This is a genomic window from Varibaculum massiliense (assembly GCF_900106855.1).
Classification (GTDB): domain Bacteria; phylum Actinomycetota; class Actinomycetes; order Actinomycetales; family Actinomycetaceae; genus Varibaculum; species Varibaculum massiliense.
In genome coordinates this window covers 749,730-807,400 of the sequence record NZ_FNWI01000004.1, presented here as the reverse complement: position 1 = coordinate 807,400, position 57,671 = coordinate 749,730, and the positions used below count along the sequence as shown (strand labels likewise).

At 52.3% G+C, this 57,671-nt stretch carries 49 protein-coding genes (2 of these 49 cut by a window edge); 34 read left to right on the top strand and 15 right to left on the bottom strand.

Going from position 1 to position 57,671, the window contains the following annotated elements:
- The 7 genes from rplV to BQ5456_RS03600 all read left to right on the top strand — a co-directional run.
- Positions 1–180, top strand: the 3' end of a protein-coding gene (gene rplV / locus BQ5456_RS03630; RefSeq protein ID WP_071128800.1) for a 50S ribosomal protein L22. 189 nt of this gene lie to the left of the window's left edge; only the last 180 of its 369 coding nucleotides appear in the window; its start codon lies off the left edge, out of view; its stop codon occupies positions 178–180.
- Positions 180–1,097, top strand: a complete 918-nt coding sequence (gene rpsC / locus BQ5456_RS03625) for a 30S ribosomal protein S3 (RefSeq protein WP_071128799.1) — start codon at positions 180–182, stop codon at positions 1,095–1,097. Before rplV ends, rpsC begins: the two co-directional genes overlap by 1 nt.
- A gap of 1 nt (position 1,098) precedes the next feature.
- Positions 1,099–1,518 carry a 50S ribosomal protein L16 gene (rplP, locus tag BQ5456_RS03620; RefSeq protein ID WP_071128798.1) on the top strand — a complete coding sequence of 140 codons (420 nt, stop codon included), beginning with the start codon at positions 1,099–1,101 and terminating at the stop codon, positions 1,516–1,518.
- Positions 1,518–1,748 carry a 50S ribosomal protein L29 gene (gene rpmC / locus BQ5456_RS03615; RefSeq protein WP_071128797.1) on the top strand — a complete coding sequence of 77 codons (231 nt, stop codon included), beginning with the start codon at positions 1,518–1,520 and terminating at the stop codon, positions 1,746–1,748. The genes rplP and rpmC overlap by 1 nt, the downstream gene beginning before the upstream one ends.
- A 5-nt stretch (positions 1,749–1,753) precedes the next feature.
- Positions 1,754–2,038, top strand: a complete 285-nt coding sequence (rpsQ, locus tag BQ5456_RS03610) for a 30S ribosomal protein S17 (RefSeq protein ID WP_022864269.1) — start codon at positions 1,754–1,756, stop codon at positions 2,036–2,038.
- 298 nt (positions 2,039–2,336) lie between these two features.
- Complete coding sequence (locus tag BQ5456_RS03605) at positions 2,337–3,536, top strand: Gfo/Idh/MocA family protein (protein ID WP_071128796.1); 1,200 nt, start codon at positions 2,337–2,339, stop codon at positions 3,534–3,536.
- Between the two features lie 91 nt (positions 3,537–3,627).
- On the top strand, positions 3,628–5,220 hold the full coding sequence (locus BQ5456_RS03600; protein ID WP_071129909.1) for an MFS transporter: 1,593 nt from the start codon (positions 3,628–3,630) through the stop codon (positions 5,218–5,220).
- Between the two features lie 336 nt (positions 5,221–5,556).
- Here the strand turns inward: BQ5456_RS03600 and BQ5456_RS03595 are convergent, their stop codons facing one another.
- Entirely contained in the window at positions 5,557–6,312 is a 756-nt protein-coding gene (locus BQ5456_RS03595; protein ID WP_071128795.1) for a sulfite exporter TauE/SafE family protein, read from the bottom strand.
- 323 nt (positions 6,313–6,635) lie between these two features.
- Between BQ5456_RS03595 and BQ5456_RS03590 the strand changes: the two genes are divergently transcribed.
- Positions 6,636–7,763 (top strand): zinc-binding dehydrogenase, encoded by a 1,128-nt coding sequence (locus BQ5456_RS03590; protein ID WP_071128794.1) that lies wholly within the window; start codon positions 6,636–6,638, stop codon positions 7,761–7,763.
- A 582-nt stretch (positions 7,764–8,345) separates the two neighbouring features.
- On the opposite strand, the gene BQ5456_RS10370 is transcribed toward BQ5456_RS03590, so the two are convergent.
- Positions 8,346–8,576 carry a hypothetical protein gene (locus BQ5456_RS10370; RefSeq protein ID WP_071128793.1) on the bottom strand — a complete coding sequence of 77 codons (231 nt, stop codon included), beginning with the start codon at positions 8,574–8,576 and terminating at the stop codon, positions 8,346–8,348.
- Positions 8,577–9,014: 438 nt separating this feature from the next.
- Here BQ5456_RS10370 and BQ5456_RS03580 point away from each other — a divergent pair, with 438 nt between their 5' ends.
- Positions 9,015–9,764 (top strand): HAD-IIB family hydrolase, encoded by a 750-nt coding sequence (locus BQ5456_RS03580; protein ID WP_235858527.1) that lies wholly within the window; start codon positions 9,015–9,017, stop codon positions 9,762–9,764.
- Between the two features lie 112 nt (positions 9,765–9,876).
- Here BQ5456_RS03580 and BQ5456_RS03575 read toward each other — a convergent pair whose 3' ends face one another.
- Positions 9,877–11,829, bottom strand: coding sequence for an acyltransferase family protein (locus tag BQ5456_RS03575; RefSeq protein WP_071128792.1), 1,953 nt, complete (start codon positions 11,827–11,829; stop codon positions 9,877–9,879).
- Positions 11,830–12,115: 286 nt separating this feature from the next.
- On the opposite strand from BQ5456_RS03575, the gene BQ5456_RS03570 reads away from it, so the two are divergent.
- Together BQ5456_RS03570 and BQ5456_RS03565 are read left to right on the top strand one after the other, a co-directional pair.
- The gene (locus BQ5456_RS03570) at positions 12,116–14,077 is read left to right on the top strand and encodes a hypothetical protein (RefSeq protein ID WP_143037013.1); all 1,962 of its coding nucleotides are present in this window, start codon (positions 12,116–12,118) and stop codon (positions 14,075–14,077) included.
- Positions 14,078–14,193: 116 nt separating this feature from the next.
- On the top strand, positions 14,194–15,381 hold the full coding sequence (locus tag BQ5456_RS03565; RefSeq protein WP_071128790.1) for an ADP-ribosylglycohydrolase family protein: 1,188 nt from the start codon (positions 14,194–14,196) through the stop codon (positions 15,379–15,381).
- Between the two features lie 59 nt (positions 15,382–15,440).
- On the opposite strand, the gene BQ5456_RS03560 is transcribed toward BQ5456_RS03565, so the two are convergent.
- The 3 genes from BQ5456_RS03560 to BQ5456_RS03550 all read right to left on the bottom strand — a co-directional run bounded on the left by BQ5456_RS03560 (position 15,441) and on the right by BQ5456_RS03550 (position 17,750).
- Complete coding sequence (locus BQ5456_RS03560) at positions 15,441–16,292, bottom strand: polysaccharide deacetylase family protein (RefSeq protein ID WP_071128789.1); 852 nt, start codon at positions 16,290–16,292, stop codon at positions 15,441–15,443.
- A 100-nt stretch (positions 16,293–16,392) separates the two neighbouring features.
- On the bottom strand, positions 16,393–17,274 hold the full coding sequence (locus BQ5456_RS03555; protein ID WP_071128788.1) for a 5'-methylthioadenosine/S-adenosylhomocysteine nucleosidase: 882 nt from the start codon (positions 17,272–17,274) through the stop codon (positions 16,393–16,395).
- A gap of 14 nt (positions 17,275–17,288) precedes the next feature.
- A complete protein-coding gene (locus tag BQ5456_RS03550; protein ID WP_071128787.1) occupies positions 17,289–17,750 on the bottom strand; it encodes an S-ribosylhomocysteine lyase in 462 nt (153 codons plus the stop codon).
- 867 nt (positions 17,751–18,617) lie between these two features.
- Here BQ5456_RS03550 and nrdH point away from each other — a divergent pair.
- The 3 genes from nrdH to nrdE all read left to right on the top strand — a co-directional run bounded on the left by nrdH (position 18,618) and on the right by nrdE (position 21,548).
- Entirely contained in the window at positions 18,618–18,866 is a 249-nt protein-coding gene (gene nrdH / locus BQ5456_RS03545; RefSeq protein WP_071128786.1) for a glutaredoxin-like protein NrdH, read from the top strand.
- Positions 18,867–18,993: 127 nt separating this feature from the next.
- Positions 18,994–19,407, top strand: coding sequence for a class Ib ribonucleoside-diphosphate reductase assembly flavoprotein NrdI (gene nrdI / locus BQ5456_RS03540; protein ID WP_235858526.1), 414 nt, complete (start codon positions 18,994–18,996; stop codon positions 19,405–19,407).
- Positions 19,392–21,548, top strand: coding sequence for a class 1b ribonucleoside-diphosphate reductase subunit alpha (nrdE, locus tag BQ5456_RS03535; RefSeq protein ID WP_071128785.1), 2,157 nt, complete (start codon positions 19,392–19,394; stop codon positions 21,546–21,548). Before nrdI ends, nrdE begins: the two co-directional genes overlap by 16 nt.
- Before the next feature lie 5 nt (positions 21,549–21,553).
- Here the strand turns inward: nrdE and BQ5456_RS03530 are convergent, their stop codons facing one another.
- Together BQ5456_RS03530 and nrdF are read right to left on the bottom strand one after the other, a co-directional pair.
- Positions 21,554–22,324 carry an SDR family NAD(P)-dependent oxidoreductase gene (locus tag BQ5456_RS03530; RefSeq protein ID WP_071128784.1) on the bottom strand — a complete coding sequence of 257 codons (771 nt, stop codon included), beginning with the start codon at positions 22,322–22,324 and terminating at the stop codon, positions 21,554–21,556.
- Between the two features lie 176 nt (positions 22,325–22,500).
- Positions 22,501–23,475, bottom strand: coding sequence for a class 1b ribonucleoside-diphosphate reductase subunit beta (gene nrdF, locus BQ5456_RS03525; RefSeq protein WP_205407845.1), 975 nt, complete (start codon positions 23,473–23,475; stop codon positions 22,501–22,503).
- A 121-nt stretch (positions 23,476–23,596) separates the two neighbouring features.
- On the opposite strand from nrdF, the gene BQ5456_RS03520 reads away from it, so the two are divergent.
- Positions 23,597–25,339, top strand: a complete 1,743-nt coding sequence (locus BQ5456_RS03520; protein ID WP_071128783.1) for an ABC-ATPase domain-containing protein — start codon at positions 23,597–23,599, stop codon at positions 25,337–25,339.
- 514 nt (positions 25,340–25,853) lie between these two features.
- Here the strand turns inward: BQ5456_RS03520 and BQ5456_RS03515 are convergent.
- The 3 genes from BQ5456_RS03515 to BQ5456_RS03500 form a co-directional block, all read right to left on the bottom strand.
- Positions 25,854–27,341, bottom strand: coding sequence for an amino acid permease (locus tag BQ5456_RS03515; protein ID WP_071128782.1), 1,488 nt, complete (start codon positions 27,339–27,341; stop codon positions 25,854–25,856).
- A 616-nt stretch (positions 27,342–27,957) separates the two neighbouring features.
- Positions 27,958–28,452 (bottom strand): low molecular weight protein-tyrosine-phosphatase, encoded by a 495-nt coding sequence (locus BQ5456_RS03505; RefSeq protein ID WP_071128780.1) that lies wholly within the window; start codon positions 28,450–28,452, stop codon positions 27,958–27,960.
- 50 nt (positions 28,453–28,502) lie between these two features.
- Positions 28,503–29,942 (bottom strand): GuaB1 family IMP dehydrogenase-related protein, encoded by a 1,440-nt coding sequence (locus tag BQ5456_RS03500; protein ID WP_083378331.1) that lies wholly within the window; start codon positions 29,940–29,942, stop codon positions 28,503–28,505.
- A 173-nt stretch (positions 29,943–30,115) separates the two neighbouring features.
- Here BQ5456_RS03500 and BQ5456_RS03495 point away from each other — a divergent pair, with 173 nt between their 5' ends.
- The gene (locus tag BQ5456_RS03495) at positions 30,116–30,646 is read left to right on the top strand and encodes a phosphoribosyltransferase (protein ID WP_071128779.1); all 531 of its coding nucleotides are present in this window, start codon (positions 30,116–30,118) and stop codon (positions 30,644–30,646) included.
- Positions 30,647–30,661: 15 nt separating this feature from the next.
- Here the strand turns inward: BQ5456_RS03495 and BQ5456_RS03490 are convergent, their stop codons facing one another.
- Positions 30,662–31,336 carry a TetR/AcrR family transcriptional regulator gene (locus BQ5456_RS03490; RefSeq protein WP_071128778.1) on the bottom strand — a complete coding sequence of 225 codons (675 nt, stop codon included), beginning with the start codon at positions 31,334–31,336 and terminating at the stop codon, positions 30,662–30,664.
- 56 nt (positions 31,337–31,392) lie between these two features.
- Between BQ5456_RS03490 and BQ5456_RS03485 the strand changes: the two genes are divergently transcribed.
- The 5 genes from BQ5456_RS03485 to BQ5456_RS03465 all read left to right on the top strand — a co-directional run bounded on the left by BQ5456_RS03485 (position 31,393) and on the right by BQ5456_RS03465 (position 35,083).
- Positions 31,393–31,923 (top strand): SprT-like domain-containing protein, encoded by a 531-nt coding sequence (locus BQ5456_RS03485; RefSeq protein WP_071128777.1) that lies wholly within the window; start codon positions 31,393–31,395, stop codon positions 31,921–31,923.
- Positions 31,924–32,004: 81 nt separating this feature from the next.
- On the top strand, positions 32,005–33,399 hold the full coding sequence (locus BQ5456_RS03480) for a serine/threonine-protein kinase (RefSeq protein WP_071128776.1): 1,395 nt from the start codon (positions 32,005–32,007) through the stop codon (positions 33,397–33,399).
- Between the two features lie 207 nt (positions 33,400–33,606).
- Positions 33,607–34,110, top strand: coding sequence for a hypothetical protein (locus tag BQ5456_RS03475; protein ID WP_071128775.1), 504 nt, complete (start codon positions 33,607–33,609; stop codon positions 34,108–34,110).
- Positions 34,111–34,119: 9 nt separating this feature from the next.
- On the top strand, positions 34,120–34,833 hold the full coding sequence (locus BQ5456_RS03470; protein WP_143037012.1) for a hypothetical protein: 714 nt from the start codon (positions 34,120–34,122) through the stop codon (positions 34,831–34,833).
- A complete protein-coding gene (locus tag BQ5456_RS03465; protein WP_071128773.1) occupies positions 34,820–35,083 on the top strand; it encodes a hypothetical protein in 264 nt (87 codons plus the stop codon). Before BQ5456_RS03470 ends, BQ5456_RS03465 begins: the two co-directional genes overlap by 14 nt.
- Positions 35,084–35,085: 2 nt before the next feature.
- On the opposite strand, the gene hrpA is transcribed toward BQ5456_RS03465, so the two are convergent.
- Positions 35,086–39,906, bottom strand: coding sequence for an ATP-dependent RNA helicase HrpA (hrpA, locus tag BQ5456_RS03460; protein WP_268872105.1), 4,821 nt, complete (start codon positions 39,904–39,906; stop codon positions 35,086–35,088).
- Between the two features lie 91 nt (positions 39,907–39,997).
- Between hrpA and BQ5456_RS03455 the strand changes: the two genes are divergently transcribed.
- The 3 genes from BQ5456_RS03455 (at position 39,998) to BQ5456_RS03445 (ending at position 42,236) form a co-directional block, all read left to right on the top strand.
- On the top strand, positions 39,998–41,293 hold the full coding sequence (locus tag BQ5456_RS03455; RefSeq protein ID WP_071128772.1) for an FAD-dependent oxidoreductase: 1,296 nt from the start codon (positions 39,998–40,000) through the stop codon (positions 41,291–41,293).
- Between the two features lies 1 nt (position 41,294).
- Positions 41,295–41,591, top strand: coding sequence for a ferredoxin family protein (locus BQ5456_RS03450; protein ID WP_071128771.1), 297 nt, complete (start codon positions 41,295–41,297; stop codon positions 41,589–41,591).
- Between the two features lie 81 nt (positions 41,592–41,672).
- On the top strand, positions 41,673–42,236 hold the full coding sequence (locus BQ5456_RS03445; RefSeq protein WP_071128770.1) for a GNAT family N-acetyltransferase: 564 nt from the start codon (positions 41,673–41,675) through the stop codon (positions 42,234–42,236).
- 183 nt (positions 42,237–42,419) lie between these two features.
- On the opposite strand, the gene BQ5456_RS03440 is transcribed toward BQ5456_RS03445, so the two are convergent.
- A complete protein-coding gene (locus BQ5456_RS03440) occupies positions 42,420–44,363 on the bottom strand; it encodes an OPT family oligopeptide transporter (RefSeq protein WP_071128769.1) in 1,944 nt (647 codons plus the stop codon).
- A gap of 312 nt (positions 44,364–44,675) precedes the next feature.
- On the opposite strand from BQ5456_RS03440, the gene BQ5456_RS03435 reads away from it, so the two are divergent.
- From BQ5456_RS03435 to BQ5456_RS03405, 6 genes are all read left to right on the top strand, one after another.
- Positions 44,676–46,454 (top strand): sodium:solute symporter family protein, encoded by a 1,779-nt coding sequence (locus BQ5456_RS03435; protein WP_071129903.1) that lies wholly within the window; start codon positions 44,676–44,678, stop codon positions 46,452–46,454.
- 15 nt (positions 46,455–46,469) lie between these two features.
- Entirely contained in the window at positions 46,470–46,769 is a 300-nt protein-coding gene (locus BQ5456_RS03430) for a hypothetical protein (protein WP_071128768.1), read from the top strand.
- A gap of 571 nt (positions 46,770–47,340) precedes the next feature.
- A complete protein-coding gene (uriH, locus tag BQ5456_RS03420; protein ID WP_071128766.1) occupies positions 47,341–48,285 on the top strand; it encodes a uridine-preferring nucleoside hydrolase UriH in 945 nt (314 codons plus the stop codon).
- Positions 48,285–49,682: a uridine transporter UriT gene (uriT, locus tag BQ5456_RS03415; protein ID WP_071128765.1), complete on the top strand. Its 1,398-nt coding sequence runs from the start codon at positions 48,285–48,287 to the stop codon at positions 49,680–49,682. Before uriH ends, uriT begins: the two co-directional genes overlap by 1 nt.
- A gap of 231 nt (positions 49,683–49,913) precedes the next feature.
- Entirely contained in the window at positions 49,914–50,885 is a 972-nt protein-coding gene (locus BQ5456_RS03410; RefSeq protein ID WP_071128764.1) for a ribokinase, read from the top strand.
- Positions 50,886–51,400: 515 nt separating this feature from the next.
- Positions 51,401–52,153 (top strand): VIT1/CCC1 transporter family protein, encoded by a 753-nt coding sequence (locus tag BQ5456_RS03405; RefSeq protein ID WP_071128763.1) that lies wholly within the window; start codon positions 51,401–51,403, stop codon positions 52,151–52,153.
- A gap of 310 nt (positions 52,154–52,463) precedes the next feature.
- Here the strand turns inward: BQ5456_RS03405 and BQ5456_RS03400 are convergent, their stop codons facing one another.
- Positions 52,464–53,480 (bottom strand): LacI family DNA-binding transcriptional regulator, encoded by a 1,017-nt coding sequence (locus BQ5456_RS03400; protein WP_071128762.1) that lies wholly within the window; start codon positions 53,478–53,480, stop codon positions 52,464–52,466.
- A 239-nt stretch (positions 53,481–53,719) separates the two neighbouring features.
- On the opposite strand from BQ5456_RS03400, the gene BQ5456_RS03395 reads away from it, so the two are divergent.
- The 4 genes from BQ5456_RS03395 to BQ5456_RS03380 all read left to right on the top strand — a co-directional run.
- Positions 53,720–55,033 (top strand): ABC transporter substrate-binding protein, encoded by a 1,314-nt coding sequence (locus tag BQ5456_RS03395; RefSeq protein ID WP_071128761.1) that lies wholly within the window; start codon positions 53,720–53,722, stop codon positions 55,031–55,033.
- 42 nt (positions 55,034–55,075) lie between these two features.
- Positions 55,076–55,975 (top strand): carbohydrate ABC transporter permease, encoded by a 900-nt coding sequence (locus BQ5456_RS03390; RefSeq protein ID WP_205407844.1) that lies wholly within the window; start codon positions 55,076–55,078, stop codon positions 55,973–55,975.
- 7 nt (positions 55,976–55,982) lie between these two features.
- Positions 55,983–56,864: a carbohydrate ABC transporter permease gene (locus tag BQ5456_RS03385; RefSeq protein ID WP_071128759.1), complete on the top strand. Its 882-nt coding sequence runs from the start codon at positions 55,983–55,985 to the stop codon at positions 56,862–56,864.
- A 218-nt stretch (positions 56,865–57,082) separates the two neighbouring features.
- Positions 57,083–57,671, top strand: the 5' portion of a protein-coding gene (locus tag BQ5456_RS03380) for a glycoside hydrolase family 172 protein (RefSeq protein WP_205407843.1). Its footprint extends 311 nt past the window's final position; 589 of the gene's 900 nt are visible here — the first part of the coding sequence; the start codon lies at positions 57,083–57,085; the stop codon falls past the right edge of the window.

Genomic DNA, 57,671 nt, shown 5'->3' with positions numbered 1-57,671 from the left:
CGGCCCGGCGGGAAAGATACGTTTGCGGAACTAAAGATTTCGCGGGCGTACGTAGATGAAGGTCCCACGATGAAGCGGTTCCGTCCGCGCGCCCAAGGGCGTGCTGGCCGAATCCTTAAACGGACCAGCCACATCACTATCGAGGTTTCTGACGGCAAACAGGAAGAGGAGAACGACTAATGGGACAAAAGGTTAGCCCTACCGGTTTTCGGTTAGGTATCACCACCGATCACCGTTCCCGCTGGTTCTCGGACTCCACTAAGCCGGGACAGCGTTACAGTGATTTCGTTGATGAAGATGTGCGTATTCGCAGGATCATGGAAAAGAGCCTGGAACGCGCCGGGATTTCCAAGATTGATATTGAACGTACCCGCGATCGGGTACGCGTCGATTTGCATACTGCCCGCCCCGGTATCGTAATTGGCCGGCGGGGTGCAGAAGCCGATCGTCTGCGTGGCGATTTGGAGAAACTCACCGGCAAGCAGGTGCAGCTGAACATCCTCGAGGTCAAAAACCCAGAGATTGATGCCCAGCTAGTGGCGCAAGGTATCGCCGAACAGCTGGCTGCCCGCGTGTCCTTTAGGCGCGCAATGCGTAAAGGCATGCAGTCGGCGCTGCGCGGGGGAGCCCTCGGTATCCGGGTGCAATGCTCGGGCCGTCTGGGTGGGGCGGAAATGTCCCGTTCAGAGTTCTACCGTGAAGGTCGGGTGCCGCTGCACACGCTGCGCGCCCTCATCGACTATGGCTTCTATGAAGCTCACACCACTTTCGGTCGTATCGGCGTGAAAGTGTGGATCTATAAAGGCGATCTCACCGAAACCGAATTTACTCGTAAGCAGGTTGAATCCGGTGGACGGGGTGGCCGCGGCGGTGGACGTCGCGGACGCGGCGGTGGACGTCGCGGACGCGCAGGTCGGGAAGGCGGACGCGGTGGACGTCGCGGACGCGGCGAAGGACGCCAAGAGGGCGCCGCTCAGGCTCAGACAGAAAAACCTGAGGCTGCTTCCTCGGAAAATGAGGCACCTGTAGCTGCGGCTGCTGCTGAAAAGCCGGTAGCCGAAGCTGAGAAGCCGCAAGAAAACGGAACGGAGGAGTAACGTGTTAATTCCTCGTAGGACAAAATGGCGCAAACAGCACCGCCCCACTCGTAAGGGTATGGCTAAGCGCGGTACCGAATTGGCATTCGGCGAATACGGGATTCAAGCACTTGATCACGCCTATATTACTAACCGGCAGATTGAGGCCGCTCGTATCGCGATGACCCGTTACATTAAGCGTGGCGGTAAAGTTTGGATCAATATTTTCCCTGACCGTCCGCTGACCAAGAAGCCGGCCGAGACTCGTATGGGTTCCGGTAAAGGTTCTCCCGAATGGTGGGTGGCTCCGGTAAAGCCCGGTCGCGTACTGTTCGAATTGGCGGGCGTGTCGGAAGAGATTGCTCGAGAAGCGATGAGCCGTGCGCAGCACAAGTTGCCGATTAAGACTCGGTTCATCAGTCGTGAAGGCGGTGATCAGTAATGGCAAAGGGCCTGAAAATGTCAGATTTGGATGTGCTGGATGAAGAGCAGCTATCCAAGAAACTAGACGAAGCTAAGACCGAGCTATTCAATCTGCGTTTCCAACTGGCCACTGGTGCCGGTGAAGATCGTGGACAGATCGGGCAGTTGCGTCGCGATATCGCCCGTATTTACACCATCGCTAGAGAGCGGGAGCTCGGTATTCGTACCGCTCCGCAGGTTGAGGAGTAGGATTCATGAGCGAAGAAACAGAGAAAACCGCTACTGTAGAGCGTAATCACCGCAAGGTGCTGCAGGGCTACGTAGTGTCCGACAAAATGGACAAGACGGTAGTCGTGCAGGTTGAAGATCGTGTAAAGCACCGCTTGTATGGCAAGGTTATCAACCGCCGTAAGCGCTACAAGGTGCATGACGAGAACAACGAATGCGGCACTGGCGACTTGGTACGGATTATGGAGACTCGTCCTCTGTCCAAGACCAAGCGTTGGCGGGTTAGCGAAATCATCGAGAAAGCCAAGTAGTTTTAGCGCTTTTTCGAGGTAATCGTTAACGCTTAAGGACAATAGATTCCTTTAAGCTGATTCCTTATCTGCAAGGCGCGGGGTGAGTTTATCGGGTGTTACCCGGTTGACTCATCCCGCGTCTTTTTGTATTTTCTTTATCTTTATGACAAGCAGAATTGGTATTGTCAAAATGTTATGTCAAAGTGGTAGACAAACCGAAAAGTTTCGGTTAGATTTGAGGGCGTGGTATTTCGAGCAATCGAAGCTCTTACTGCCACTCAAACGATAGCCAATGGTGGCTGGGTAAGGAGTTTATATGTCAGATAAGAAGAAAATTGGCGTAGGGGTGATATCTCTAGGCTGGATGGGGCGCCTGCATACTCGTTCGTATAAAGCGATGGCAGAGCGATTTCCTGAGCTGGGAGCCGAGGTGCGCCTGGTGGTAGCCTGCGACCCCATCGCAGAAACCCAAAAGCTCGCGACCGAGGCTCTCGGTTTCGAGAAAGCAGTTGCCGATTACCGCGAGGTACTCGCAGATCCGGAAGTGGACGTGGTGTCCATCTGTTCGCCTAACTTTCTACACCGTGAAATTGCAGTCGCGGCAGCTAAGGCTGGCAAACCTTTCTGGATTGAAAAACCGATGGGCGTAAGTGCTACCGAGTCTCGCGAAATTGCCGAAGCCGCTCAAAACGCGGGCATTAACACTGCGGTTGGCTTTAACTATCGCCACACCCCCGCGGTTGAACAGGCACGGGAAATGATTGCTGAAGGGAAATTAGGGCGAATTACCAATGTTCGTTGCTGGTTAATCGCCGATTATGCCTCCAGCCCCGACGGTCCCTACACCTGGCGTTACGACCGGGAAAAGGCAGGTGCTGGGGTTGTTGGTGACCTGATGAGTCACGGAGCTGACCTGGTGCAATATATTTTGCGTGACCGGATTAGCTCGGTTTCTGCCCTGACTGACACCTTTATTAAAGAGCGTCCTATTCCCACTAAGGTCGGTGTTGGTCACACCGGTTGGGAAGTTTCTGACGAAAAGAAGGAAGTCGGAAACGAGGACTACGTCGCCATGATGGTGCGTTTTGATTCCGGAGTGGTGGGCACCATGGAGTCCTCTCGCGTGAGCGTGGGACCGCGTGCCGAGTACATTGTGGAAGTTTATGGTACTGAAGGTTCAGTGCGTTGGAACTTCGAATACCTCAATGATCTGCAGGCCTGCATCGGACAAGACAATGGAGTGATACACGGATACGTCCGTTCAATGGCCAATCCTCACTATCCGCATTTCTCGCGTTTCCAGCCGGGAGCCGGCACCTCAATGGGCTTCGATGATATGAAAGCAGTCGAGTGCTACCAGTTCCTGTCGGGCGTGTTAACCGGTAAACAGATTGCGCCCTCAGTCGCCGATGGTTGGTCAGCTGCCGAAATAGATCAGGCTACCGTGGAATCAGCTGCGGATGGGCGTTGGCATGAGGTCGCAAAGGTAAGCGGCGCCACCACCTACGATAAGTAACTTCACCCCTTCGAAAAAGAAAGCTAAACCAGTGGAAATAAATAAAGAAAAAACTCCTCTGAATGAGTTGAGTAAAGAAAAACTGCAAAAAATGGTGCAGGAAACCCCGGCCTCGGGAAATCATCGCGGAGTTATTGCCGTGGCGGCAGTGGCCACCCTGGGCTCCCTGCTATTCGGGTATGACACCGGGGTCATTTCCGGTGCTTTGCCCTATATGTATATGCCGCACGGTGCAGGCGGCATGGGGATTACTCCGGCTCAAGAGGGCGCAATTGGCGGTATCCTTACCCTAGGTGCTGCCTTCGGGGCGCTATTTGGAGGTCGGCTCTCCGACCGTTACGGTCGCCGGCACAACATCATTATGCTGGCGATCTTGTTCCTGATTGGTGCTATCGGTAATACTTTTGCCCCTAATATTTGGGTAATGTATCCGTTCCGCCTAATCCTGGGGCTAGCCGTAGGTGGCGCCTCGGCAACGGTGCCAGTATTCCTGGCAGAAACTGCACCTAAGCGGATCCGCGGTACTATCGTGGCCGTTGACCAGTTGATGATTGTAGTCGGGCAGCTGTTGGCCTTCTCCATGAACGCGATTATTAACTCTGCTCACGGCGGACCGAAGATTACCGTGAAATCAGATCCTGCTGGGGTAGTGAAGGCTGGAGAGTACTCTTGGGATGCTTTGAACGCAATCGTGTCTAAGCACCTGGGTAGTCACGATGTGCAGGCAGCACATGATTTCATCTCCAATATGACGGTTTCGGCCGGTAACGGTGCCGCCTGGCGTTGGATGATTGTGCTCTGTTCAGTGCCTGCCGTTGCCCTGTGGATTGGGATGCACCTGATGCCAGAATCTTCCCGTTGGCATGTGCTGCAGCAGGAAGTTTACGCCGCTATCGGATCCTTGAAACGGGTGCGTGACCCCAAGAAAGATGGGGATCTTACTGAGGAACTGCACGAGATGATTGAGGCTCGTCAAAGCCAAGAACACGGCAAGAAAGGTACTTTCCGCGACGTAATGAACACGCCCTGGCTGCGCAAACTGATGTTCGTAGGTATATTCTTAGCGATTGTCAACCAGACCACCGGGGTAAATACGGTTATGTATTACGCGCCGAAGGTGCTGGGCATCGCGGGCATGGGAACTTCTGCCGCGATTACTGCGCAGGTAGCTAACGGCGTAATGAGCGTGATAGGTTCAGCAATCGGCTTGATTCTGATTACCAAGTTCCGCCGGCGCACTATTTTGATCTGGGACGTCACCTTGGTGGGTATCCTGCTGCTGGGAATCGCCCTAATTTTCCAGTTTGTGATTGCTCCTCATGACGCAGCCGGCAGCGTGCCGGTGTGGGCAGGGTACTTGGTGCTGTTCATGATGTCGCTATTTATGCTGGTGGTGCAGTCCTCGAACGGTACCGTAGTTTGGACAATGCTAGGTGAAATGTTCCCCGCAAATGTGCGCGGAATTATGAATGGTACTGCCATCTTCTGCATGTGGATTATGAACGCCATCATCACCTGGACTTTCCCGCCGATGATTGCCGCTCTGGGCGGTGGACCCACTTATGCGATGTATGGGGTGTTGAACCTGATCATTGCGGTGGTGTTGTTCAAGATCATGCCGGAAACTTCCGGACGTTCCTTGGATGAAATCGAATCCTACATGGAGCACATTTACAGCAAGTAACTGCTAAATCTACAGGTGAAAATCTGTAGGTCAGTTACCTGATACGCGGGGGCGAGCCCAGCTCGCCCCCGCGTTTGCATCTGCTGAATAACCCGTGTGGAACCGATTATGGGATTAGCTTTCAGTTATTTTCTTACTGCGGTGAAATGCAGGGAAAAAGTGTGGGGGTATTGAGTGTAAATAGGCGCGGGGAAAGGTTTTATCCGAGCAGGTGCGGTGGACATAAGAATTCGGAAAATGCCTGCGGTCTTTTTCCGAATTCTTGGGCGGGAGGAAAAATCTTTCCCCGCGCTTATCAGGTTTCCCGCGCCCGCAGATTACGCGGCGCGCTCGCGGCTAGAGCAGCAGGAACACTGCGGAAACGATGGTTAGGGCAGTGACAATGGGATCGAAGATCTTGTTGTCAATACGCCCTATCCACCAGCGTCCCAGCACGGCTGCTCCAATAACCAGGGGAGCTAGGCACAGGGCGATCAGCAGCATTTGCCGATCGATTAAGCCAATACCGGCGGAAAAAGGTAGTTTTAGCAGGTTGACGATAAAGAAAAACCAGGCTTGAGTACCTAAAAAGCGGCGGACTTCAAAACGGGAGGCCAGGAAATAAAGGGAGACCACTGGGCCTCCCGAGTTTGCGGCCATAGTGGTAAAGCCCGACAGGGAACCGTAGAACAGGCGCGCGGGTAGGGATGTGCTCATAGAGGCAGCGAGGTCGCGCCCGGTGCGACGCGCATACCAGATTAATCCCAGGGTGAGGGCAGTCAGTGCCAAAATAATAATTCCGATAGAAACTTTCATTACCTGGTTAGATACTTTTGCCAGAAAAATAGCGCCGATAGCTACCCCCACGGCTACCGGTGGGAACAGGTCGCGCAGAACTTTCCAGTCAGCATCGCTGCGGTATGTACAGATGGCCAGAAAATCCCCGGTGAGCAGCATCAGCAACATTAGGGCAGTGGAGGGGCGCGTAGGCATCACTGCAGCCAGAATGGCGACCGGCACGCATGCCAGTCCCGGCAATGCTGTTTTTGCCAGTCCGCACATCAGGGCGCAAATCACCAGAGTAGCGATTAAACCCGGGGTAAGTACGAGCATCCCCTCTCCCTTCTCATAGACTCTTGAGGTTGAAGCCGGTAAATCTAGCTTCCAGGTTATTGTAGTTACAATTATTTTTGTAAGAGATTAACCACCGAGAGTGAGCATTCGCCATTTTCTAAATAGGTGATTGTCTGTGCCCTTAGTCCCGAGCAAATCCTTTCTAGTTCGAAAGTTACCGGAGAAATATACTATTTTGTTAAAATGTATGGACAAAGTAATAAATCTGGTTGATACTGGACTTAACCGACAGCAGCGGCAGTGTCCGCCGCTCTGCAAGGTCAAGAAAGTTTTTAAACTAAACTCTAGCAAAGGAGCAGGATATGACGATTCCGGAAACAATGAAAGCTGCAGTCCTACGCGATATTGACAAAGGGCTGGAAGTAAATGAGATCCGCACCCCCCACCCCAAGGCGGGAGAAGTACTTATCAAAGTTGCTGCCTGCGGACTTTGCCACTCTGACCTGCACGTAATCGGGGGAGCTATCGACTTCCCCAAGCCCTGCGTCCTCGGGCATGAAGTTGCCGGACAAATCGTTGAACTGGGGGAGGGGAACGATCACACCGGTCTGAAAGTTGGTCAGTATGTTTCCGGAGCCTTCCTAATGCCTTGTGGGCAGTGTGAAGCCTGCGCGTCTGGACGTGATGATCTTTGCGCACCCTTCTTCGATCTCAATCGCTTGCAGGGCAAACTCTATGACGGCACCACTCGCCTGGCTGATCTAGATGGCAGCGAGATCGCCATGTACTCCATGGGTGGGCTCGCCGAATACGCGGTAGTACCCTCCACCTCAGTAGCGGTAGTTCCGGAAAGTATGGATTTGGTTTCTTCGGCGATTATCGGCTGTGCGGCGCTGACCGCCTTTGGTGCAGTGCGCCGCGGCGCTGACCTGCACTTTGGAGAGACAGTAGCGGTAGTTGCCACCGGCGGTGTAGGCTCGAATATCATCCAGATTGCCAAGGCCTTCGGGGCTCGGCAGGTAGTGGCTATTGATATTTCCGATGATAAGCTAGCCACTGCTAAAGAATTGGGTGCCACCGACGTGATTAATTCGGTTACTCAGGATGCACGTGCGGAAATCCTCAAGATTACCGGCGGTAAGGGCGTAGATGTAGCTTTCGAGGCTCTCGGGCGTCCGGAAACCTGGACCACTGCCTTGGATGTGCTTAAAGATGGAGGCCGCATGGTGCCGATCGGCCTGGGAGCCGGAGTACAAACTGCGCAGGTAGAAATCAATCGCCTGGTGCGTCGTTCCCAGCACATTTTGGGATCTTACGGGGCTCGCACTCGTCAGGATCTGCCCGAAGTAATTCGCATGGCGGATCAGGGTCTAATCGATTACCAAAAGATTGTTACCAAGCGGGTTCCGTTAGAAGAAGCCGGTGCCACCTACCAGTTGCTAGCCAAAGGCGCGGTACAAGGCCGCGCTGTGGTGGATATGTCACTATAGGCTAGCCGGTTTGCGTTAGTCGCTTGGGCAGCTACTAGTTGCCTTATCTAGGCGGGCGCGTCCTTATTGAGGGAGGACGCGCCCGCCCTTTTGTGTTCGCGTGTCTCTTGGTTTTTCCCGCCTCCGCTCCCGGGCGGTATTCCCGGGTTTGCTCCGAGTGGGGATAATCCTTGACGGTAAGGTTTGGTGTAGGAACGAGCTGGACAATCTACAGAGGGAAGTTGCTACCCAAAAGGTTTTGGGTTCCGAAAACTTGCCTTTTCGTGTCTTTTTTCTTTTCTACTGCGAGCAGAGGGTGAGAGGGTGATAGGTCTGAGCGCAAAAAAGTGGGGCGGATGGATATCCATCCGCCCCACTAGCTAACAGTCTTGAGAGAGTCTGCCAAGCCTGGAAGCTGATTAGCTAATCTTCTGAATCCCGGGTACTAATCCCAGGTTCGGTATCAGCTCTATTTATCAGTACGGCACCTAATCGTGCGGCGCGTGCCTATTTTCCTTTTCTGCTTGGCTAGACTTTAGGCGTCGCTGGCGGCGACGCACATGAGGTCTTTGTAGGCAACTGAAATCTGTTGCCGCCTTTTACCTATTCTCCCTTGAGCTTGAAGTACAGGTGAGCCCATGCAACTCCAAGAGTGCTAACAGCGGTCATCAGTCCGCCTAGGATAGTGGTAATCGCGGAAGCTGCAACGATGCCAACTAGGGTGATCCCAGCGCCGGCGAACATTAGCGCGAAAAACGCGACAGCAGCAACCATGCTCGGCTCTTCCAGCCGAGTAGAAGTCATCGGGACGGACGGTGCAACAAAAATAGCCATTTTATTTTCTCTCTTTCTGTTCTTACGATTCGGAAAGTTCCGGTTGAACTCTCTTCCTCGTGGAAACGTTTACATGATTACTATACGAAGCTTTCGCGCCCCGAGTCAATGTCTAGACAAAAGAAAATGAGAATCTAGGGTTAGAAAGTAGCTATTGCACGCCTAAACAGGCAGCTAGTAAAGGGTTTGTTGTAGATTAAAACGGCTTTTGTGAAAACGATTACACGCATCTTTTTGGGTAGAAAAACATGGAAATTACGCTGTTTTTTAGCTGCTCTGCCGCCGGTGTTACCCGGAAATTTGCCGCGCCGTCAGCTCCTCGGTCACCGAGGGTAAGGGGTGTTTAAAGCCTGGCGTCAGGCAAAAAATCAAGAATTCAGCTTTAGGCTTTACAATGGCTACTTGGCTTGAGGTCACTACACAATAGAAAGGCTAGAAGTGGGCGCGATTAAGGCGATGGTATTTGACCTGGACGGCACTTTGACCCCTTCGAAGCAAGCAATGACAGCGGAAATGGCAGGGGAGTTTGCTCGTCTGACCCGAACTCTTTCCACCGGGGTAATCAGCGGGGGTTCCTTTCAACAGTTTTCGCGTCAGCTATTGACCCCTTTACAGTCGCAAGTTTTTACGCCGGAAAACCTGCATCTTATGCCTACCTGTGGTACCCGCTACTACCGGTTTGAAAATGGCGGCTGGCAGGCCAAGTATGTCCTAGACATGGATCCTGCTCTTGCTGCTAAAGCGAAAAAAGTGATTGCGGAGGTTGCGCGCTCCCTGGGGTATTGGTGTCAGAATCCAGCGGGGGAGATTATCGAAGATCGTGGCTCCCAGTTGACCTATTCTGCCCTGGGGCAGCAGGCAGGCAGAGAGGAAAAGGATGTTTGGGATCCCAGCGGTGAAAAGCGAGCCGAGATCGCTTCCCATGCGGGAAAGCTGTTGCCGGAACTTACTGTACTTTCTGGTGGTTCTACCTCGGTAGATATCACCATGAAAGGGATTGATAAGGCGTATGGGATAGAGGAGTTCCTCCAACAAACCGGGCTCCATCCCCCGCAGGTTCTGTTCGTAGGCGATCGGCTGGATCCGGATGGAAACGACTATCCGGCGGTGCGCACCGGAGTGCAAACCCGCGCGACTACCGGCCCTGAGCAAACTCAAGAAATCATTGCGCAAGTGCTGGCTGGTTAGCTAATCCTCCTGGGGTAGCCTTCCTAAGATTTACGCGAGGATGTAGGGTGGGTACCCTGAGCTGGAGATAATTATTTTGGTTAATACCTGTGCTTACCAGGGTCTCGGTAGGCTAAGACGCCCCCACTTGAGTAACTCCCGGGTAGTCCTTGAGGGTCTGCACTAGCTCAGTTACCCAGCGTTTAGCTCCCTCTTGATCGGGGTGTACGCTGTCGGAGGCCAAATGTTCTCGTATAGTAGGCGCGACTTGATCCCATCTCACGATTAGGGTGTCTTTAGGGTGGGTTGCGGCGTAGACAATCAAGGCGTCATTGGTTCTATAAATCCAAGGTTCACTGGTTGGGCCAAACCCGGTAACTAAAACCAAGTGGTGGTCGGGTCCTAATGCTTGCCGGACTGGATCAATCTGCTCGGGTCTTAAGTCGGTATTAGTTGCTAAACTGAGTACCACCCAATACCCCAGCTGACCAGACTCTTTATATTGGTTAATCAGGGATACTGCTGTTGGCCAGGCGCGAGACACCTCTGCATCAACCAGGGCACCCGGGAAAGCTGCTTGAATCTCGCCCTTAGCAGCAAGCATCACCGAATCTCCCAGAAAAGTTACATTGGCACCCACCGGTTGAATTGGCAAGCCACGGGGTGTAGGTGCAGGGGAGTTATCAGGGGGTTTAGAGGGAGCCTTACTGGCGGGGGCTTTAGCGGCTTCCCCTCGCTCCACCGCCTCTTGTGCGGAAGTTTTTGCCGGCGCCAACACTACGCTAGCGATAACTGCCGAAATGATAGTAAAGACCGCAACCCAGCGGACAGCGCGAGCAAAGGGGCGCTTTCCAATTGGGTATAGCCATCCTTTCAGAGTGTGCAGGATTCCATCTTGACGCATCGGATTCTCAATCCAGCGGTAAGTTACTGCAGCCAAAAGTACCGAAAGTGCGGTTACTATCAGGGCGTTTATTAACGGATTTAGCAGCGGAGCAGCGGCGCGAGAAATAACCAGAATTGGCCAGTGCCAAAGATAGATGCTGTAGGAGCGTTCTCCCAACCAGACAAAGGGCTTGCTGTCGAGGATGAAAACTAGAGGGGAAACCGCAGTTTTCTTGATGATTACTGGCGCTAAAACCGCTTGAATAACTAGGGCAGCAGCTAGGCAAACTAGCAGGGTTAGCCAAGGGTAGGTGTATTTACCTTGGTCAGGAGCAAGGTAAAAGCAGATTAGCAGTGCAATAAGGCCGACAGTCCCGCCTAACCCCCGCACTTGCGCCCCTTTGGCAGGGGTAGAAGCACTAGCTAAGGGGGATTGAATTGTAAATGCTAGCGCCGCCCCAATCATCAAGCCGAAAGCGTGGGTATCCGACCCCATATAGGCACGATTTAAATTATCGGGTGCTATTAACCCCATTAGGGCAGTTGACGCGGTTGCTAGAAGCAGTGCCGCCAAAACTTTGAGGGGGCGGGGAAATAGTACTAGCAGCACCACTACCAGCGGCCAAAACAGATAAAACTGCTGCTCTACCGCTAGCGACCACATGTTTGTGAATAAATCGGGATTGGACAGGTTGAAATAGTTTTCGCCCTTGAAAAGCTTTAACCAGTTATAGGTAAACGTTAAAACTCCCGCAAGTTGACCTTTTATTCCTAGTAAGAGGTCGCGGGAAACGAAAAGTGCAATGATAGTGCAAGAAAAAGCAGTAGTGGCAACTGCCGGGAAAAGGCGCCGAATTCGGCGCAGCCAAAACCGCGTGATTCTTACCTTGCCGAGTTTTTCGTAGTCCCGCACCAGTAAAGCAGTAATCAGGAATCCGGAAAGCACAAAGAATACGTCTACTCCCAGGAATCCTCCCGGAGCAGCCTCTGGTAACAAGTGGTAAAGCAAAACTGCGGCGCACCCTATGGCACGCAGTCCGTCCAGCCCTAAAATCCGGTAGCTGGCATTAGAAGTTTGGCGATTAGCGGGAGCGGAAGCCGCTGTTGGAGGGGGTGGGGTGGCGATAGCGGGTATCGAGGCGTGTACGGGAGCAGGAGTGGGAATCATCTCGGAAGGCGGAGGGGGAACCGAGCTGCTCATTACCTACTACCTTTATTGCCGTATCTTTTGCTAGTGTCAGGCGCTGTATTTACGTCCTATATTCTCACGACTAGTCTCGGTGCCGAAAAGTGATTTCTGTGAATGAATACGAGCTGGTTACTTAAATCTCTGGATACTTTAAGTTATTTGATGAGGCGAAACAGGTTTTAAGGCTAGTTTTGGCTGTTTGTAAGCTAGTTGTCCCCAGCAGGGGAGTGCCTTATGTTTTCCCCAGCAGATTTTTCAGGCATCGCCCCATAAAAATACAAATGCGAATCTGTTGTTTATGGAAAAAGAAAGAAACAATGGCGTTAGCTCCGTAAGAAACAAGTATATTTCCGCTGCCTCCTCCAGGATTAGGACTGGGCGAGGGCGACGTACGCGTCTGCGAAAACGGTTGACTTTACTGGGAGCAGCTGCAGTAATCGCAGTTGTATCTTCGGTAATAGTAGCTAGTGAGCAGCAAACATCCCAGGCAGCGGGGCCGGGGGCAGTATGGAAAAACTACGGAAACTCCAATATTCAGCTAAATGCGCGCAAATCTACAGATGGTAGCAAGGTGGCGGTATGTGCTACCGATCGGCAACTAAATTCACCACGCAATCAATGGGTCAGTTACCAGGGAAGGCAGTTGATTACTGGAGGCCAAGAATACCGGTCTGATGAAAAAACTTTTGAGGTTAAATATCAACAAAAGGGCTCTACTGTGGTGTTTTCTGCTGGGCAGCAATACCAGGTTGCCTATCTGCTTGGTAAATTACGTAGCGCCATCGATAAAGGCGACCCCGAACTCGCGGCAACCGTATATGCAATTCATTCGCTTTCGGGTCGTTTTACCTCCAAGCAAATTGCTTCCGACAATATTAAACAGCGCGCAAGACAGCTGTTGACAGAAGCTACCTCCTATGCTGGCCCCTACAGAATCGATACCCCGGAAATAAAAGTCGCTACCGGTTCTACCCAGGGAATTTTGGCGCTACCGGTGTTGCAAAGTGCCACCGGATACCCCCTGGCGGGGCTAAATGAAACCGTGACCTTATCGGGACCGGCTCATTTTTCCGGAAAGAATCAAGCTAATACCCTTAAACTTTCCTCCAGTGAAAGCGTGCAAGAAGTTCCCATAGAGGTGACAGCTCCTGGGAAAGTTGAGGTGCAGGTGACGGCAGAGGGGCTTCCTCCGGTTAGCTACGAGGTGTGGGAACATCCGCGTTGGCAAGATTTGCTGATTGCCGGTGAACCCACACAAGTTAGTGCTAATGCAATTGCGGATGCCGAGCCTCGTCAGTTCTTTAACGTAAAAACGCAAACCCAATCACGCATGATCTCGCAAGAGAAAGGGAATACCTTAACTGATGAGATCACGGTAAAACCTGAGGGAGAGTGGGGGAAGAAAACTGGAGAAGACAGTTGGCAGAGCGTAATGGTTGATTTAGCGGTTTATGGACCGTTCAGTTCTGCTCGCGGCCCCGGTGAGATTCCCCCAGAGGAAAAACCGGTAAAAACTTGGCAGATTCCCGCCACTCCTAGCAACGCGGAAGAAGCTAAAGATGGGGTTAGGATTTCTAACGAAAAAGACCCCTATTTGGCAGAGAAACCGGGATTTTATACTTTTGTGGCGGCGGTGAAGCGCAGTTCGCAGCCTGAAGGTACCTATTTGAAATCAGATTATGTTCCCGATTTCTTTGAGGAAGCGGAAACTCAGGTAGTGCCGTTTACCCCTCAGGTGAAAACCCAGGCGAAAGTGATTCTAAGTCGGGGCGATAAGATTTTGACTGACCAGGTAGAACTAAGCGGATTCCCAGACGATCACCCTGATTTTACCGGTAGCGGGAAATGGTCTGCCGACGAAAAGGTGGTGCAAAACGACCTTTACTGTTTGCCGCAACCAATTAAAGATCAAGACGCTAAAGGGAAAAAGCCATTGGCTACCATCGAAGTTCCCGCCAAGAATGGCACCTATACGGTAGATAAAGACAAAGATGGCAAACCGCTCAGTCTAAAACGGTTGCCCTGCAAAGACACTTATGTGTTTGTGAGTACCTATAAAGGGGATACACGAACTCAGGCTTTCCGCAGCTCGGAAACGGAAACTAGCGAACAATACTCAGTCCCGGCAGAATTTATTCCCCCAGCCGTACACAACCTGTTAGCTAAAACCGGCGGGAATTTTTCGGAGGTGATTGGACTAGGTTTGCTCGCGATAGGGGGTGGCGGTCTTTTACTTTCCTACCGGGCGCGCCGGAGATGACCTTAACCACTAAGGGCATTGTGGTCAGGGGAATCATCCCGGGCTAGAGCGTTAAGCATCCGTTCTAGCCAGGGGGTGGTGGCTTATCAGGCCGCGCGTGCATTAGAGTTGAAAGGGTGGCTGAGGCGTGCGAAATAAACCTGGGACGCGGCGATCAAGAAAATGACTTGATTCGGCGCGGCGATCGAGCACCCCTAGCAATCATGGCAGATAGGGCGAGTGCAGTTCTAGTGGGACAAGCCTGCGGTAATGCCCTAGGAGTCGGCTACGAGTTTAAAACCCCGCCCCTAGCAGGAACCCCGCGAATGCTAGGAGCCGAGGACCGGCTAGAAAGCGGGGAATGGTCCGAAAATACCCAGCTAGCAATCTGCCTAGCTGAAGTGGCAGTCACCGGAATCGACCTCACCACTGAAGAAGGTTTAGATGCAATCACTTCCCGCTATTTAGCCTGGTATCAGGGGGGAACTCGAAAAATTGATGCCCCCACGCGAGTGGTATTAGAAACCACTGTTAACGATATTTCTAATATGAATCCGGCGCGAAAAATACGCTCTGCAGCAGCCTATTTCCATATACGTACCCGTCGCACCAGTGGTTCTGGGCCACTCAGTCGCTGCGCTATTCTCGGGCTCACCCGTATAAAAGACCCCCAGTGGACGGCAGAGTCGGTGCGCGCAGTCACCGAACTGACTAACGTGGATTCCCTCGCTAGCGAAGCAGCAATTATCTATGCGGAAGCGATTCGCCGAGCGGTGATTGACCCTCTACCTGGTGATGAATCCTGGGCAAGCCGGATAAATCTGGGCAGCGGAATCGCCCTGCTTGCCCCCTCCCGTCGGGAGCAGTGGCGCGAATGGCTGCAGCAGGCAGAAGAAACCTATTTCCAACCTCCTCGGGACAATACCTATGCGGTTCCCGCCCTGCAGGCGGTTGCCGGAATCTTGCGGGCAGTGAAAATCGAGCACCGTGAAAATCCGGTGAGCGGGCAAGATGCTTTCCGCAGAGCTGTGTCCCTCGCAGTTCAACTCGGCGGGGCAACCGATAGTATTGCCGGGCTAGTCGGGGCGCTTTTTGCTGCCGGGATTGGGTTGGCGCAAGTACCTACTGATTTACAAAAGTGGCTTCACGGCTGGCCAGGGCTGAAAGTTGATGCTTTGGCTGAAATGGGGGTAGGCACTGCCTTGGCAGGAGTAGTTGGTGCGCGGGGAATGGCACAGATGATTACTTCGGCAGCCTCGCTTACAGATTTGATTGCCGCCCACCCCGACGCTCACCTAGATTCTTGGGTTACCCCCGAACCTTAAGTGACGATTCCTCCTTCCAGGTTCCTAAGGTATTTACCGGGAGGATGCAATCGGCAAGGTTACTGAATCAGGTTTTGGTCGAAATAAACCTTGCCGGGGGTCAGGGAACCTCCAAACATTTCCGGCACGGTAACCAAAGTGAATCCCTCGGAATGTAAATATTTGATAATCTCTGGCACTGCCTGGATGGTAGTGGGGTGAATATCGTGCATTAGGATAATAGACCCCGGTTTCACTTGCTCTTTTACCTGCTGTAATACGGCATTCGGATCCCGATTCTTCCAATCTAAAGTGTCAACATTCCAAAGAAGGGCGGCGTGTTGCAGAGATTGCAGCACGGAAATCACCCGGGAGTTGAATGCTCCATAGGGTGGGCGAGTAAAAGTAACCTTGGCGTTCGGGGCAGCTTTGCTGATTGCTTCGACTGTGGCGTTGACTTCATTAACTATTCCTGCATCGGAAAGTTTTGTCAGTTCCGGGTGTGACCAGGTGTGTGCTCCGATGGAATGTCCCTCCGCAACCTCGCGCGCAACAGTATCCGGGTAGGTGGCAACGGACTTGCCCACTAAAAGGAAAGTTACCCGAACCTTTTCAGCCTTTAAAATATCCAAAAGTTGCGGAGTGTCAGCTCCTGGGCCGTCATCAAAAGTTAAAGCAACACATTTTACTTCCGCACAGTTTACCGGTTCGGGAGTGGGAGTGGTGGTGCTGGGAGTAGCGGTAGGAGTTTTAGCTTTAGTGGGCGTCTTCTTCGGGGTAGAGCGGGATGTGGAGGCAGCGGCTTTAGGGGAATTATCCGCTTTGTCTGAGATTAGAGCGTAGCTTGCGGCGCCTGCAGCAGTTGCTAGTACCATTAACCCAACAACTACCGCAATAATTATTTTTATGCGCCGGGAAACAGACAAAGCCATAAAATCTCCTAGAGGTAATAATCTATACGGCTATGCTAGTCGGTTTGGATTAAAGAGGGTGAGACTAGAAATCGCATTAGCTAATTCGATGGGTTAGCCTCTAGATGAGGCGGAGCAGACAGATGGTAGCAGCGGCCGCAATAGCGCCACAAACGGCGGCATTACCGTGGTATACCTCTTGTCCGGCCGGGGAACAAAGGTCAGAAACACAGCGTACTGCCAAGAATGGAACTCCACACAGGTAAGCTACTTGAGCTGCGGCAGCTGACTCCATTTCGGCGGCTAAAGCTGCAGGAAAAGCCGCGCGAACCTCGCGGACATTGGCGTCAGTAATAAAAGAATCACCCGTAGCGATAGTGCCACAGCGAGCTGGCACCCCATTCAGCAGATACCCCAGGTTGTCAGCTTCGTCCTTTTCACCTGTAGTTTTCAGGAATGATAGGTTCGGCTCAGTCTTTTCCCAATCCTCACCAGTAGAATCATCTGTCCCGAAGTTAGGGCGAAAAAGGCTGCGGGCAGCTGAAATCAGCTTTTCGCTAGCCGGGTAGCTGGCGGGCATTCCCGGCAATTGACCAGGCGGATACCCAAAGGCGGTGGCGTCCGCGTTATGGAAAACATAGGTGTCGCCGAAAATGACTTCCCCCACCTGGCTATCTGCGGCTAATCCCCCGGCTGTTCCCGAGTAAAATAGCTGTTTAGCCCCCAAAACTTCGATGGCAACCGTGGCGGCGCGGGCAGCATTAACTATCCCCACTCCGCTTTGTACCGCGAGTACCTTCCCCGATTCCTCCGGCAAATCCATCGGGTAAAACTGCAGCCCAGATTGTTCTTCAAGGGGAGAAGGTAATGCTTTCTCGGGTTCTGCGGGCAGATAGGAAACATCAAGGCGGTGAGCTAAACATTCTTGCAACCAAGAGCGACTGACTAAAGGAGCTAGCTCGGTAAGTTCCGCGCAAATTACTACGGTATCGTAACTGGTCATAATATGTTTACTTCCTACGCGTAGATCTGATTCCAGCTAGCGCGTGCGCTCAAGAAACGCGCGGCAGCCTGCTGGGCTCCTTGCAGACTATGGTGCGTACCCCACCCGCATTGCCGCTCATTTGCGGCGGGAACTTCCTGGGCGCGTTGAATATCTTCAAAAGTTAGCGCCAAAAGCTGGGTAAACTCCTGCGGTTCCACCCCTAACATCAGGGCGTAAAATCCCGTTTGACAACCCATAGGTGAAAAATCAATCAACCGATCGGTGTGGTTGCGCATCAGCTCCGCGGTTAGATGTTCAATCGAATGTACCGTGTCCATTTCCAGGTGTTCCCGGTTCGGTTGGCAAAAACGCACATCATATTTGACCAGTTCATCGCCGCCAGGCAACCGTTTACGATCGGCTACCCGCACAAAGGGAGCCACCACCTTGGTGTGGTCGAGGTTGAAAGATTCCACGTTCATGCGCTCACTCATCGCCTGCTCCTTAATACGTAGCTGTTCTGGATACCACCTTATCGAGATTAGTTCGCGTGTGTGTGAGGGGCTAGGTTTTTCCTCCCGCCCAAAAAATCGGGCAAAGCTACAAAGATTTGCCCGATTTTTACGCCCGCCTAGCCTATTCGGATAAAACCTAGCCCCCCACACGGTGCGCCAGTATCGTAATCCGCGAATTTAGCGCACAGATGTGTGCGCGCCTGGCCGGTTTTCGGGGCGCGAAGCAAAATCCGGGACGAGCGCGGGGGAGAAGTTTTTCCTCCTGCCGTTTTCCGCGCGGAGCCTGGGTTTTTCCTCCTGCCCAAGAATTCGGAAAACGTAGCGGCGTTTTCCGAATTCTTATGCCCACCGCACCCACTCGGATAAAACCCTGGCTCCACGCTCGCTGGTACCGCCTACGTACGTGTCGAGCTGTAAAAGATGCGAGAGGGGCTTGAGCTGAGCTTTGCGAAGCTCACGGGGTCCCCCGAGCGCTTTTACGGCCCGACCCGCTACAGGAGGCAAAATCCGCCGCTGTGCGTGGACGACTGCGACACGCCGGGGAAAGTTTTTATCCACAATTTTTGGTGGAACCGCTCACCAATCGTCTTGAAGGAAAAATTTACCTAAAAAGCAGGCAGGTGCCGGGTGTCCAGCGAGTTAATTATTTGGGGGTGCAGGGTTTCCCCAGAAATTCACCCTCTTTCCACCGGTTATCCCCAAACACACTATCTTGGGGTGCTGGCGTTAAGTAACTACTAGGTGTAGTGTTTAATCCGTCGCTAAAATTTGGCGGCAGAAAAACTACAATGATGTTATTCTTTGAATAGCGCAGACGAAGAAAGCGAAAATAAGGAGCGCAGAAGCATGTCGATCACCGTTTACTCTAAGCCCCGTTGTGTGCAGTGTGATGCGACTAAGCGTGCCTTAAAGAAGCAGGGGATTTCTTACGCGGAAATTGATATGAGCCAGGATCTAGAGGCACTCGAACACGTCAAGTCCCTGGGATTCGTGCAAGCTCCGGTAGTGGTAGCCGACGGTGATTCTTGGAGCGGGTTCCGTCCTGACAAAATCAAGGGACTAGCAGTCGCAGCTCGCGCGGTAGCTACTGCCTAAGGCAGTCTCGTCCTCAAGAAAAAGAATTGCGCGAGGCGCCTAGCGCTAAGAAGTGGGGTGCTGCTCCAGTGGTGACAGCGCGTTTGTGCAATACAGCGAATATCAAGAGCGATAAGGTAGGTCAAAGGTGAGCGATACGGAGCCTCTGCTGGTCTATTTTTCTTCCGCAACCGGTAACACCAAACGTTTCGTAGAAAAACTAGGTTTTCGTAATAAAAGAATTCCGCTGCGCCCTCGCGACCCCTTCCTTTATGTAAACGAGCCTTATGTGATTGTGGTGCCTACTTATGGGGGCGGAAATATCAAAGGCGCCGTTCCCAAGCAAGTAATCAAGTTCTTAAACGAAAAAAGCAACCGCGACCACTGCGTAGGGGTTATCGCCAGCGGAAACACTAACTTCGGCAAAGCGTATTGCATTGCCGGTGATATCCTCGCCCAAAAACTGAAAATCCCATTTATGTACAAGTATGAACTCCTGGGAACCTCCCAGGATGTTGAGGTATGCCGTAAAGGACTGAGTGAGTTTTGGCAGAAAATCTAACTGACACCGGAGTAGAAACCGCGCCCTCCCCCGATCGGGACTATCACGCGTTAAACGCGGAGCTGAACCTGTATGATAAAGAGGGAAAAATCCAGTTTTGGGCAGATAAAGAGGCTGCGCGCCAATACTTCTTGCAGCACGTAAACCAGAACACGGTGTTCTTTCACGACCTGGAAGAAAAGATGCGTTACCTGGTTAGCGAGGGTTACTACGAGCAGGAAGTCCTAGATCAATACCAGTTCCAGTTCGTCAAAGACCTATTTAAGCGGGCTTATGCCTATAAGTTCCGTTTCCCCACTTTCCTGGGGGCGTTCAAGTATTACACTTCCTACACTTTGAAAACTTTCGATGGTAAACGCTACCTGGAGCGTTTCGAGGATCGGGTATGTATGGTGGGTCTCTATCTGGCTCGCGGGGACGAAGAGCTCGCCAAGCGCCTAGTGGACGAGATCATGACTGGTCGTTTCCAACCCGCCACCCCCACTTTCCTAAATGCGGGCAAGAAAGCTCGCGGGGAGCTGGTTTCCTGCTTCTTGCTGCGCATCGAGGACAATATGGAGTCGATTGCGCGCGGGATTAACTCGGCGCTGCAGCTTTCTAAACGCGGAGGCGGGGTGGCCCTCTCGCTCACGAACCTGCGGGAAGCGGGCGCCCCGATTAAGAAAATCGAGAATCAGTCCTCCGGGGTAGTTCCAGTAATGAAACTGTTAGAGGATTCGTTCTCTTACGCCAACCAGTTGGGGGCGCGGCAAGGTGCCGGGGCGGTTTATCTTAATGCCCACCACCCTGACATTATGGAATTCTTGGACACCAAGCGGGAAAATGCGGACGAGAAGATCCGGATTAAATCCCTGTCCCTGGGGGTAGTAATCCCGGATATTACTTTCCACCTGGCACGCAATAAAGAACCCATGTACCTGTTTAGCCCTTACGATATAGAGCGGGTCTACGGGAAACCGATGAGCGATATTTCCATCACCGAACATTATCGGGAAATGGTAGAGGACGGGCGGATCCGCAAAAAGAAGATTGACGCGCGCCGTTTCTTCCAGACCCTGGCGGAAATCCAGTTCGAATCCGGCTACCCCTATATTGTTTACGAGGACACCGTCAACCGGGCTAACCCAATCAAGGGACGGATCTCCATGTCCAACCTGTGTTCAGAGATCCTGCAGGTCTCGGAAAAGAGCGAGTTCAACGAAGACCTCACCTATGAGCAGGTGGGTAAAGATATTTCCTGTAACCTAGCTTCGCTAAATATTGCCAAGACTATGGATTCTCCGGACTTTTCTGCCACCATCGAGACCGCGATCCGCGGCTTGACCAGCGTATCTGACCTGTCAAATATTCGGGCGGTGCCTTCGATCGAGCGTGGTAACAGTATGAGCCACGCTATTGGCCTCGGGCAAATGAACCTGCACGGCTACCTAGCGCGAGAAAAGGTATTCTACGGCAGTGAAGAAGCCCTGGATTTCACCAACATATATTTCCTGACGGTGGCATTCGAAGCGATTAAAGCCTCGTGCAAGATTGCGAAAGAGCGCGGGGAACGCTTTGAAGGCTTCGAGGACTCCCAATATTATTCCGGGCAGTATTTTGAAAAATACATTAACGGCGACTGGACTCCCCAGACTGAAAAGTGCCGGGAGCTGCTAGAAAAATCGTCAATCAAGGTACCTACCAGCGAAGATTGGAAGAAACTGGCGGAAAAAGTCCGGGAATACGGAATGTACCACCAGAATCTACAGGCGGTGCCGCCAACCGGGTCGATTTCCTATATTAATAACTCCACTTCCTCGATCCACCCGATCGTGGCCAAGATTGAGATTCGTAAAGAAGGCAAGATCGGGCGGGTTTACTATCCGGCTCCCTATATGGATAACGACAATCTGGAGTATTACCAGGACGCCTACGAGATTGGTCCCCAAAAGATTATCGATACCTATGCGGTGGCCACCCAACACGTGGATCAAGGACTCAGCTTGACGCTGTTCTACCCGGATACGGTCACTACCCGCGAGGTCAACAAGAACTATATTTACGCTTGGCGTAAAGGGATTAAGACCCTTTACTATATGCGTCTGCGTCAGCATGCCCTGCAGGGGACCGAGGTCGAAGGCTGCGTATCCTGTATGCTCTAAGCGCTCTAATCACGCGCCACTAAAGTGTTGGTAGCCTGGGCAACCGGGCGGATGATTACCCGATCGATATTCACGTGGGGTGGACGCGAGAGGCACCAGCTGATTAAGTCAGCAATATCCTCGGCAACCAAAGGAGCCTCAACTCCGCGATACACCTGCTCAGCGGCCTCCCTGGAACCCAGGCGATTCAGGGAAAACTCGGGGGTTTTCACCATGCCCGGCGCGATTTCAATTAAGCGTACCCGCTCGCCCACCAGTTCCTGACGCAAAGTCAAAGGAATCATCTGTTCGGCGTGCTTAGCAGCCACATACCCGCCGCCACCGGGATAGGTGTCGAGGGCGGCAGTAGAAGTAACATACAGCAGGTCACCGCCGTTTTCGCGCAAGGAAGGTAGGGTAGCTTGGGTGACGTTCAAGGCCGTAACCACGTTGCGCTGGTACATCTGTTCCCAGTCCTCCACTTTGCCATCCGCTACCGAATCGGTGCCGATAGCGCCCCCAGCGTTATTAACCACCGCAGTCAGTGGCCCCTTGGCTAGCAGTTCCGCTACCATTTCCTCAACGGCATTGCGGTCAGTTAAATCGCAGGCGAAGAACTCGCATCCGGTTTCCGCCGCTAGTTTTTCCAGGCGTTCACGACGGCGCGCTACCGCGATTACCGCCCAGCCGCTGGCGCGCAGTTGCCGAACCGTTGCCTCTCCAATACCGGTGGAGGCGCCGGTAACTAGCACCCGGGAAGCGGGACGAGGCTGTGGGTAAGTAGGAATATCACTCATACCTTTACGATATCCCTATTAAGGAAGCTGTGAGCGCAGGTGCTTAGGCTAAGCCGATAAATTTTTTGACCCGCCTGCCGGAGGCAAGCGGGTCAAAAGCTTTCTTTAGTTCTGGCGTCGGGTTGCTAGGTCACGATCTGTAAAACCGGCCAGCGTCCTCGCCAAGCGAAAGGAACTTAGAAGTCCCAATCATCGTCCTCGGTATCGACAATCTCCCCGATTACGTAGGAAGAACCCGAACCGGAGAAGAAGTCATGGTTTTCATCTGCCGAAGGTGACAGTGCCGCCAAAATCGCGGGGTTCACATCGGTAGAATCCGCCGGGAACAATGCCTCATAACCCAGGTTCATCAGGGCTTTATTGGCGTTGTAACGCAAGAACTTCTTTACATCCTCGGTCAGCCCCAGGGGATCGTACAGATCCTCGGTATAGGATTCTTCGTTATCGTAAAGCTCCGACAAGAGGTCAAAAGTGTAATCCTTGAGCTCTTCGCGCCGCTCGGGGGAAGACTCGTTGACCGCCAACTGGTATTTATAGCCAATATAGTAGCCGTGAACGGCTTCATCCCGGATAATCAAGCGAATCAAATCCGCAGTGTTAGTTAACTTGGCGTGCGCAGACCAATACATGGGGGCGTAGAAACCGGAATAGAACAGGAAAGATTCCAGCAAGGTAGAAGCCACTTTGCGTTTTTCCGGATCATCACCTTGATAGTAGTTCATGATGATATGCGCTTTACGCTGCAAGTTCTCGTTTTCTTCACTCCAGCGGAAAGACTCGTTAATTTCGGTGGTGGACAGCAAAGTAGAGAAAATCGAAGAATACGATTTCGCGTGCACGCTCTCCATAAAGGCGATATTGGTGTAGACAGCCTCCTCATGTGGGGTACGCGCATCCGGAATCAACGAAACCGCGCCTACCGTACCCTGCAGGGTATCTAGCAAGGTCAGACCAGTAAACACCCGGTTGGTCATCAACTGTTCTTCCGGTTTCAGGGTCTTCCAAGAAGGTAAATCATTCGACAGCGGAATCTTTTCCGGCAACCAGAAGTTTCCCGTGAGCCGATCCCAAACTTCCAAATCTTTATCGTCTTCAATATCGTTCCAGTTAATCGCCTGGATAGTGTCAACCAGTTTCAGCTTGTCAGTCACGAAAAATCCCTTTCATCCTCTGAAATCGCCGTGCAGCCACCAGGTAACGCCCGGAAGCTGCTTCTCGGGGTACCTTGCCAGTCTACAAGGCAAACCAGGGTGCGTCATAGAATAGGGAACTATGCGGGATGCAGATGAGCTAATTCGGAAAACCAAATCACTAGATGGACGCTCTTATGGGGGCTATAAGCAACTAATTGGGCAATGGAGTTTCGGGGATTTTACTTTCTCGATTGACCGGGTGCAGTCCGACCCCTTTGCTCCGCCTTCTGCCTGCCGGATATTAGTACCGCTGGATACCACCCAGATTCCCGCTGAAATTGCACGCGACCAGCTAGGGCAGATTGCGGCCGGAGATTTCTTGGCGCGGCGAGCCTGCAAAATTTTTGGGGCGAGGCGCTCGGGTGGGAAATCTGAGGCACAACTGCGGATTGCGCCGGTTGGGCAAGAAATTCTGCCGCGTTCCTCGGTAACCCTCAGTGAAGACGGGCTGGAACTACGGGTGCAGGTACCGTTTCCAGCGGCAGGGCGGCGAATTTTAGGGCGTAACTTTGCCCGCTTCTTGGACTATGACCTGTGCGAATTGGTCTATAAAACCGTATGTTTCGGTGAGGATGACGGTCCCGACTTAGCGGATCTCACTCGCCATATTCATACGCTTAAAGACCATGTGGCACTGCAAAAAATTCTTCATGAGCGCGGGTGGGTGGCTTTCGTGGCTGACGGCGCGCTGTTGGCTCGAGCCTCCGGAATCAGCGATTTACCGATGAAAGATGCAGTGCCTTTCCGCCTGCCTACGATATTAGGTCAGGACACGCCCTCGCCCCTGGTGCAAACCGTAGAGCTGCCCTATAGCGGGAAAATTTCCGGAATGGCGATTCCCGAAGGGATTACCGTGATTGTAGGGGGCGGATATCACGGTAAATCCACACTGCTAGAAGCGTTGGAACGTGCGGTTTACCCCCATATTCCGGGGGATGGCCGCGAACTGGTTGCCACTTTGTCCGATGCGATAAAAGTGCGCGCCGAGGACGGGCGGGCAATAACTGGCACCGATATTTCCCTATTCATCGGTTCTTTACCCGGGGGTGGTGACACTAACGCGTTCTGTACCGAAAATGCCTCGGGATCCACCTCGCAGGCCGCGGCAATTACCGAAGCCATAGAGTGCGGCTCGCGGGCGCTACTGATTGACGAAGATACCTCCGCCACCAACCTACTGTTGCGTGATAACCGGATGCGGCGCCTAGTGCGCAGCGAGCCGATTATTCCCCTAATCGATCGGGTAGGAGGTATCCGGAAAAACCTGGGAGTATCCACCATTATGGTGATGGGAGGCTCGGGAGATTTCCTGGATCTAGCCGACCAAGTGCTACTGCTCGAAAACTACCTTCCCTACGATGCCACTGCCAGGGCGCGGGAAGTAAGCAGGGGAGAGGTCGCAGCAAGCAGCGCGGATAGCGCGGCTGCTCCCTGGCCGCAAGAGGCAGTACGCAAACGGCTCCTGCTATCTTGCCCACCTCCCCAAGCGGGGCGGCGCGAAAAGACTCGCGCGGAAGGCACTTCTACTTTGCGTTTGAACCGCGAAGAAATCGATATTTCCGCCCTTGCCCAAGTGGTGGATCCCGGGCAAGCAGAAGCGATTGCTTATGCGATTCGCGCTTTGGTCACTGACGCCACCGGCAAGGAAACTATTGCAGATGCCTGTGCCCGTTTCGCAGCCGAGTTCGCGTCCTCCAGCTGGCAGGCCTTCGCTGCTGGACGCTATCCAGCGTTCCTGGTCGCACCCCGTCTCCAAGACATTTTTGCGGCACTTTGCCGCTATCGCCGCCTAAAAGCCCGCTCCACCCAAGTCTCCCGTTAACGTCCAGCGTCGGGTCTGGCTCGGCAAAAGCACTCCGGGGACCCCGATTTCCTCGCTAAAGCGAGGATAGGGAATTATCTCAAGAGATTAATAGGTATGTTTCCGAATAAGGAAGATGCTGGTGGCTTGCGTGTCCCTCTCGTATCTTTTGCCGGCCGCGACCCGTAAGCGGGAACTATTATCGCAGCGCCTTGAAAACAATAGATTATTTATCGGGTAGCTTGTTTGGTGGGTATCTGATGTTTTCGGTAATGAGTTTTTGTTTGTCCTGTGGCATAAATCCGCCCCTGCACGCTAGTTGCGTACCTTTCGGGATTCCCGTACCAGCCGCAGCCCTTGCGCGGGGGAGAAGTTTTATCCGAGCAGGCTAGGTGGGCGCAAAATTTGGAAAACGCCGCTACGTTTTCCAAATTTTTGGGCAGGAGGAAAAACTTCTCCCCCGCGCTTTACACAGAGTGCTTTTACCGAGCCAGACTTGATGCAGGAGGGAGAATCTAGGATCTGCGGGGGCGGATTATTTGGCGTGGTGTTGCCGGGCGGCTGCTAGTTCCCGGCGGCGACGGTCAGCGAACTCGGCGCGGATCTTGGCGTTACGAGGACTGCGGCGCACCAGGAAGGATATGGCGGCGATGATAGCAATCCAAAGCAGGCTGGCCAACATGGCATACAGGGTAGCGGGATCGAAGGCTAGGACGAACACCATCGCCACAATAAAGACACTGATTACCGCGATAGAAAGGTATCCGCCTGGCATGGCAAATATTGACTCTTCATGTTTTTGGGGCAGGCGGCGGCGAAACTCCACGTAGGCGGCCACTATCATCACCCACACGAACATAAACAACACCGCTGCCACCGAAGTTACCAGGGTAAACGCTTCCATCACCGTGCCACCTACTGCCATTAACGCAATGGAGGTGAGCAGGAATAGGCAGGTAACAATCAGAGCGTTTAGGGGTACGGAGCGGCGGGAAAGTTTGCGGAAAATCTTCGGAGCATCACTGCGCAGTGCCATGGCGTACATCATCCGGGAGGTGGAATAAACCCCCGAGTTGCAGGATGAAGCTGCCGAAGTCATTACCACCAGGTTCACTAACGAAGCTGCAAAGACCAGTCCCACCAGGGAGAATAAGTTTACAAAGGGTGAGGATTCGGGGTCGAGAGAATCCCAAGGAGTCACTGACATAATCGCTGCCAACGCCAAAACATAAAACAGTAATACCCGCAGAGGAATCGAGTTAATGGCTTTGGGAAGTGATTTTTCCGGATCTTTGGTTTCTGCGGCGGTGGTGCCCACCAGTTCGATTCCTACGAAACTAAAGATTGCCAGCTGGAATCCTCCTAGGAATCCCGAAAAACCGTTCGGGAAGAACCCGGAGCCGGTAACTCCCGGATGTGACCAGAGATTGGTGATGGTGGCGCGTTGACCATCGGGGGAGGTAAACCCGATAATCACCATCACGATTCCGCAGCAAATCAGGGCAATAATCGCAATAATTTTTATCATCGAAAACCAGAACTCGGTTTCCCCGAATGCCTTTACCGTGAGAGCGTTAAGGAAGAACAATAACGCCACGGTGCCAATTGCGGGAATCCACCGCGGCAAATCAGGCCACCAAAAATTGAAGTAACCGGCAATCGCAATCACTTCCGCAGTCCCGGTAACTATCCAACATAACCAATAGGTCCATCCCACTACGAAACCGGCGCCTGGTCCTAGCAGATCAGTTATGAAATCAGCGAAAGTGCCATATTTATGATCGGAAACCAGTAGTTCCCCCATGCATCGCATCACCAGGTATAACACTGCTCCGATAATGGCGTAAACCACTAGCACTGACGGTCCTGCCAAGTGTATGGTGCGTCCCGAGCCCATAAACAGTCCGGTGCCGATGGCCCCACCAATCGCGATTAACTGGATATGTCGATTCGAGAGGTTGCGTTGCAAGCCTCCCGAATGCTTATTGATAATCTCCTCAACCTCGACTGGTTTTTTCGGCATTGGCGTTCCCTTATCGATTGCTTTTCGTTTCCTCGATTTTAAGCGCTAAACCTCAAATCTAAGCAAACCGTACCCCCTGGGAAGGGGATTAGCTTTTCCTCTTGTGTCGGGTCGAGCCGTAAAAGCGCTCGGGGGACGTCGGTGAGCCTTGCTTCGCTCGGCTCAAGCCCCCTCTCGCATCTTTTACGGTCGCCCCTTGAGCTCGAAGCCTAGGTTTTTCCTCCCGCAGTCGTCCGCGCACAGAGGCGGATTTTGCCTCGCGCCCCGAAATCCGGAAAATGCTCTGACATTTTCACGGATTTAAGGCCCGAAGCCCACCCCTCGGCATAAATCCGCCCCTGCACGCTAGTTGCGTACCTTTCGGGATTCTCGTACCAGCCGCAGCCCTTGCGCGGGAGAGAAGTTTTATCCGAATAGGCTAGGCGGGCGCAAAATTTGGAAAACGCCGCTACGTTTTCCAAATTTTTGGGCAGGAGGAAAAACTTCTTCCCCGCGCTGAACCCGGAGTGCTTTTACCGAGCCAGACCCGCTGTGGTAGGGAAACCTAGCCCCCGCGCCGGCCACCTCTAGCTAAGTAAAAGAAAATATCGAGGTTGAGGACATTCAGTGAGAAAGGTCAGGAGATTTTGGAGAGGACTTCTAGGAGTATCGGGGTTACCCGCTCGATTACTTCCAGGGTGTCGGCGAACTCGCGCTCCCCGCCATACCAGGGATCTGGCACTTCCATATCGTCCGGGCTGCCCTCGGGGTCGAATTCGCGGTAGAGGCGAATTTTGCTTTCATCGGCTCCCCAACGCTGCGCCAGGCGAGTGAGGGCGCGTTTATGTCCGCTGGTCATGGCGAGTACCAGATCGAAATCCTCGAAATCACCGCGACTAATCTGACGGGCATAGTGATCGGGAACCAGCCAACCGTGTTCTTCTAGGATGTGTACCGCGCGGTAATCTGGGGGGTTGCCGTGTTCTTCATCAGAAACACCGACTGAGTCAAAAACCAGATTATCGAGTATCTCTTCTTCAGCTTTTTGAGCGGCAACCGCCTGTGCCATGACTGAACGGCAGATGTTGCCGGTACATACGAACAGTACCCGAGTCAAGGGGATTCCTTTCATTAGTCAGAAATTAGAAAACTGATTAGGTAGTCGCTTATCTAAAATTGCTTTTACCAGGAGCTTTCCACGGGAGCGCCCTCTTTGTATCCGGAAGCACTTTGAATCCCGACGATTGCTTTTTCGCGGAATTCTGCCTGGTTAGCAGCGCCTGCGTAGGTGAATGAGGAGCGCACACCCGCCAGAATCTGGTCGATTAGGTTTTCTACCCCGGGATGGGCAGGATCCAGATACATCCTCGAGGTAGAGATTCCTTCCTCAAACAGTTCTTTACGGGCGCGTTCAAAACCGCGGGAGGTAGCGTTACGGTTGCGAACTGCTCGGCGGGAAGCCATTCCAAAGTTTTCTTTATAGGGGCGACCATCTGCATCACGTACAATGTCACCAGGTGATTCGTGAGTGCCGGCGAACCAGGAACCAACCATCACGTTAGAAGCTCCGGCCGCTAGTGCTAAAGCCACGTCACGGGGATGCCGCACGCCTCCATCAGCCCAAACGTGCTTTCCGAGTTCGTGGGCGCGACTAGCGCATTCGAGAACCGCGGAGAATTGGGGGCGACCCACGCCGGTTGCCATGCGGGTGGTGCACATCGCGCCCGGCCCGATTCCAACCTTCAAAATATCTGCCCCGGCAGCAGCCAATTCTGACACCGCGTCCGCGGTAACTACGTTTCCGGCAACGATTGGTACTTCTACCCCGGTGGCGCGCACTGCCTGCAAGGCTTGAATGGTTTTATCTTGATATCCGTGGGCGGTGTCAACCACTAGCACGTCCACGCCCGCTTCAACCAGTTGACAGGCTCGTCCCGCCACGTCACCGTTGATTCCGACTGCTGCTGCTACCCGCAGTTTGCCGTCTTTGTCGGTGTTGGGGGTGTAGATGGAAGAACGGACTGCCCCGGGGGCGGTCATTACCCCTACCAGGCATCCGCGTTCATCGACTACCGCGCCCAGCCCTAGGTGCTCTTCGGCTAGTTGGCGGTAAGCGTCCTCGGGGCCGATTCCTTCCGGCAAGAGCAGGGTATGGGTATCCATCACTGTGTGTAGTTGCGCAAAGTGATCCACCCCGGCCAACGCTGATTCGGGAACCACTCCGATGGGATGATTTTCCTCGTCAACTACCAGTATTGCGCGGTGGGAGCGCTTAGAAATCAAGGACAGTGCCGCCGCTACCGTGTCGTGGGGACCGAGCACCACCGGAGTGTCATAAACGGTGTGGCAGGCTTTTACCTTGGCCACTGTCTTGGCAATAATGTCGCCAGGCACATCTTGTGGCAGGGTGACCAGGCCTCCGCGGCGAGAAACCGTTTCCGCCATCCGTTTGCCGGCAACTGCCGTCATATTGGCAACGATAATCGGCACGGTGGTGCCGGTGCCGTCGTCAGAAGATAAGTCCACGTCAAAGCGGGAGGCAATCGCCGAACGGGACGGAACCATAAACACATCGTCATAGGTCAGCTCATAAGGCGCTGACATTCCATTTAAGAAGCGCACGGCTACTCAGCTTAGTGCAAAGAAAGCAAAAGGGGGAGGGGTTTAAGGCTGGTAGCGGATTTTTAGCGGAGAAGGCAAACTGTTTTCCCAGGTAGAGGCGATGGGGTGATAAAGAAAGGAAAAATCTCCTTCGCAGTTTCAAAAAGTTCCCGAAAGATAGCTAGGCTAGTTTTATGGCTGATACTGAAAATCGGGAAGTGCTCACCTGGCAAGGATTCGGGGATGCCACCCGGCAAATCGCGCAAAATATTGTAGATTCCGGGTGGATGCCCGAGCTGGTAGTAGCAGTTGCTCGTGGCGGGCTGTTGCCCGCGGGGGCGCTGTCTTACGCGCTGGGGCTGAAAGCGATTGGGACTATGAACGTCGAGTTCTACACCGATATTGAAGAAACCCTGCCCGAGCCAGTGCTAATCCCTCCGTTGATGGACGTTTCGGCACTTTCGGGTAAACGGGTACTGGTAGTAGATGACGTAGCGGATTCCGGAAAAACCCTAGAGCTGGTGATGCGACTGATTCGGGAACGCGGGATTCCCTCAGGGCAGGAGGGCGAGCGGGTAACGGTTTCGGAGGCTAGAAGCGCCTGTATCTACGTGAAGTCCCGGTCGATTATTAAACCCGACTATGTACTAAAGCATACCGATAAGTGGATTAATTTCCCCTGGTCAACACTGCCCCCGGTTACCCCTGGCGCCCTGGGTCACTAGTCTTTCCCGCCAGGACTATTCGCTGGTAACCATCCCGGCTAAACAGCGCGGGAGGGCGACTTCTAGGAAGTTGCTGGAAGGGCGCACAACTTGTCCGGAAGTTACCCCACCGGAGCGGTTTATCAGGTCTGCTTGCCAGAGGGCGACCACTACAAAGGCGCAGTCCAAGGGGTCTACTCGCAGACGTAAACCCTGGGTGTGTAGGCATCTGGTGATGATTTCTGCCAGTTGTTTTTCAATTTCCAGTATTTCTTTGCGTAAAAACGGTAAAAAATCCCGGTTGCGTGCAGCGTAGACCCGTAGTTCGGTAAGCGTTAACACAAAATCACGTTCAAACAACATAGTGCTGGAGATGCTTTTACTAATCAACGGCCAGTGGGTAGTTAAGAAACTACCTTCTACGGCGATTCCTACGGATAAATCCTGGTTAATCAGGGAATGTGCCCGTGATAGTTGTCTGGAGACCTGCGTGAACTCGCCGTGGACGTATTGGCGTAAGAATTCAGAAAAGTCAGGGAAGTTTGAGTAAAAAGCTCCCCGGGAAAAACCGGCAGCTTCACACAGGGTTTTCACCCCGGTTTTCCCTAGTCCTTCTTTGGCGAATAGTTCCCGGGCAGCCGCGAATAATTTTTGCCGGGTAATTTCGCGCCGCGCGGACACCGTTGGTGGTGCGGGAGGTGAGGTTGTCATTTAGGAGTTTTCCTCCGGTACGATTCAAGGGGAACAGCCCTAGTTTATGGTTTTGGATGGATTTTTTGAAAGTAGGCAACTTGGACGAGGTGTTAGCGCTAGCGCGCCGCACCTTGGATGCCTGCGGTTTGCGGGACTGGGAAGTTACCCTAGATCATGCGCGCCGCCGTGCCGGAGCCTGCCATTTTGGGGACAAACGCATTAGTTTTTCCCGCTACCTGCTGCCGCTCTATGGTGCTGGCGCCGCTCGGGAAGTAGTTTTACACGAGGTGGCGCACGCCCAGGTAGGGCCGCGGGCAGGACATGGGCGGCGCTGGCAACAAGCGGTAAAGGCTCTAGGAGGACGCGCCCAGCGGACAGTCGCCCCGGATGCTCCCTCCCTCCCTGCCCCTTGGGTTGGGGTGTGCAAAGCTGGTCACCGCGTCGAGCGTTTCCGCACTCCTACTCGGGTTTTGGCCTGTTCTAAATGTTCCCGTGATTTTCGCACAGAAAATATCTTTACTTGGACTTACCGGGGCGGCTCTCCGCGTCACCACCCCGATTATCTGCGGGAACTTAGAAAAATTTGCAGAAATTATGAAAATTAGTCCCCCGGATGACGCGGGATTTGTTTTACTAAACCCTTAAACTAGATGACGGAAGATTTTTGAACGAGTTGCAGGGGGCGTATGGATAATTATCGGACGGCTCATTCCTATGCTGGACGCACTTCCTCTGCTTCCGGAAATCCGGAGAGCTCATTACGGCAGTATTCCCCTCAGCCTCCCTTAAATATTGCTGGTTATCGTCTGCTCAAAGCCTTAGGGTCGGGCACCATGGGGGAAGTGTGGAAGGTCGCCGATTCCCGCGGAAATGTTTACGCCGCTAAAATTTTGCGTTCTAAGTTAGCAATTAAACCCGGGATTGCGCAGCGTTTTCGTATGGAAAAAGATCTGGTTACCGGGGTGCGGCATCAAAACATCGTGGAAGTTTATGATCTGGTGCAAACTCCAGAATATATGGCGATCATTATGGAATATACCGATGGTGGGGATTTGGGGGAGCTGCTGAAAAAGCGGGGTACGCTGCTGCCTTTAGATGCCGTCTACTATTGCATGGGGATTGCCGCTGGTCTGTCTCCGATTCATCACGCCGGGATTGTGCATCGCGATTTGAAGCCCTCCAATATTTTATTGAAACGACAAGGGGGCTACCTGGTGCCCAAAATCGCGGATTTTGGTTTAGCCAGATGGATTGATCCTCGCTACGAAATCCAGACTACGAAGCGTTCTGGAACCCCCTACTATATGGCTCCCGAAATGATTGAAGGCAAAGGAGTCAGCTCAAAAACTGATATTTATTCCCTGGGAATGATTCTTTACGAGTTACTCTGCGGGATCACCCCTTTTAGAGGGACGGTAGGGGAAGTATTAGAGCATCAGTTCTACGATATGCCGGGGATGCTGCCGGGAATTCCCAGTTCCCTGTGGAATGTGATCACCCAAATGCTGGCGAAAGAGACTTCGGTGCGCCCCAGCGCTGCCCAGACCCACGCCCTCTTAAAGTCAGTAGTTGACCAGGTGCGTCCTCTTGATGCCCTGCCGGTATTAAAGGAGCCTCCACCGCCGCAACCTTTAGCAGATGTAGTGCGGATTTCCCCAGCAGACGCTAAGACTTCCTTGGCTTCGGCGAAACCGATTATTCCCGCCCACGATGAGGACGAAACCCAGTCGGGGCAGACCGCCCGCGGGCAGGTGGAACCGGCGGCTCCCGCCTGGCACCCGGTAACTTTACCGCCAGCAATTATGGTCAATGCCGAGGAGGCTATCGGGGCAGGAGCGGGATCTCCTGGGGAATTCTCGCCGCCGCGGGAGCAGGCGGAGTCAGCAAACGAACAAACTTTAGACGTTTGGGAGAACAGTCCCGGTTTTGCCGAGAACCTGCCGAAGTCATCCCCCCATCAGGGTGCGCCTGCTCCCCGCCGCAGTGCGGCGAAAGAAATCGTAGGCGGAGTGGCGATAGGCTTAGGGATCGGCGCGCTAATCACCCTGGTAGCAGCGGCAATTTTAGTATTCGCGTGGTGAATAGCTCCAGCGCCTTTTTGAAACATAAGGTTCCAGAAATTTGTGGTCTGCGCGTGAGCGTGGCAGATATCTGACCATTTTGCCAATGCCGTGCAGAAACTATTTAAAACATTAATTATCTATTATCTATTAAAAAAGTATTGATATCATGTGTATCAGGTTGTATTTTAAACTGGTTAGAACAACTATTCCTAAAGGAGGTAAAAAGTGTTCAAAAAAATAATTAGCATAATGTGCGCCATGTTTCTTATTTCAGTTTTCGAGGCTTCTAGCGCTGCAGCTGCAGATTCAGGAGAAGACTCTTCGATAAAACAGCAAATAGTTGAGGATGGGATTACAGTTGCGGATCCAGAAGCTCTCAATCTGCCAGTCGAAAAAGTAACGGCTGATGGGTCTCCTCAAATGCAATGGTCTAAAACTTCTACTTGCACTGCAGCTTGGGGAACTCGACCTACTTGTAAAGCTAACTACGGAACCTGGGGCGCTCCGGGCTTAAAAATATATTACCGATGGGGTTTAAGGTGGGTTTCTCACGGAGAAGCAGCTGTAAGTGGCAGAGGGTATAACGCAAAAAGACAGGAACGTTGGTATGGTTTGCAGGCAGGACAGCATGGCAGCGGGAAAGTACCTTGGGGAAATGTGCTATCGATAAAAGCAGTAAAAGTTAAGCCAATGCGATTTGGGGTTGGTTCAAGTATTTGGTGGCAGTAGGAATTTTCCATGATTGGTAGAAGATATGTGGTTTTGCTGTTACTAATCGGATTATTTTCACTGGGTGGATGTGGAGCGCAGTCGCAGTCGAAAGCAATAGCCAAGAGAGCGGTTTCCAGCCTTACCGCCCAACAGGTGACAGGGCGGCTGAACAGTGCTTCAAATAAAAACCCACAATGCAAACAGAGATACGATTTGATGGCAGAATTCGGGAATCCCCTACCGATTAAAGGGCTTGAGTGTTTATCAGAAAAAGGGGAACTACTGTTTTCCTTTAAAAACTCAAAAAACACTAAATCTTTGGGAGTGTCTCATGCAATGTGGGCGGAGATAAAGGGAGAAACCAGGAGAGAATGTGCCGGTAAGAATTGGTATCTGCTTTATGAACCTGCTCTTTTCCCTGAGGGGGCAAAAATTTGTGGAAAGGATGACTTGAAATTCTCCGCTACTGGTCCAGTTGAAAATGCTGACCCCACGATTTCTTGTTCGCAAGACATATCTGCGATTGTGGTTGATTATGTGCAGAAAAAGCGTGATCTTCCAAAGGGAATAGCGCCTTCGTTAAAAAACATTATCCAGGAAGACTACTCGGCGGATCGTGATAGTGAAAAATATGTAGATATGGATCCGGCAGATTCGAGAATAGACAATATACTCGGCAGCAAGGCGCAAAGAATTAATTCTTTTTGCTTGAAATATGGAGATATCAGTGTTGATAAATAAAATCGTTAACCTCAATGGAACAACCCTGATTGTGCTGGGGATTGTGGTGTTTATCGGCGGACTTTTCGCCCCGCTTATTGGCCCGTGGGTTGCCAGCATCCCTAATGCTTATAACTATAATCCTCTGCTGCATACGGTACTACCTGGCTTGGGAACCTTGATCCAAATTCTTTTCCGGGTAGAAACCGGGGTTATTTTGCTACTGGGGGGAGTCATTTTGGAACGTATTGAAAGCCTAAAGGAAAAGTAAAGCTAGGGCGTAGGGTCTTTTAGGAGTTTGCTTAGGCGCTTGAGGGATACCCGCTCCCGCGTACCTAAGGGTTGGGCAAATAGCGAAACCCGCAGTTCTTCCACTAGCCAGCGCCCATGGATTAAGGACGCTACCGCAGCAGGATCTGCGGCTAGGCTTTCCCGGTTTTCCAGCTTTTCGCGCGCGTCTTCCCAGATTGCTAAAGCCTGTTCTTCTTGGTGGCTCCCGCTGTTTTGCCCCTGGTGCGCTTTTTCTAGGCGGGTAGCTATCGCCTGCAGGTAACGCCCTAAATCTTCGGCTCCCTCGCATAAATCCCACAGGAAACCCGGGTAGATTAGCTGCGATAGCTGGGAGCGCACCTGGGTAACTTCGCTTAAAGCGCTGAGCGGGAAATGCCCAGAGAGCGCGGCTGATACCTCTCGGTAGCTGGCGCCAACTTCCCCAATTTTTCCGGCGAGGGTGTAAATCTCGTCCTCGAAACGGTCGCGGAAATCTGTAGCCAGCTGTCGCAAAGCCGAAGAATCTCGAACCGTCCAGGTATCGACTTTTGCTTGGGCTAGGCAACGCCAGGTGGCAACCAGCTGTAGCTCTGAAAGTAGAGTCGCTTTTGCGTAGGGCAGTGCCGCTAGGTTTAGCGCTAAATGTGCTGGCCAACGGGTAGAAATTCGCCCAGGCGGCAGGTAGAGCTGGGAGCAAAGCAGGTAGGTAACCCCAAAGTGGTGGGAGCGTTGAGCCTGCTGCAAGTTCTCAAAGCGCGCCACTCGCACCGGGAAAACCGGAGAAGCCGAATCCTGCTGATTGTTGTTTTCGTTGTTTTTGTGGGCGGAACCCAGGTTTTCGTAGCGGTTTTTTTGCGGGCCAGACAGTAGCGATAATCCGAAAGGCCGCGGCAGGCGCTGCGGTAGTAAGCCTGGGAACTCGTGGCTGCTAACCTCCGCTGGGGAGGTGTCTGTTTGGGCAGGTAAAACTGCCGCTTTTCCGCGTATCTGTGGCCAAGAAGAAGAAAAATCTGTTTCCGGAAAACGCTGCCTGCTGGCTTTAGTGGTTTCGCCGCTGCTCCGGGTAGTTTTCGAAGGTGTCGAGTTTTTCTTATCCCTTTCGGATTTGCTCACCTGCGAAAGCGCATCGCGAATTACTTGCTTGCGGGCAGCGCGTCCTATCTTTCCATAACGCTTTTGCAGTTTTTCGAGGTCGCGAGAATATATCTGTTCTTTCCCTATCCGAAGCGCAAAGCGAATCCGCAAATGCACAGGCAGAGCCGTGACTGCCTGGGAAAAGTCTTGCTCGGTTACTTCCACGGCGCGCAGCTGATCGAGAGCCGCGATGAGCAGCGAAGCCAGCGGGCGCGAGGGGGCAGTTTGCTTCTTCTTAGGCGAAACTTCCGTCAGACCGTGATGCCCAGGATGTTTAGGGGTATCCGCCGCTGCGGGTGCATTGGCGCCTGTCCCTGGAGCGTTCTCTTTTTCTCTGCGGTCCGCGCTCTTTGGAGCACCTGGAGCATGCTTCGCGCTGCCTTCATTCCCTGGAACTTTAGGCTGATTTTCGCTGTTAGGAGCATTTTTATCGTTTTTTTCAATCCCTGCCCATGCCGCCAGGCGCCCCAGGGAAGCCTGCAATGCTTCCTCTTGCTTAATCTGCACCGGGGTGGGCTCGCGGCTTTCGGCGGCACCAGTAGCAGCCGTGGGGTTGGTCAGTTCGCGCTCAATCCACGCGCTGACTTCCGCAGCCACCTGCGGGGCAGGAACTAACTGGCGGCGCACTGTTTTGGGTAGCGCTCGAATCAGCGCGGTGAACAGCTCTGACCAGAGCCCCGGTACTGTCCATTGAAACTCTTGCGGATTAAGGTACGGCAATTGCTCCAAGCTAACCTGGCAGGTAATCCCATCTTCTTCCTTACCGGGGGCAAAGTGATACTGCAGGGGCAAACTAAAATCTGTTCCTATCCAGCGATCGGGGAACCCGGCGCGAGACAGCCGGGTAAGTTTGCCGGCCAAATCAGTTCTACCCCCAATCGAATGATCCGCGGCTTTACCACTGGAATAGTTGCGGGGTGCTTTTTGGGTGGCAGCGGGGGTGAGCACCACGTCCTCGGGGTAATCCAATAAATGGGGGTCATCTTGCCGCTTGAACCAGGCGGCGAAAGTTCCCGGGTTGGTTACCTCTTTGCCCAAGCGGGCAGCGAAGAAAGCCGCTAAAGCGTCCTCGCCGGCAATTATTCCCGCCTGGCGGGTGCGTTGCTCAACTTCCCGGGCGCGCTCCAGCATCTTTTCATTGCGTTTCAAGAAGGGATAGTTCAAGGGGGCATCCCCTTTGACCAGGGCATTAGCAATAAAGAGGGCACGCGCCCACTCTCGGGCGGTTTGCGGGGTCTGCTCGCCAGGCAGATCCAGTTTGCTTGCCGCCGGCGATAGCGCTGGTATCGCTTTATTTCCCAGCCTAGACAGGGGAACTGGCACCTCCGCGGCAATCGTGAGTCCGTAGAGGGTGACCCGTTCCGGCACTAGCGCCGTGCCTTTTCTACTTGACCAATACGGCTCCCCATAGGAGCGTTTCACCAGGTGTTTTCCGGCATGAATAATCCAATCGGGGTTAACCCGGGCAACGTTGCGAGCAAACAGCCGCGAGGTTTCTACCAGTTCGGCAGCCATTACCCAATCGAAAGTGCGGTTAGAGAGCCCCGAACCTGGCCAGATGGTGAAGCGAGCGCCGCGCGGAGCCAGGTACTGTTTGGCGCGCTGATCCCAGTTGCCAATCCCCGAAAGCATTCCCACCAGTAGGGACCGATGAATAGCATCCGTGTCAGAATATTTTGAGGTGAGGTTTTGGCAGGTCGCAATCAGTTCGCGAGACTGCGGATCTATCTGGTAGGTGGAGCGGGACGGTTTCGCCAAGGGACGTGCGCTAATTCCCAGCTCTTTTAATAGTTGCCGCAGTTGGCCGGTGAGATCTTGCCATTCCCGAGTACGCAGGTAATGCAGAAATTCGCGCTGACACATTCTCCGAAAAGCACTCCCGGATAGATCGCGGGATTGGGTGCGCAGGTAGCGCCAAAGATTCAGGTAAGTCAAGAAATCGGAGCTGGGGTTCAGGAAACGCGAATGAGCTTGATCAGCGGCTTCTTGGTGTTCTAGAGGGCGCAGACGTACATCTTGCATCGAAAGCGCTGAAACTATTACTAGCGCCTCCGATACGCAGCCGCGCCGGTCAGCCTCTAGCAGCATCCGCGCCAGACGCGGATCAATCGGCAGCTTCGCAAGGCGTTTGCCCAGCTTGGTGAGGCGGTAGCCCTCGGCGTTTTCGCCCCGCTCCGAAAGAGCACCCAGTTCGTAAAGCAGCTGTTCCCCGTCCCGGACTTGCCGCGAATCCGGCGCATCGATAAAGGGAAAATTGGCGACTTTCCCCAGGTTTAACGAGGCCATCGCCAAAATCACTGCCGCCAAGGAGGTGCGCAAAATTTCTGGTTCGGTAAAACGGGGACGTGCCAGGAAATTCTCTTCCGAATACAGCCGGATACAAATCCCGTCGCTAATCCGTCCACAACGCCCCGCCCGCTGTCGGGCACTGGCTTGCGAAACTTCTTCAATAGGTAGGCGCTGCACTTTGGTGCGCTGGGAATAGCGAGAAATCCGGGCCAGACCGGGATCGATCACGTATTTTATTCCGGGCACGGTTAGGGAAGTTTCTGCCACATTGGTGGCAAGTACGATTCGCGGATAAGGGTGCGGGGCGAAGACTCGTTGCTGTTCGGCCGGGGATAGCCGGGCAAATAGCGGCAAGATTTCTACTGCTCCCGGGGTGTTTGAGCGTTCCCCGGCGCGCACGTACCGGGAACCTAAATGCGCGGCGAGGGCGGCCTCGGTGTCCCGAATATCCCGCTCGCCTGGCAAAAACACCAAAATATCGCCGGGACCGCAAGCAAAGAGTTCCTCAACTGCCTGGCAGATCCCCTCGGTTTGGTCTTTTATTTCACCGCGGGCGGCTCCCTCTTTTGGCTGATTAGAGAAGTGCTTACGGTTTTCTTCGAAGGGTTCCTCAGCGTCCTCTGCGTCCTCATCCCCGCTATCGGAGCCATCTAGAGGGCGATAAAGCACTTGAACCGGGTAGGTGCGCCCCGAAACCTCAATAATTGGCACCGGGGAACCGGGGCGGGAAAAATGCTCGGCAAAGCGCTGAGAATCAATAGTTGCCGAGGTGATAATGACTTTCAGATCGGGGCGGCGAGGCAGTAGGCGCGCCAAATACCCCAAAATAAAATCAATATTCAGGGAGCGTTCGTGGGCTTCATCCACGATGATTGTGTCATAGCGTTTCAGCAGGGGATCGGTGCGGATTTCCGCTAGTAGAATCCCATCCGTCATCAACTTGACCATGGTTTTGCTAGAGACCACGTCCGTGAATCGCACCTGGAACCCGATGGTCTTCCCCAGGTCTTCTCCCAGCTCGTGGGCAATCCGGGTAGCAACCGAGCGGGCAGCAATCCGGCGCGGCTGGGTGTGTCCGATGAGGGCGCCGCGTCCTCTGCCTAGCTCTAAACAGATTTTTGGCAACTGCGTAGTTTTCCCGGAACCAGTTTCCCCGGAAACTACTACCACCTGGTGGTTGGCGATAGCTTCGGCGATTTCTTGCCGCCGCGCACTAACTGGAAGCTCCTCGGGAAAGTTGATCTTTGCAGGAGGGTTATTTAAGGCTTTTGTGCGGCGGCGACCTGGACGGTCACTTTTCTCGCACGGTTTTTCGCGTCGCTTAGCCCGCTGATGCTGCTCGTTAGCTGCCTGCTGCCCGCTCATCGCCCTCCTAACCTCTGAGGAAAGTCTAACGGGTATCGCGCCCGCCTCATTATTGCCCGCTGCGAACTGCGATAAGGTAGAGATTCTGAAGCAGGTAATCCGCCCAGTGGAGGCAGCTAGATAAAACATGAGCGTGGAATACGATTTCGATGTCATTATCGTAGGCGGCGGCGTCGCCGGAACGGTATGTGCCTACCTATTAGCAAAAGAGGGGCACGAGGTCTTATTGATTGAGCGCGGCTCGGAAGTGGGGGCTAAGAACCTCTCTGGCGGGGTGTTTTACTGCCAGGTAATGAACCAGATTTTCCCGGACTTTATTGAAAAAGCGCCCCTTGAACGGAAAATTACCAAGAACATTTTGTCGTTCCTGAACCCGAAGTCTGCGGTCAACCTGGAGTATTGGGATCAGCGCCTAGCAGAACCAGTTAACGCTGTGAGCGTTTTGCGCGCCAAACTTGACCCCTGGTTGGCGGAACAGGCAGAAGAGGCCGGTGCCACCATTATGCCGGGTATGAAAGTTGATGAACTGGTGCGTGAGGACGGGAAGTTCTGCGGGGTACGCGCCGGAGAAGACACCGTGTACGGCAAAGTGATCGTGGCAGCTGACGGAGTTAATTCTTTCCTGGCGCAATATGCCGGGATTCGCCCGCAAGAACCCCTTAGTCACCTGGGGGTGGGGGTAAAATCCGTTATCCATTTGGGGGAAGAAACGGTTAAAGAGCGCTTCAATCTGCAGGAAGGTGAGGGCGCCGCCTATCAAATGGTGGGGGACTGCACTCAGGGGGTAGCCGGCGGCGGTTTCCTGTACACCAACCGGGACTCGGTTTCTGTCGGGATTGTGGCGATGTTAGACGACCTGAAGAAAAAACAGTTACCCTCTTCTGACCTGCATGATCATTTCTTAAAGCATCCCTTTATCGAGCCGTTCCTCCGCGGAGGAAAGCTGATTGAATATGGCTGTCACCTGGTAGCCGAAGGCGGAAAGACTATGCAACACGGCTTGGTTCACGATGGACTGGTGCTAATCGGGGACGCCGCTGGGTTTACCCTCAACACTGGGTTCACGATTCGGGGAATGGACTTAGCGGCCGGATCTGCCCAGGCTGCCGCCAACGCCATTGATACCGCGCTCAGAGCGGAAAACTTTAGCGCGTCCTCGTTAAGTAAATATCTGGAAAACTACCAGACGTCTTTCGTAGGCAAAGATACGGAAACTTTCGCGCGGGCTCCCCAGTTCCTACATAATCAGGAACTGTATGGTCAGCTAGGTGAGCTCGCGGCCGATACCCTCCACGGGATCTATAACCTGGACACTACCCCGCGACAGCGTCTGTTACCGGTGGTGCGGGCGGCGTTGAAGAAATCTCCGCTCAGTATGCGCCGCCTAGTGAAGCTCGGTTTACAAGCAGTGAGGTCGATTTAAGATGACTGAATATCTTCCCGAAAGCGTATCTGAGAGACTTACCGCCAATATTTACGAAGTAGACGAAGAAGAATCCCATATAGCTATCGACCAAGAATTAGCGAAAGCCACGGGTGCCGGAAAACTTTTAGAGCGCGTTTGTCCTGCTCACGTCTATTCTGCTCGCGAGGACGGCTCAGTGGATATCGAATATGCGGCCTGCCTGGAATGCGGTACCTGCCTGGCAGTAGCCCCTCCCGGGGTGCTCAAATGGCATTACCCGCGCTCTATGATGGGGGTTAGTTACCGCCAGGGCTAAGCGAGAGCCATCTGGAAGTCATCCTCGGAAGTTTCCCTCGGAAATTCCCCATAGCCGCAAAAAATAAATATCCTTAAAGATATGAGCACCGCTATGCAAATACGCCGAGCTGAAAGCGCGGGCGATATTCTCGATATTTTTGCAACCCGCCTCGCGGTTTTCCACCTGGAACAAGGAATCTCCCTTGACCTAGAAATAGACGATATCGACTTTGCTAAGGGAACCATCCACCTTTTAGGTGAAGATGCCTCCGGCACTATCGCTGCCGGACGGATTACCCCACCGAAAATCGGGATTCCCGCCGACCTCGCAGAAATGTTTCCTCAGTTACCGCGGGACACTATAACCGGGAATTTAGGACGTTTCGCCGTACTTCCCGCAGCCCGCGGGTGCGGTAACGGTAAAGAACTGGTACTCGGCGCCGAACGTTTAGCGCTTAGCAGCTGGGCGAATTCCGAGGGTGGCGGGACGCTGCTACTACAAATCGCAGCCCAAGTGCCAGTTATCGGGTTCTATCAAAAGCTTGGTTACCGGCTAGTTACTTCCCGCGACCCGTACCTGGATGCTGGAATAGAACATCGTGACCTGGTGAAGCTGGTGGAGCCGCAGGCCAGCGTAGTGCAGTTCCCTGGTCGCTGGCTCTAGGCCGCGCGGGGGATTGGTTTTATCCGAGCAGGCGCGGTGGGCATAAGAATTCGGAAAACGTCGCTACGTTTTCCGAATTCTTGGGCGGGAGGAAAAACCAATCCTCCGCGCACCAACGTCAGTCAGTTGCGTGCGGGTAAAGAGGGATTTGATTCTCCTCTAGCGTCATCAATTTGATTGATTTTAAGCCTCGGCCTGCTGCTTTGCGCGGCGGTATCCCCAGGCGGCTAAAGCAACGAAGATAACTAGCCCCAATAGGGAGGACATTCCCGACCAGGAATCAGGCACAATAGCCAGAGGCTCCTCACTGCCGGTAGTGCCCACAATCGCGGCATAAATCACGCCCCACAGACTCTCGCCTACGATCAAACCGGTGGCGAGCAAAGTTCCCATCCGGGAGGCGGCCTCCGGATTCTTCCGAGTTTTCGCCCAACGGTTAAAGAGAACCCCGCAGGTAGCACCAATCGGAATCAGAATAGTCAGGGTAATAGGCAGGTACATTCCCATCCCCACTGCAATCGGAGGCAGCGAGTAGCGGGAAGTGGTGCGCTTTAGAATCTCATCAATCAAGATGATGGCGACTCCAATCAACGATCCGAGTCCTAGCAGGCTCCAGTCAATATCGCCCCCGAATACCCCCTTGGTAAGTTCCGAAATCAGGGATGCTTGCGGCGCGGCCAGCGCATTCTTACCGGCTCCCGGGGCTCCTTGGAATCCAAAGGCATTATTCATCAGGTGAAGTACCGGGGGAATAACCAGAGAACCAAAAATCACCCCGATAATTAAGGCTACCTGCTGTTTCCAAGGGGTGGACTTTACTAATTGCCCGGTTTTTAGATCTTGGAGGTTGTCATTAGAAATAGTGGCGATACCGAAGATGATAGCCGCCGTAAATAAGGTGTAAGCCACTAGGGTCTTAGGGTTACTACCAGCGGGAACAACCGCTTTGATCACTAGAGCGGTCAAAATTGCGACTAGGATTCCCACTCCAGAAACCGGACTGTTAGAGGCTCCAATTAGTCCCGCCATATACCCGCAGACGCTGGCGACCGCTAACCCGAGAGCCAAAATGAACAGGATAGATAGGAAAATGAGTCCACTGGTGTGGTGTTCCAACGGAGTGCCCTTTAGGAACAACCAGAGCAGTACCCCAATGGGAAGCATCAAAGCTAAGGTGATACCCACGACCCAGGCGGGGGAAAGGTCACGCTCTTGCGCGGGTACTTCCACCCCCGATTTACGTCTACGGGATGCAGCCAGAGATTCGCGCATTCCCCGGATAACTGGACCGATTATTTTCAGGAACGTCCAGATAGCGGCGACGGCGATTGTCCCGGCGCCTACGAAACGCACGTCGGAAGCAAAGATTCCTTGCACGCCCTCGGCAATATCTCCACTGCCCAGCTGACCGGAAGAAAAGTAGGGGAGCAGCACCCCGTAACTGATGACCATGCCGCACACCATGGCGATGCCCACGCCCAGACCGACCAGGTGGCCGATTCCGATGAGCGCCAAGGAAAGGCTGGTACCTACCATGGTTCCCCCAGCTCCAACTTTGAAAGCGGTGGTCACGCTGGAGAGCGCGATTTTTAGGTTGGTGAGCAGGGAAAAGAAGGCCGAGGTAATCGCTCCCCAAACAATCACGTGTAGGCCGCGGCGATTATCGGCGGCGCCTTCACTGGTGTCGCCTACTTTTAAGACTTCTGCTGCTGCTACGCCCTCGGGAAAAGCGAGGTCAGAACCGGTTATGAGGGCGCGCCGTAAGGGGATAGAGTAGGTAACCCCCAAGATGCCGCCTAGTGCACACAGGGCAGCGGTCGTCCAATAAGGGAAGCCGGTCCACCAGCCCACCATGATTAGGCCCGGTAGCACGAAAATGATTGCCGATAACGTGCCGGCCGCCGAAGCAATGGTCTGTACGATGTTATTTTCTTGGACAGTATGATCTTTGAAGTACCGTAGGATCGCCATGGAAATAACTGCCGCCGGAATCGAGGTGGCAAAAGTCAGTCCCACTTTTAGCCCTAAATAAACGTTCGCGGCCGTGAAAATTAAGGTGATGATTCCCCCGATAATTACGCCGCGAATAGTTAGTTCTTTTACTGCTGTTTTCGATTCAGTTGTCATTACTGGGCAATCTCCTTGGTTAAATACATGAAAAGAATACGACCAGCACTAGGGGATTAAAAATCAGAGAGCAGCAAAAGAGAGGAGAGAAAAAGTAAAGAGCTAAAGCGAGTATAGAGGTTGCAAATTTGAGTTAAAAGTTAAGGTTAACGGCTAAAAATATTGGAAAAAATTAGGTAAAACTTACTTTGTAGGACAATCTGTCACATTATAGTGTCTGTTAACCGCCAAAGCCCCGGGCGGCTTCCCTCTCTCGGAAACCACCCTAATCTGCGCGGGAATATTGGAGTCCAAAATGAAAAGGGGGAGGGAATGATCCACCCGATATTACTAATGCCCAATGAGGCAACCACCCTGATTGAGCCCAAGTTTTACGACTATTTCCCAATCATTGTGTACTTTGCGTTCGTAGTGGCCGTAGGGTTCATGATGAAACGGAAAGCCAGTTCGTCTGACGAATTCTTGACTGGCGGGCGCTCGTTGCCGGCCTGGGTAACCGGTCTGGCATTCGTGTCCGCCAACTTGGGTGCAGTCGAGATTATGGGAATGAGCGCCACCGGTGCGCAATACGGGCTACCCACTTTCCACTATTTCTGGGTAGGCGCGATTCCCGCGATGCTGTTCCTGGGCGTAGTAATGATGCCGTTCTATTACGGATCAAAGGTCCGTTCAGTTCCGGAGTTCATGCTCAAGCGTTACGGGACTGCCGCGCACCTAATCAACGGGCTGTCTTTCGCCCTTGCGCAGCTGCTAATCGCCGGGGTAAACCTGTACCTGCTCGGTAAAATCGTCAACGGGATGCTGGGAATTCCGCTATGGATTTCCTTGGTTATCGCGGCAGTGATTGTATTGACCTACATCAGCATCGGCGGCCTGGCAGCTGCTATCTATAACGAGGTACTGCAGTTCTTCGTGATTGTTGCCGCGCTGTTGCCAGTCACTTTGATTGGTTTGTACCGTGTGGGTGGCTATCAAGGTTTAACCGAAAAGATCACCAAGTGGGCAGGCAAGGCTACTAACCCGGTCTATCAGGATGCTAATAACCAGCTGCATTCTTGGCCGGGCACTTTGCTTTCCGGGTTTAACTCCCCAGCGATGTCGGTGTTTGGTCTGGTGATGGGGCTAGGTTTCGTGCTGGCTTTCGGTTACTGGACTACCAACTTCGTGGAAGTACAGCGCGCGATGGCCTCTGACTCTATCGCTGCCGCGCAAAAGACCCCGATTATCGGAACTTTCGTAAAAATGTTTATTCCCTTCCTGGTGATTATTCCAGGTATGGTGGCGGGGGTTTTGATTCCCGAGATCGTGAAGCTTAAAGGCGGGCCGAAATATATGGGGGTAGGCGAGGAAGCGCTCGCGAACCTATCCTCACATGTTCCGGCTGGCTACCAGGTTAGCTATAACGACGCGATGCTGCTGATGATGCGGGATTTGCTACCTAATGGTTTGCTGGGTTTGGCGATTGCCGGTCTGCTAGCCTCCTTCATGGCGGGGATGGCCGCTAACGTTTCGGCGTTTAACACCGTGTTCACAGTCGATATTTATGAGGCCTATTTCAAGCCGAATGAATCCGATGAGCACTATCTGAAGGTAGGACGCAACGCTACCATCGTGGCCTGTACGGTTGCCGTATTCACAGCGCTGATTGCCTCGCTGTACCCCAATATTATGGAATTGCTGCAGCAGCTGTTCTCGATGTTTAACGCGCCGCTGTTTGCCTCGTTCATTATCGGTATGTTGTGGAAGCGGGCAACGCCCTCCGGCGGTTGGACGGGGCTGTTGTTTGGTACTTTGGCAGCACTATTTGTCAACGTTTTATGTTGGAACAAGATTTTAGAGTTGCCCGGCCAAGGCCAAGCTTTTATTGCTGCTTCTGCCGCCTTCATAGTGGGCGTACTGGTAAACGTGGTAGTTTCCATGTTCACCAAGCCCAAGGATTACCGTGAACTGGAAGGATTCGTATGGTCGCTTACACCGAAAGAGAGTCGCGTGGATCCGAAGTTGCACGAGTTGCCGCTGCTGCGGCGCCCGATTCCGCTGGCGATTGTGGCAGGTGTCTTGGTGCTGATTCTAAACTCGGTGTTCCACTAGGGGGAGGTTAAAGAAATGAAACGAAAGATTCACATTTACGATATTCGAGTTATTTGCGGCCTGGTATTGGGCATTATCGGACTATTCCTGATTATTTGCGGTCTGGTGATTGACGCAGCCACGGTTCCGGACTATGTGGCGAATAATCTGGAGGATATTAATAACACCCCGATTAACGCCAATATGTATTCCGGCGTAGGGCTACTTATTACTGCTCTGGTGTTCTTGGCCTGGACTTGGTTTAATCCCAGTGCCGGCATGGGGAATCCGGATGAGGAAAACAAGCGCACCCGCGACGAGGCACACAAGGGCTAGTCAGTAGGTTATATTCTTTCCATAAAAGCGCGGGTAGCGATTTTTCCTCCCGCCCAAGAAATCCGGAAAACGTAGCGACGTTTTCCGGATTTCTTATGCCCACCGCGCCCACTCGGATAAAATCGCTGCCCGCGCTAACTTCACGTCCTCGCTCGTTGTTTAGCTGCCGCGACCGTGCCTTAGTCGCAATTTTTCCTTCTGGATAGAGCCCGGAAGATACCTTTGGTGTTTTCCGGGCTCTATGCTTGCCGCATCCGTTCGGATAAAATCGCTGCCCGCGCCGACTTAGCTACTGAGCAGCGTTCTTACGCATCCTCAGCTTGCTATATCTATTTCTATGCATCGCTACCTGCGCTGACGCGGTCTCTAAGAGTATCTTTTATTCGCGTGTCCCGCGCGGAGAAAAGCTTAAGGATTTTTCTGTGAGGATAACTTGCATGGCATGTTTACGTAAACATTTTCAAAACTGTAAAGTTCTGCTGAAAACCATATTCTTCCTGCGTCTTTGTGTTAGTTTCAAGTTACGCAAACATTTGCGAAAAGATTGTTGAATCGCGCAAAGGAGACGAAGATGTCGCGAAAAATTATCCTCGACTGTGACCCCGGGCATGACGATGCTATTGCTATGCTGCTGGCTCATGCCAACCCCGAAATCGAATTGCTAGCCGTCACCACTGTTGGTGGCAACCAGACGCTGAAGAAGGTAACTAACAATGCCCAGCGGATAGCTACTGTTTTCGGAATGGAGGGGGTGCCGATTGCGGCTGGATGTGATCGTCCTCTGGTACGTGAGGTTGAGGTCGCTCCCGAGCAACACGGTGAATCCGGACTCGACGGAGTGGATTTGCCTGAACCGCAACCACTGGTAAATCAGCACGCGATCGACCTGATCATCGACACGATTATGAGCCATGAACCCGGGGAAATCACGCTGGTACCTACCGGGCCGCTCACCAATATCGCGATGGCAGTGCGCAAGGAACCGCGCATCGTAGAACGAGTACGCGAAGTAGTGCTGATGGGCGGGGGATACCATGTGGGGAACTGGTCGGCAGTTGCCGAGTTCAATATCAAAGTCGATCCCGAGGCTGCCCATATCGTCTTTAATGAGCCTTGGGAAGTAGTGATGGTGGGATTAGATTTAACCCACCAAGCCCTGGCTACTGACGAAATCACTGCCAAAATCCAGAAGCTCGGCGGTCCGGTTGCCCAGTTCGTGCTGGATCTGTTCGTATTCTTCCGTAAGGCTTACAAAGATTCGCAAGGTTTCGACTTCCCGCCAGTACACGATCCTTGTACCATTGCCTATTTAATCGACCCAGCCATTGTCGAAACTGTGCGGGTACCGCTGGATATTGAGCTCCGCGGCGCCCTCACGGATGGGATGACTGTCGCGGACTTTAGAGAACCTGCCGGAGAAGACTGCCACACGAAGGCAGCCACCAAACTAGACTTTGAGGGTTTCTGGGATTTGGTTATCGATGCTATCGACCGCGTGCAGAAGGGTAACTGCTAATGAGTAAAGTTCGTTCCGTAGGCGCGGTAATGACCGCCCTACTTGTAGCCTGTTTCGCTTTCCAGCTAAACGCTTCCATGCTGTCACCGGCACTGGTGCTGATGGAAAAAGAACTTAACACCACTGCGGCAATGATTGGACTAACCCAAACCGTGTTCTTTACGGCGGCAGCGCTGTTTAGTCTATTCCTGCCGCGGCTGGGCGACATGATTGGCAGGCGCAAACTGCTAACTAGCATGATGGGACTGACCGCTGTGGGCTGCGTAATCTCGGCTCTTGCGGGAGTTACCGGTTCAGTCGCCCTATTGTTTATCGGACGTACTATTCAAGGCGTGGCCGGACCGACCGTTCCCCTGTGTCTAATCATGTTGCGGGTGGCGGTGCCAGATCCTAAACGTTATGGCACCTTGATGGGGGTTATTACCGCCATTAATGGTGGTATCGCCGGTGTCGATGCTATCGCTGGCGGCTGGTTAGCTCAGAATTTTGGTTTTGATTCCGTGTTCTGGACGATGGCGGTAATTGCGGTAATTGCCGCGTTTGCTGTCCGTTTTCTCACTGATGAATCTACTGTTGATCAGCCGCAACCGATGGACTGGCTCGGCACGTTCTATCTGGTAGTAGCAGTGGGATCCGCCCTAATCGCCATTAATGAGATTGCGAAACTGCAGAATGCTAACTGGCTGGTGGTAATCGGGTTAATAATAGCTGCGGCTATTTTCTTCGTGCTTTTTTGGCGTCAAGAAGGCAATACCGAACATCCTCTGGTCACCCGCCACTATCTGAGTTCGCGCAGTACCTGGGCGTTACTACTGACCACGGTACTCACCATGACCGGTATTTTTGCAATCATGAACGGAATTGTGCCTTCCATTGCTCAAGACACCAAGTTTGGTGCGGGGTTAGGGGCGGACGTGGTTTCATTCTGGACGCTTACGCCCTACGCGCTTGCCGGTCTAGTGATGGGGCCCGTTGCTGGTACCCTCGCAGGTCGCTTCGGGTATCGCAGAGTTCTGCGTTACGGCCTGATCGGTGCGCTAATCTCCCTCGCAATCTTGATGTTTACCATGAACGGTGCCGCAGCCTGGGTGTTGCTACTGGTATCTATCCTCGCAGGTCTAACCTATGCCGGTACGGTTAACATCATGCTTAATGGTCTAGGGATTGTACTCTCGCCCTCCGACAATCCCGGCTACCTGCCGGGGCTTAACGCAGGTGCTTTCAACCTGGGAGCCGGTATTTCCTTCGCGGTGCTCTATGCGGTAATGACCTCTTTAGGTGGAGGCTACGGCGGGCATCTCGGCGCGATTATCACGGGCGCTGTGCTGCTGCTATTGGCATTGGGAACCTCGTTCCTAATTCCGAAGGCAGCGGGCCAACCTGCAGCCGCCAGCTAGGGCAGTAGAAACATTGAATGAGGGAACGCGATGACCGTTATTAGGAAAATCGCCAAAAAATTGGACGTGAATGCCTTAATGGTCACGCGTTCCCTCAACGAGTTTCGGCTACTTCTGGGCGCACTCAGAATCGAGTGCGCAAGATGTTAAAGCGAATCGGTTACCGCGAAAATGCTGGTACGAAAGTTTATCCGAGCTAGCGAAATAAAATTTTGGTATTTGTGAGGAAACATGAAGCAGATGAAAGAGATAGTGACAACTGCGCAGCGAGTGCTGGATGCTTTAGGGGCACCCGTTACCGTGGTGGGGTCAATTAATGCTGATTTGACCATAGAAACTGAGCGACTCCCAGGTCCGGGTGAAACGGTTATCGGCGGTCCATTGGTGACCCTTCCTGGAGGTAAATCCGCTAATCAAGCGGTTACCTGCGCCCTTTTAGGTGCGAAAACTAAGATTATCGGAGCGGTTGGCGATGACGGGCATGGCGACCTCTTAATGGCTTCCCTTAACAGCGCGGGAGTAGACACTACCGGGGTTAAGCGTTGCGAGGGTGCATCGGGATCGACCTTGATTACAGTGGATGCGGCTGGAGAGAACACTATCGTTTATTCCGCGGGGACAAATGCGCTGGTAAATGTGGAATTAGTTCGGGAAGAAAGCGAAGTTATTACCTCGGCGAAGACCTTGGGTTTGTGTCTAGAAGCTCCTCTAGATGCGGTTGAGGAAGCGGCGCGGATTGCTCACCAGGCAGGTGTAAAGGTGGTACTGAACTTTTCGCCTATAACTCAGGTTTCAGATTCCCTATTGAAACTGGTTGATGTGTTGATCGTTAATCAACACGAACTGGCGGTATTAAGTGGCCGCGAACTAGATGTTGAAGACCTTAACCAGTTACGGGAAGCGGTCGATTCTTTAGGAATGAAACAGGTGGTGTTGACTTTGGGGGGTGATGGCTCGCTTGTGCTAGATAATGGTGAGGCCACCCGGATCCCGATTTTCCCGGTGGAGACGGTAGACACCACCGGAGCGGGAGATTCCTTCATGGGGTCTTTGTTGTCGGCGCTGGCGGCGGGGTGTTCATTAGCAGATGGAGCTTGCCTGGCTGCCGCAGTTTCTTCCCTAGCTACCACCAAGGTCGGGGCGCAAGCCTCTTATCGCGGCGCCGCCGCGGTTCGCGCTTTCCTGGAGAATTGGGAAGCGTAGGGCAGTTTCTGCGCGGTAGGTTCTGTTTTAAGCTTTCAGTGGCGTTGCTCTGTCTGAGACCTCAGGTGTCATAACAGGGGAACTATTTACGCAAGATAGCCCTTTTGTTAATTAGGTAATTTTGAGGGTTAGTTGGCGGTATTTGTGCCGGTTAGACCGGGTTTTCTTTGGTTGGCTGACGCAAATTTTAACTAAGGTTAGCCCTACTTTGCCTCCGTAGATGGGGGAGGGAATCTGTTTTTGGACAGGGCTAGGGTGTTACGCGCGTTGATGTAGGGGATTGACCCCGCCGGCCGATTTCCTCGTTCGATTTCCGAGGGCGTGAGGCAAGAATCCTAGAATTTTTCCTTTGGCTCGCCTTCCCTTAGAGATGCTGTCCCTTTCGGTCTAGTTTTTCCATTTCTGGTTACGTTATCCGGTTTTTTAGCTCGCAAAAATTTTTGTCTTGCTAATCTGACCTTGAAGTCAGAAAAAACGTTAAGCAGCTAAAACGTACTGGTAAGTGGAGGTGCCAAATGAGTTTGGTAGGGGAGAGAATACTAGGTACTACTTCCGGTACGCGCGAGCGTGATGAGCATACCGACGAGAGCGTAAAGACGGCCTCCAAGCTGAATTGGTTGCGTGCCGGGGTGCTGGGAGCTAATGACGGCATTGTGTCGACTGCCGGCGTAGTGGTCGGGGTGGCCGCCGCTGATCCGCAAAATAATATTGCGATCTTTACCGCCGGGATGGCGGCAGTGGTCGCGGGAGCTATTTCTATGGCGGCAGGCGAATATGTATCCGTATCTACCCAAAAGGATACGGAGCAAGCGCTGGTTCATAAAGAAAAAACTCGGCTGAGGAAAGATCCCGAGGGCGAGTTTGCGGGTCTGATTAAGGTTTACGAGGGCAAAGGGCTCTCGCTGGAAACTGCCCGGTTAGTGGCAAAAGAATACTCTGCGATTGATCCAGTGGCGGCACAGGTAGAGGCGCGTTACTCGATTGATTCGCAAGAGTTTGTTAACCCCTGGAACGCCGCATTTTCTTCGGCGATTTCCTTTGTCTTAGGCGCGGTCTTGCCGATGCTGGCCATCCTGCTGTTCCCGCCGGTCTCCAAGTTTGTCGCCACCTTCATTTTGACGCTGGTGGCGCTAGGTTTGGCCGGTTACACCTCAGCTTGGCTTTCGGAAGCTCCCCGAGGACGTGCCGTGATTAGGGTGATTATCGGCGGCGCCCTCGCCATGCTCATTACTGGCGCAGTCGGACACCTGGTGGGTCTTTCGCTGTAAGAGGGTATTTGTCCGGGATTTTAGCAACTTGGTGCAGGCGATAGCCTGGCGCTGTGGAGACTGTAGTCTCTCGTTCGCTAGGCGTTTTTATTTCGAGCGCCCCGGATTTGATTCCTCTTGTGGTTTCCTCTTTTTTGGACTTTCGCAGTTACTGATCAGGGACGGCCGGATTGGAAACTGCCTACCTAATAGGTGGTGCCAGAGTTTATCCAGAAGACACGCCAGGTGATTGGAGTGACTCTTTGGCGTGCCGAGCAAGGGGGGGGGGGACGATGGTTCTAACGGATATAGAATATGAAGGATTAATCACTTAGTCGACATATTGGGAGGAACATGAGATTTCTCCGGAGCCGCGCGGGATTAGACGGGTGGACACTACCACCGTTTGGCCGTCTATGTGATTGTTTTCAATCATTTCAATCAATATGCCAGTTGCTATTTGCCCAATCAACGCCGGATTTTGAGCAATAGCGGTCATGCCTGGACTTAGCTCAGCGGCCAGTTCTACATCGTCGAATCCGATCATGGCAATTTGTTTTTCCTGACCATGCTCTCGTAACGCCTGGAGAATGGCTACATTTATCCGATTTCGAGAGCCTAAAAAGGCTGAAGGAGGATTCGGGGATTTTAGTAAAGACGAAACAGTGTTCCTAGCTTGATTGGGATTGACTTGATCAAGAAAAACTATTGTTTCATCTCTGGCAATACGCATCTCGTCCAATCCAGCAAAGAACCCATCCCTACGAGCGATCATTGGCGCTGAAAGCTCGTCACCTAAATAAGCGATACGACGGTGTCCGAAAGATGCAAGATGGCGGGTCGCCTGACGCATGCCCTCGTAGTTGTCGGAAATAACACAAGGAATTAGGCCGGATTCTGAGGGGCGGTCCACGATTACAATAGGCAATCCAGTTTCAGCTGCTGCTGTTAGATATGACTGGCTACCTGGTGGGGGAGCAATAATAAGTCCATCGATTTGGTGGGCACGCATAATCATTACGACTTCCCGCGCGTATTCGCGATTGTCATCGTTGCTTGCTGTAAGGGTCAGCGAGCCGGAATCTCGAAGTGACTTCTCTATTGATCTATGTAGCTCTGCTGAAAAAGGATTCGAAACGTCTCTAAGGATTAACCCAATAGTCCAATGTTTGCCTTTGGAAGCTCTAAGTTTTGATGCGGACAAGTTTGGTACATAACCGAGTTGCTCAACTGCGCGTAACACACGAGAACGCATATTTGAGTTAACGTTACCTGTTCGATTGACGACACGAGATGCTGTCATGGGGCTCACGTTTGCAGCTTTTGCAACATCTTTTATTGTAACCATTAGGTTATTATTCTAGCATGAGCGGTGATTTTCCGGAACTTTATTACTGCTTTCGTGGCTAGTGCTGCAGATGTTTTAGGTTTAGTGAAAGCAGCGTTAAGCCTTGGCGCAGGCATGTAGGGGACATTTTTTAACTTTTTGGCGATAGCTACTTGTCTTATGAAACATTCTGAGGTAACGTTACCTTATCGTGGGTGTTTCGAATATACCTACTCTTTACAAAATTAAGGAGGACAAAGATGTCAAAAATCAAAAACGCAGTTGGCGTAATGCTGGTTCTTGCTATGAGTCTAAGCGCGTGTGCAGGTGGGAATGGGCATTCGAGTAGTGCATCTGCTGATAGCGGCAATGATCCGGCAAAGCTATCTGGCAAATGCAGCATACTCCAATATGAGCCGACCACTTCCGCTCAGTACAAGGGGTGGCAGAAGGGGCTTAACGAATTTAAAAAGGAGAATCCGGAACTTGACGTCGAATGGGCAACTACGAATTTCGAGGCGTTTCGCTCCAATGCGAAGGTCTTGCTCTCGGGTGGGAGTGTGCCTGATGTTGTGCTTATAAATACCGGTAACGCCGATGCTGGGCAGCTTGCGTCACAGGGGTTAATTGAGCCTGTGAATGAACTTGTGAAAAAGAACCACTGGGATAAAGAGATTACGGGGGCAGTGGCAGCCTTAGCCAAATATGACGATGAGGGTAGAGCCGGTGGGGGTGATTGGTATGGTGTTCCTTCTACAGCCAGCTACTTTACTTTCTACTACAACAAAGATTTGCTGGCGGAGCATGGTATCACTGAAATACCTTCTACCATGAAAGAGCTTGAATCGGTGTTTGATAAACTCCTTGCGGATGGGATTACTCCCGTGTCGTCGAATGCTGGCGAGCATGCAGTTCTACAAACTTGGTGGCAACTTGTCTCTCAAAATGCCTCTAGAAAAGAGATTGACAACTTCATTCTTATGTCGGGTAGGTCGGATATCACGGGCGGCGCATTTGCTGAAGGGACTGCTCATCTTGAAAAGTGGTTGCGGAAAGGATACTTGGGTAAGCAGCTAGCTGGTTTAAAGGCCGATGATATGGAGCGGGCGTTTCTTGCAGGGAAAATGCCGTTCATGGCAAATGGTACTTGGTCGTTCAATCGGATAAACGAGGAGGCTCCATTCAATTGGGGCATGCTTAAATTCCCCGACTCAAAACTTACTGCTGGCGCTTCGGGGCATTTGTGGGCCATTCCCACAGATGCGAAGAACAAGGCGTGCGCCAGAGCTTGGATCAAGAAGAGTTTGAGCAAATCTGTACAAGGAGAAATTGCCAAGCTAGGAGGAATCCCGGTGATTGTCGATCCGTCGACGATTGAAGATCAGCGGATGAAAGAAATGAACAAAACATTTCAGACTCTAAAGACAAAAAACCAGCTATCTTATTATCCAGATTACCCTGTTCCTGGGCTCTTGGATTACCAAATGGCGGGATTGCAGTCAATTGCCTCTGGAGCCCAAAGTGGCAAGAAATTTCTAAAAGGAATGAAAGATTATTATGAGGGTAATAAGTAATTTAAATATATTGCTTTCTCTTTGAAAATAAATCGGTGAATTATGAATTGGAAAAAAAGAGAGCGGAGAGCGTATTGGCTTTATCTGCTACCAATGGTAGTTGGATTTAGTGTTATTGTGTTAATCCCCTTGGCGGCTAATGTCTTTATAAGCTTATTTAGCTGGAAAGGGGGTCGGGCTAAAATGGAATGGGTGGGACTGGAAAATTATTCTGATTTGCTTAGAGACCACCTGTTTTGGTCTTCATTTCTCAATACCATTTATATGGTGATTGCTATTGCTATTATTCCCACTATTATTGGATTGATTTTAGCTTCTGCGTTATTTGATTTTATCGGGCGCAATTTTAATGGAACGATCGCATCATTTTTACGTGCAACTTATTACGTTCCGCAAATTTTGCCTGTAGCTGTAGCTGGAGTTCTTTGGAGTTGGATTCTAAATACCCGAGATGGAGCGCTTAATCAAATATTGCGTCACGTCGGAATTGATGTATTGCCAGACTGGTTAGGAAGTACAGATTTAGCGCTTTACTCGATAATGCTAATGATGATTTGGCTACAAATTGGTTATCCGGTAGTTATATTTATGTCCGGACTGCAGCGGGTGGATCCTTCACTATATGAAGCTGCTCAGTTGGATGGTGCTGGGTGGTGGAAGCGCTTTCAAAACATCACCATTCCAAATATTAGAGCTGATATCTTTGTGGTCGTCTTAACTGCAACTATAGGGGCAATGAAGTTATTTGCGCCTGTAATGGTATTAACTCGGGGTGGGCCTGAGTTATCAACGTACGTCCCCTCGTTCTTTTCGTATAGGAATTTCTTCGAACTTTCGAGAGTGGGGTATGGTGCCGCGTCCGCTACAGTTTTAGCACTGACCATCTTTGTTATCGCCGGTGGGCTTGTCTACTGGCAATCCAAAGCGATTGAAGAGGGGTAATTGTGTAATGAAAAAAATACCTGTTTTAAAAAAAGAAAAAATGGAGCGTAGTTCAGCTTCGAGTGTTCGCCACGCGGTAATAAAGTACTGTGTATTACTTCTAGTGTTGCTGGTAGCTATGTTGATGCTGGCACCGCTGTACTTGGTTGTTATTAATTCATTTAAAGATCCGGCTGACTATTCGATTAACGGCCCGATTGCTTTTCCAGAAAATTGGACAACAGGTGCATTTAATAGGTATCTAGGTGCCGTTAATTTTCCTCGGCTGCTTTGGAACTCTGTACTAATTGCTGGTGTTACTGCCCTGGTAGGGACTGTAATTTCACTATTTTCAGCATATGCGTTGGGGATCGGCCGTATAAAAGGAAGAACCGGATTAATCTTTGTATTATTAATAGCAACAATGCTTCCGCAAGAGGCGTTGCTCTATCCGTTATTCTACGGTGCACAGGGGATCGGTCTGCATAATTCAGTTTGGTCGGTAATAATTATATTTTCGATTTTGCAAGCAGCGATGGGGACGTATCTCCTAGCGTCTGTTATGTCTACTTTTCCAAGAGAAGTATTAGAGGCGGCACAAGTGGATGGGGCTGGACGCTTTCGTGTTCTCGTTAGCGTGGTGTATCCCATAATGAGACCATCGTTGGCGGTTTTAATGGTGTTTTTCTTCGTGTGGACGTGGAATGAGTTTCTAATTCCGATGATTATGTTAGTCGGGCCAGATTCGCAAACTTTGCCCATCGCATTGGCTAACCTTAAAGGTCAAAATACACTAGACGTGACCCAGATGGCGGCAGCTTCGTTACTATCCCTGCTGCCAACGCTAATGTTCTTCGCTTTTTTTCAACGAACACTGACACGCGGTGTCGCTGCAGGATCAGTTAAGTGATGACAACAATCCACGAAACGGAATAGAAAATGAATTTACCTTTGTATACCCAATATCTACCCACTTTGTCCCGTGCAATCACAGCGGAGAACCCAAATGGTTTGCCCGGGAAAGGAGGAAGAGCATCATCCAAGCTTGGGCAAGGGCGGAAAGGAAGCCCATGTATTTCCATAGCGGCGGGCGAAAGCGTTGAAATTGCAAGAATTGAAGGACCCGGTGTGATACGCCACTTGTGGTTTACTATGCCCACTCGTACTGCAAAGAACCCTTTCGTGTTAAGGAACTTGCGTTTGCGTATTACTTGGGATTCCTCTCCTAGGGCAGCTATCGATGTACCGATTGGAGACTTCTTTGGATGTGGTTTCGGAGAAACAGTAATTTTCTCTTCTGCGGTAATGGTTTCGGCTCCAACGGGAGGGCTAAATTGTTATTTAGAAATGCCATTCAAAAAAGAAGCTCGTATCGAAATTGTAAGCGAACATGAAGAAAATCTTGACGGATTCTTTTATCAAGTGGATTATTCTTTAAATGACAAGCTCCCCGACAATATTTGCTACTTACATTCTCAATGGAGACGTACAAACGGTTCAAATTCATTAGGGGAAGATCATGTTCTAGCAAATATTACTGGCACTGGCTGCTACGTAGGGACACAAGTATTTCTGACCCAGTTGGAACGGTTTTGGTATGGAGAAGGGGAAGTAAAATTCTATATTGATGATGATAAAGATTTTGCAACCATTGTTGGTACTGGTCTCGAAGATTATGTAGGAGGCGCATGGGGGTTCCGGGATCAATGGGAGGGAC

Coding starts and splice junctions, on each gene's coding strand:
- BQ5456_RS03570 (WP_143037013.1), top strand. CDS start 12,116: ATGGAAAAAGAAAGAAACAATGGCGTTAGCTCCGTAAGAAACAAGTAT.
- BQ5456_RS03495 (WP_071128779.1), top strand. CDS start 30,116: ATGGCTGATACTGAAAATCGGGAAGTGCTCACCTGGCAAGGATTCGGG.
- BQ5456_RS03440 (WP_071128769.1), bottom strand. CDS start 44,363: ATGACAACTGAATCGAAAACAGCAGTAAAAGAACTAACTATTCGCGGC.
- BQ5456_RS03450 (WP_071128771.1), top strand. CDS start 41,295: ATGACTGAATATCTTCCCGAAAGCGTATCTGAGAGACTTACCGCCAAT.
- BQ5456_RS03515 (WP_071128782.1), bottom strand. CDS start 27,341: ATGCCGAAAAAACCAGTCGAGGTTGAGGAGATTATCAATAAGCATTCG.
- BQ5456_RS03395 (WP_071128761.1), top strand. CDS start 53,720: ATGTCAAAAATCAAAAACGCAGTTGGCGTAATGCTGGTTCTTGCTATG.
- BQ5456_RS03530 (WP_071128784.1), bottom strand. CDS start 22,324: ATGAGTGATATTCCTACTTACCCACAGCCTCGTCCCGCTTCCCGGGTG.
- BQ5456_RS03445 (WP_071128770.1), top strand. CDS start 41,673: ATGAGCACCGCTATGCAAATACGCCGAGCTGAAAGCGCGGGCGATATT.
- BQ5456_RS03560 (WP_071128789.1), bottom strand. CDS start 16,292: ATGGCTTTGTCTGTTTCCCGGCGCATAAAAATAATTATTGCGGTAGTT.
- BQ5456_RS03600 (WP_071129909.1), top strand. CDS start 3,628: ATGGTGCAGGAAACCCCGGCCTCGGGAAATCATCGCGGAGTTATTGCC.
- BQ5456_RS03385 (WP_071128759.1), top strand. CDS start 55,983: ATGAAAAAAATACCTGTTTTAAAAAAAGAAAAAATGGAGCGTAGTTCA.
- BQ5456_RS03520 (WP_071128783.1), top strand. CDS start 23,597: ATGCGGGATGCAGATGAGCTAATTCGGAAAACCAAATCACTAGATGGA.
- rpmC (WP_071128797.1), top strand. CDS start 1,518: ATGGCAAAGGGCCTGAAAATGTCAGATTTGGATGTGCTGGATGAAGAG.
- BQ5456_RS03590 (WP_071128794.1), top strand. CDS start 6,636: ATGACGATTCCGGAAACAATGAAAGCTGCAGTCCTACGCGATATTGAC.
- BQ5456_RS03430 (WP_071128768.1), top strand. CDS start 46,470: ATGAAACGAAAGATTCACATTTACGATATTCGAGTTATTTGCGGCCTG.
- BQ5456_RS03435 (WP_071129903.1), top strand. CDS start 44,676: ATGATCCACCCGATATTACTAATGCCCAATGAGGCAACCACCCTGATT.
- BQ5456_RS10370 (WP_071128793.1), bottom strand. CDS start 8,576: ATGGCTATTTTTGTTGCACCGTCCGTCCCGATGACTTCTACTCGGCTG.
- uriT (WP_071128765.1), top strand. CDS start 48,285: ATGAGTAAAGTTCGTTCCGTAGGCGCGGTAATGACCGCCCTACTTGTA.
- rpsQ (WP_022864269.1), top strand. CDS start 1,754: ATGAGCGAAGAAACAGAGAAAACCGCTACTGTAGAGCGTAATCACCGC.
- BQ5456_RS03490 (WP_071128778.1), bottom strand. CDS start 31,336: ATGACAACCTCACCTCCCGCACCACCAACGGTGTCCGCGCGGCGCGAA.
- BQ5456_RS03550 (WP_071128787.1), bottom strand. CDS start 17,750: ATGAGTGAGCGCATGAACGTGGAATCTTTCAACCTCGACCACACCAAG.
- BQ5456_RS03480 (WP_071128776.1), top strand. CDS start 32,005: ATGGATAATTATCGGACGGCTCATTCCTATGCTGGACGCACTTCCTCT.
- rpsC (WP_071128799.1), top strand. CDS start 180: ATGGGACAAAAGGTTAGCCCTACCGGTTTTCGGTTAGGTATCACCACC.
- BQ5456_RS03410 (WP_071128764.1), top strand. CDS start 49,914: ATGAAGCAGATGAAAGAGATAGTGACAACTGCGCAGCGAGTGCTGGAT.
- nrdH (WP_071128786.1), top strand. CDS start 18,618: ATGTCGATCACCGTTTACTCTAAGCCCCGTTGTGTGCAGTGTGATGCG.
- BQ5456_RS03405 (WP_071128763.1), top strand. CDS start 51,401: ATGAGTTTGGTAGGGGAGAGAATACTAGGTACTACTTCCGGTACGCGC.
- BQ5456_RS03575 (WP_071128792.1), bottom strand. CDS start 11,829: ATGAGCAGCTCGGTTCCCCCTCCGCCTTCCGAGATGATTCCCACTCCT.
- BQ5456_RS03595 (WP_071128795.1), bottom strand. CDS start 6,312: ATGCTCGTACTTACCCCGGGTTTAATCGCTACTCTGGTGATTTGCGCC.
- BQ5456_RS03555 (WP_071128788.1), bottom strand. CDS start 17,274: ATGACCAGTTACGATACCGTAGTAATTTGCGCGGAACTTACCGAGCTA.
- BQ5456_RS03455 (WP_071128772.1), top strand. CDS start 39,998: ATGAGCGTGGAATACGATTTCGATGTCATTATCGTAGGCGGCGGCGTC.
- BQ5456_RS03485 (WP_071128777.1), top strand. CDS start 31,393: ATGGATTTTTTGAAAGTAGGCAACTTGGACGAGGTGTTAGCGCTAGCG.
- BQ5456_RS03390 (WP_205407844.1), top strand. CDS start 55,076: ATGAATTGGAAAAAAAGAGAGCGGAGAGCGTATTGGCTTTATCTGCTA.
- BQ5456_RS03505 (WP_071128780.1), bottom strand. CDS start 28,452: ATGAAAGGAATCCCCTTGACTCGGGTACTGTTCGTATGTACCGGCAAC.
- BQ5456_RS03400 (WP_071128762.1), bottom strand. CDS start 53,480: ATGGTTACAATAAAAGATGTTGCAAAAGCTGCAAACGTGAGCCCCATG.
- uriH (WP_071128766.1), top strand. CDS start 47,341: ATGTCGCGAAAAATTATCCTCGACTGTGACCCCGGGCATGACGATGCT.
- BQ5456_RS03605 (WP_071128796.1), top strand. CDS start 2,337: ATGTCAGATAAGAAGAAAATTGGCGTAGGGGTGATATCTCTAGGCTGG.
- BQ5456_RS03470 (WP_143037012.1), top strand. CDS start 34,120: ATGATTGGTAGAAGATATGTGGTTTTGCTGTTACTAATCGGATTATTT.